Genomic DNA, 57,671 nt, shown 5'->3' with positions numbered 1-57,671 from the left:
CCGCCCCTCCTACATTGCAGGCATCTCTCAAGAAATCACCCATGCCATGCTGGGCAGGCGGCGCGCTGAATTGCTGGAACTGCTGGATCGCGAGGTTTACGGACCGACCCGTGAGCCTGGTGAGATCGCTTACCACGCAGCAGAGGCCCTGGGCCGCGCTCTGGATGTAAGCCGTGCAGGCTACGGACTGCTGGACCGTAACACCCAAACCATCACCATCGAGCGCGACTGGAATGCGCCGGGAATCTCCACATTGGCGGGAACCCTGAACTGCCGCGATTTCGGCAGTTACACCGACAACCTACAGCGAGGCGACGCCCTCGTGCTGGCAGATGTGCGTACTAATCCGCGCACGCGCGATCATGCGGATGCATTTATTGCAATCCATGCCCAGTCGCTTATCAATGTGCCGGTCGGCGAAGATCGAAATCAGGTGGCGATGCTTTACCTGCACCATGCGGCCCCGCGCCATTGGACCGCAGAGGAACTGAACCTTGTTCGTGAAGTGGCGCACAGAACCTGGCACGCAGTGGAACGCCGCCGCGCAGAGCAGAATTTGCACGCCCTTGCAAACTCGCTTGAACAACAAGTGCAAGAGAGAACCACGGCGTTGATGAAGTCGGAAGCCGCGCTGCGGCAGTCCCAGAAGATGGAGGCGGTCGGCCAATTGACGGGTGGCTTGGCACACGATTTCAATAATCTTCTGGGAGCCATTTCAGGCAGTCTGGAATTGCTCAAGCGGCGGTTCGGCGAGGATTCTGGGGCGATGCGTTACGTCACCGTCGGGCAGACGGCCACGAAGCGCGCGGCGGCTTTGACACACCGTCTGCTGGCATTTTCACGCCAGCAGACGCTGGAACCCAAAGTGGTGAAAGTCAACCAGTTGATCAGTGGATTCGAAGACCTGGTGCGCCGCACGATCGGCCCCCACGTCATGTTGGAAGTGAAATGCGGAATCGACGTTTGGCCCATTCATGCCGATCCAAGTCAGCTTGAAAATGCGCTCTTGAATTTGTGCATCAATGCCCGCGATGCGATGTCCGAAGGTGGCAAGCTGGTGGTCGAGACTGCCAATCGAACGCTCGATGAGCGAGCAGCCGGTGAGGAGCAGATGTCGCCTGGCCAATACGTGTGCATTTCCGTGAGCGACAACGGCACCGGCATGACTGCAGACGTAGTGGCCCGGGCGTTCGACCCGTTTTTCACGACGAAGCCGATTGGCGTAGGCACGGGCCTCGGGCTTTCGATGGTCTATGGCTTTGCGCGCCAATCCGGAGGACAAGCGCGGATCCATTCCGAAATGGGCGTGGGAACAACGATCCGCATGTTCCTCCCGCGGTACGCAGGCAAGGATATCTTGGCGGAGGATGCGCTGGATCGTGCCCCTGCTATCTCCACCGTCGGCTTGGGTGAGACCATTCTCGTGGTCGATGATGAAGCTTCGGTTCGAATGTTCATGGTGGAAATGTTGCAGGAACTGGGCTACCACGTGTTGGAAGCAGAAGCCGGTTCCAGTGCAATTCAAGTGCTTCAGAACAATGCGTCCATCGCACTGCTGGTCACTGATGTTGGTCTTCCTGGGGGTATGAATGGAAGGCAGCTGGCAGATGCTGCCCGCAAGATCCATCCGTCCATGCGGGTTCTGTTTGTGACTGGCTATGCCGAAAATGCCGTTCTCAGCCACGGCCAACTTCCGTCAGGGATGCAGGTGTTGACGAAACCTTTTCAGTTGGAAGTTTTTGGTCTGAAGATTCAGTCCTTGATGAATTCCACGACGAATGTGCACGCCGATCCTGCATTTTGATCACGGCACCACCGACGTCATGGATGAACGTCCATCGTCAATGTCGGTTGGGTAATGCTTCGCTCATCCGTTCACGACGCGTTCCAGATCAGATGAGGGTTTGGAGAGGCTTGATCGAGCCTTCCGGGACCTGTAGGACAACAACGGTAAACGAGCATCGGTGAGTCCCGGTAGCGCAGGCGCGGGCTAGCATGGCCCGAAGAAAACGCCTATGACCATGCCCCCTGAGACCTCGCCTCCTTCCGTTCCGCCCACCCCTGCGGCTCCCGTGCCTTCCCGGCGGCGGTCGCGGCTGCCCCTTGCCGCAGTGGCCGGGCTGCTCGTCGTGCTGCTACTGTTGCTGGCCTTCGTGGCGTGGTTCGACTGGAACCGGGCCAAGCCCTGGATCAACCAGCAGGTCAGCGAGGCCACCGGCCGGCGCTTTGCCATCGAGGGCGATCTGACCGCCCACTGGCAGTGGCCTCAGCCCGTGGAGACCGGCTGGCGCCGCTGGGTGCCGGGCGTCACGGTGCAGGCAGACCGCCTGGTGATGGACAACCGGGCGGACTTCGGCCACTTCGGGGCCCTGGATGTGCAGACGGACGATGCCTCCACCGCCACGGTGCAGGCGCATGCCGACAAGGCGGCCGCATCGGCCACGCCCTTGGCATCCGCCGCATCGGCGCCTTCCGCACCCGCCCAGACTGCACCGGCCGACAGCACGGCCTCCGTGCCCGCGACCGGCCAGCCCATGGCCACACTGGGCAGCGTGAGCGCATCGCTCAGGCTGCTGCCGCTGCTGTCTCGCCATGTGGCCATCGACACGCTGGTACTCACCGTGCCCGACGTGGCGCTGGCCCGCAAGGCCGACGGCAGCAACAACTGGACCTTCGACCGCCCCGCCAAGGACGGCGGGCCGGCGAAGCCCAATCCCTGGAGCGTGAGCGTGGGCCGGCTCGTGGTGCGCGATGGCCAGCTGGCCTATGCCGATGCCGTGAAAGACCTGGCCTTCACCGCCAAGCTCGGGACCATCGACACGCCCGCCGGACAGGCGCCCGGCCCGTACGGCGTGCGCTTCGAGGTGCGGGGCCGCTACGCCAAGGCCCGCATCCAGGGCCGGGGCGAAGGCGGGCACGTGATGGACCTGCGCGAAAAGGTCGTGGACTACCCGCTGCGGTTCAAGGCGAAGGCCGGCACGGTGGAAGCCGAGGTGGAAGGCATCCTGTCCAACCCGGCCGCGCTGTCGGGCATGGACCTGAAGGTGATGCTCAAGGCCGAGAGCATGGCCGACCTGTACGACCTCACCGGCCTGGTGCTGCCGAACACCCCGCCGTTTCGCACGAGCGGCCGGCTGGTGGGCAGCCTGGAGCCGGACAACGCGGTGTGGGAGTACCGCGATTTCGACGGCACCGTGGGGGGCAGCGACCTGCACGGCAGCCTGACCTACACGTCGGCCAAGCCACGCCCGCGCCTCAAGGGCACGATGACCTCCAGGAAGCTGCGCCTGGCCGACTTGGGGCCGGTGCTGGGTGCGCCGACGGGCGAAGGCAAGGCGGAAAAAGGCACCTCCAAGCGCCCCGGCAAGGTGCTGCCCGACGTGGCGTTCGCCACCGACCGCTGGAACGCGATGGACCTGGACCTGACCTTCAGCGGCCAGCAGATCGTGCGCGACGAGAGCCTGCCGATCGAAAACCTGCGCGTGCATGCGGTGATGGACAACGCGATGCTCACCCTCTCGCCCCTGCAGTTCGGCGTGGCGCAGGGCAAGATCGATTCCACCGTCGTGCTGGACAGCCGCACCAAGCCGCTCAAGGCCCAGTTGCGCGGCAGCGTGGAAGGGCTGCGGCTGTCTGGCCTGTTTCCCAAGGTCGAACTGATGGAAAAGAGCTTCGGCCGGCTCGACGGTGCCGTGGCCCTGAACGGCAGCGGCCAGTCGGTGGCCAGCATGCTGGGCAGCGCCAGCGGCGAGACCCGCCTGTACATCCGCGATGGCCGTTTCAGCAAGCAGATGCTGGACCTGGCCGCGCTCAACGTGGGCAGCGTGGTGGTGGCCAAGCTCTTCGGCGACGACAAGGAAGTGCAGCTGCGCTGCGCCGTGGCCGACTTCGCGGTGAAGGACGGCATCGCACAGACCCGCTCGGTGAAGCTGAGCACCAACGAGGCCACGGTGGAAGCCACCGGCACCGCCGACCTGGGCCGCGAGCACCTCGACCTGCGCATCAAGCCCGAATCGCTGCAGTGGAAGTTCTTCTCCCTGCGCACGCCGCTGTACGTGAAGGGCCCATTTGCCGATCCCAAGGTGGGCCTGGAAGCCGGCCCGCTGCTGCTGCGCGCGGGCGCCGCCGTGGCGGCCGCCGTGGTCGCGCCGGTGGCGCTGGCGCTGGCCCCCATCACGGTGCCTGCGGCGGACGACGACGAAAACTGCGCCGTGCTGCTGGCCCGCGCCGGGGACAAGGTACAGGGCGGTGCCGCAGGGGCAGCCCCGAAACCGCCGGTCTCCACGCCGGCCAAGGCACGCTGAGGCGAACATCGATTGCTATATTTTCAATAGCACATCCCCCTAGAAAGATATGCGCTCATAGCCCTTTTTGCTTTGAGCGTAGTTCTGTTCTGGTGAGCGGACTGCGACAGCGGACATGGCGGCCTTCCCGGCCACCCCATCCATGTGCCGGCATGCCGGATGCCCACGCCCATGCCCTCAGTGGAAATCCCGGCTGCCATCGAGCGCCTGGGCCAGGCGCCCGAGCAGTGGCGTCATGTCCTTGCAGCGCTGGGCCACGAGGTGGCGCACCGCTCCGCCCTGCCCGGCCGGCACGCCCGGCGGCAGCGGGCTGGCCTGCCAAAGCCCTTCCACGGCCAGCAGCCGCGACCGCAACAGCGCATTGCGCCAAGTCTCCACGAGCGACGGCCAGACGATGACGTTGACCGGCCCGGTCTCGTCCTCCAGCGTGATGAACATGGTGCCGTTGGCCGATCCGGGCCGCTGGCGCACGGTGACGATGCCGCAGGCGCGCACGCGGCGGCCGTTGGGCATGTCGCGCAGCGCCAGGGCGGTGAGCAGCCGCCAGCGCTCCAGCCGGCCGCGCAGCAGCGCCAGCGGATGGCGGCGCAGCGTGAGGCCCGTGGCCGCGTAGTCGAACAGGATCTCCTCGCCTTCGGGCGCCTCGGGCAGGGCCAGGGGTGCCTCGTTCACCGCCGCGTCCTGCAGCAAGGCCGGCGCGCGCCATTGCGCCGCGGCGTCCCAGGCCTGCTGGCGCCGGTGGCCCGACAGGGAGCGCAGCGCATCGGCCGCGGCCAATGCCTGCAGCGCGGGCCGGTCCAGCCGGGCGCGCAGGGCCAGGTCTTCGGTGCCGGCGAACGCCTGGACCGCCCGAGCAGCGACCAGCCGCTCGGCCGTGGACTGGGCCAGCCCCGCCACCAGCCGCAGGCCCAGGCGCACAGCGGGCTGCGGGTCGGCCACGCCGCGCACGGGCTGGGGCTCGCCCTCCAGGGTCGATTCCCAGTCGCTGTGCACCGCATCGATGGGCAGCACGCGCACGCCGTGGCGCACGGCGTCCTGCACCAGTTGCGAAGGCGTGTAGAAACCCATGGGCTGCGAGTTGAGCAGCGCCGCCAGGAAGCATGCGGGTTCGTGGCACTTGAACCAGCTGCTCGCATAAGCCAGCATGGCGAAGCTGTAGGCATGGCTTTCGGGGAAGCCGTATTCGCCGAAACCTTCGATCTGCCGGAAGATGCGCCGGGCGAAATCTTCGCTGTAGCCGTTGTCCGCCATGCCCTTCATGAAAGGCCCTTCGAAGCGGTGGACGCCACCGGTGCGCTTCCATGCGGCCATGGAGCGGCGCAGCTCATCGGCCATGCCAGGCGTGAAGCGGGCAGCGATCATGGCGATCTGCATGACCTGCTCCTGGAAGATGGGAACGCCCAGCGTGCGCTCCAGGGCCTCCGTCAACTCTTCATGCTCCAGTTCCAGCGGCTCGCCGCGCAACCGCCGCTCCCGGGCCTGCAGGTACGGGTGCACCATGCCGCCCTGGATCGGCCCCGGCCGCACGATGGCCACCTCGACCACCAGGTCGTACAGCTCGCGCGGGCGCAGTCGCGGCAGCATGCTCATCTGCGCCCGGCTTTCGATCTGGAACACGCCCACGGTGTCGGCCGCGCAGATCATGTCGTAGGTGGCGCCGTCCTCGCGCGGGATGCCGGCCAGGTCCCAGTGCTCGCCGCGCAGCAGGGCGCGTAGTTCCAGGGCGCGGCGCAGCGCGCTCAGCATGCCCAGGGCGAGCACGTCCACCTTCATGAGGTGCATGTCGTCCAGGTCGTCCTTGTCCCACTGGATGATGGATCGGCCGTCCATGCTGGCAGGCTCCACGGGCACCAGCCGCGTGAGCTTGCCCTCGGTGAGCACGAAGCCGCCGACGTGCTGGCTCAGGTGGCGCGGAAATCCCTTCAGATCGCGCGCCAGCTTGAGCCACAGTTCGGCGATGTGCGGCGCCAGCGGCTCGTCCACGGCCTCGGCCAGTTCCTGCAGGCGTTCGGTGGCGATGGCCTCGTCGAACCAGTGGTGGTCCTTGGCGAAGGCATCGATGAGCGCGGGCGCCACGCCCAGGGCCTTGCCCACGTCGCGCAGCGCGCTGCGCGTGCGGTAGCTGATGACCACGGCCGCGATGGCCGCCCGCTCGCGGCCGTACTTGTCGTAGATGTACTGGATGACCTCTTCGCGCCGGTCGTGCTCGAAGTCCACGTCGATGTCGGGCGGCTCGTCGCGCTCCTTGCTGATGAAGCGCTCGAACAGCAGCCGCGTCTTGGTCGGATCGACCGCCGTGACCCCGAGGCAGAAGCACACCGCCGAATTGGCGGCAGAGCCCCGCCCCTGGCACAGGATGCCCCGGCTGCGGGCGTAGCGCACGATGTCGTGCACGGTGAGGAAGTACATCTCGTAGCGGCAGTGCGCGATGAGGTCGAGCTCCCTGGCGATCTGCGTGCGCACGGCCTCCGGCACGCCCATCGGGTAGCGGCCCTGGGCGCCCTGCTCGGTGTACCAGGCCAGGGCTTCGCCCGGGGTCATGCCGGGCGGCACGGTTTCCTTCGGGTATCGGTAGCGGATCTCGTCGAGGCTGAAGGTGCAGCGCGCCGCCACGGCGAGCGTGGCCGCCAGCAGCGCAGGCGGGTAGATGGCGGCCAGCCGCATGCGCGCGCGCAGGTGTCGCTCGGCATTGGGCTGCAGCGCGAAGCCGCATTCGGCCACGGGCCGCCCCAGGCGCACGGCGGTGACCACGTCCTGCAGGCGCTTGCGGCCGCGCACGTGCATGTGCACGTCGCCCGCCGCCACCAGCGGCAGGCCGAGCGCCTGCCCCACCTGCTCCAGCGTGGTCAGCCACAGGCTGTCGTCGGGGGCCAGGGGTTGCTCCACGACCAGCCAGGGGGCGATGCCCCACGGGTTCAATTGGGCCAATGCCTTAGAAAGACATGCCTCGATAGCTATCAAATCAGTAGCACCCAGGCGGTCGCGGCGCGGCGCCAGCAGCACCTCGCAGCCACGCAGCAGCGCGAAGTCGGTGCCGGCGTGCAGGCGGTATTCGCCCTTGGGGGCGGCCTGCCGCGCTGCGGTGATGAACTCGCACAGGTTGCCCCAGCCCTCGGCGTCGCGCGCCAGCGCCACCAGGCGCAGATCGCCCCAGGCGAACTCGCTGCCCACGATGAGTTTCAGGCCGAGCCGCTTGGCCACGGTGTGCGCCCGCACCACGCCGGCCACCGAGCATTCGTCGGTGATCGCCAGCGCCGCGTAGCCCAGCTCCGCCGCGCGCTGCACCAGTTCGGCGGGATGCGAGGCACCGCGCTGGAAGCTGAAGTTGGTGAGGCAATGCAGCTCGGCATAGTCCGGCAGGGCATGGGCAGGCCGGGGCGGTGGCCCACCCGGGGATGGGAAGGCGGTGACGCCGCTCATCCGAACACCCCGTGCAGGAACCACTCGTGCCGGCCCGCCTCGCGCGTCCCCGCCCATTGCCGAAAGATCCACACCGTGCCCACGGTGTCGTTGTGGGCCACGAAATAGTCGCGCCGCTCCAGGTGCTGCGAGGCGTCCCACCAACCGCCATCGAAGCGGTGGGGACCGGCCAGCAGGCGCAGCGGGCCATGCCACAGCGGTCGGCTGCCCTGCAGGGCCAGGCGCTGGGGCGGGCGCAGCAGCCAGCCGGGCCACAGCGCGGCATCGGCGGCCACGGCGGCGGGCCGGGGATCGCGGTGGCTGGCAGTGCTGGCGCTACTGCCAGCACTCCCTGCGCCGCCGTCGCGGCGGGCCGCCCCCGTGGCACGGCCATCGTCCGCCCTGCCCGCCCCCGCCGTGGTCACGCCCCCCCCTCCAGAGCGCGCCCGGGGGGAGCGCGTGCCGGCAGGCCCCTGCGCCGGGACAGCCTGGCCCGCGGCCGGCTCCCAGCGCAGCATGCATTCCGGCCGGTGGTCCGCCTGCAGCACGGCCACCTGCACCTGCTGCGCCCCGAGCCGGGCCGAGACCCGCTCCACCCACTGGTGCCAGGGCTCGCCCTGCGCGCGCCGTGCGTCTTCGGGGCTGGGCGGCAGGAGGCTGGCACTGGCCTCGGCCCAGAGACGGGTTTCGGTGCCGCTCAGGGTGATCTGGTTCACCGGCGCGGCCAGGCGCTGGCGGCCCAGGTGCTCGGCGAGCAGACGGCGCAGATGGGCCAGGTCCTGCGTGGGCTCGGCCGTGCGCACCGTCAGGCTTTGCTGGGCCGGCAGGTCCACGCCGTCGATGCGTCGCAGGTCGTGGCGCCAGGCCAGCTCCAGCGCCAGCACGCCCTGCTGGCGCGCCTGCAGCCAGCCGTGCAGCACGCCCAGCAGCCGGTTGGCGGACCACAGCAAGGTGCCGGCCGATTCGGCCAGCGCGGGCAGCTCGGCCGACAGCGAAAAGCGCTCGGGCAGTTCGATCCAGGGCAAGGGATGGGGCACGTCGCCAAAGGCCTGGTCCAGCGCCCGCAGCGCATCGGCCCCGAACCGGCGCGCCACGCCCGCCCGCGGCAAGGCCCGCAGCGCGCCGAGCGTGCGACAGCCCATGCGCTCCAGGCTGGCGGCGTGCGGGCGCAGGGCCGCCAGGGTGCGCAGGGGCAGGTCGTGCGGCAACCGGCGCGGCGGGCGATGCGCGGGGTCGGCCTGGGCCAGCCGCAGCAGGGCCAGGGCTTCGAAGGCCGTGGCGCCTTGGGCCAGTGCCGGGTCGCCGCCGGAGAGCTGCGGCAGGCGGCGGGCGGCCGCCTTGTCTTTTTCTGGTCCTGGTATTGGCCGTCCGGGCGCTGGGGTCTCCTGCGCTTCGGCAGGCCCTGCCAGCTCGGCCTGCCCGCTGAAGGCCGGGCGGTGCTGCCGGATCAGCGAAAGCAGCCGGGCCCGGCCGCCCCAGAGGCGCTCGGTGCTGGCCACCTCCAGCAGCAGGGCTTCGTCGAGCAGCGCCACCCGGGGCGTGAAGCGCAGCGCCCACCAGCCCGCCGAGGCGGCCGGCGCGCCGGGCGGCAGTTCATCCAGCGACGAAGGCACGGCGATCCAGTGCATGGACCCGCTCCTGATGGACCGCCACCCCCTGTGGCGCGACGGGCACAGGCCGCTGCGCAGCCGGCGCGGAGGCATCGCCCGGAAACCGGCGCGCCTTCAACGCCCGCATCGCCGCCAGCACGGCGGACAACGCGGACGCGTGCGCACAGACCGGCACCGGCTGCATCAACGGCGGCCCGCGCCGCTTGAGAACATGCACCTGAAGCACGCCGGGCGCCCTGCCCCCGTCCGGCCATCCCGGGACTTGCGCCGGAGCCGGCAGCTCCGGCGCGCGCCCCAGCGCTGGCGAACCTTCGGCCCCCTGAATCTTCTGGATCGCTGGAACGCCCTGCACCACCCACAACCGCAGCGGCGCGGGCGAGGCTTGCCGGCGAAGGTCCTGCGGGCGGAACACCCAGAGCAGCGCCGCCTGCTGGGCCGCAGCCAGCTGCAGGCGGCGCAGCGCTTCGGGCGGCGCCTGGGGCAGCCAGGCCAGCACGGCCAGCACGTCGCGGCAGCGCAGGGCCTGCTCGCTGGCCCAGGCGGCCGACTGGTCGTGCCGCGAAGGCAGGGGGCGCACGCGGCACAGCCGGTCGGCCGGCAGGCCCGCGGCCTGCAGCGCGGGGGCGAAGGGCTCGGCGGGCGGCGCCACCAGCACCACCTGCCCGCCCCGCTGCGCCGCCGCCCGGGCCAGCGCCGGCAGCACCAGGGGCCACTCCGCCCCGCCCTGCGGCGGCTGCAGCACCTCGGTCATGGCCCCCAGCGGCCATCCGCCACCGGGCAGCACCGCATCCAGCAGCGCATGGCCCGAAGGCTGCACGCGCCCATGCTGCGCCGTGAGCGCATCGCCCTGCCACACGCCGGGCAGTTCCAGGCGGGCAGCGCTTTCCCTGCGGGCGGCGGCGTCCGGCGAGAGGGAGGCAAGGGCAAGGCGGGACATGGGGTGGGCATCGAAGACTGTTTAAATATACAGTATTCGAATCCGCTGCGGCCCAGCGCATCCGCAGATACCGCCCTATGAAAAAAGCCTGCGGGCATGCAGGCCGGCAGGCTTTGGCGGGTTCAGCCCCGGGCACCAGGGCGGCGGCCGGGACGGAGAAACCTGGGAAAAAAAGAGCGCAAGGCAAGCGCCCCCTTCTCTCTCACTTCTTGTAGTTGGCCAGGCCTTCCACGATTTCCTGGTGGGCGGCATCGATGCCTTCCCAGCCCAGCACCTTGACCCACTTGCCTTCTTCCAGGTCCTTGTAGTGCTCGAAGAAGTGGCTGATGGCCTTCAGGCGCATCGGGTTCACGTCGTCCACGGTCTTCCAGTTTTCGTACATCTTGAGGACCTTGGTGGTGGGCACGGCCAGCACCTTGCCATCGACGCCCGCTTCGTCTTCCATCTTCAGGATGCCGAGCGCACGGCAGGGCACGACCACGCCGGGCAGCAGCGGATAGGGGGTGATCACCAGCACGTCCACCGGGTCGCCGTCGCCGCTCAGCGTTTGCGGCACGTAGCCGTAGTTGGAGGGGTAGTACATGGCCGTGGTCATGAAACGGTCCACGAAGATGGCGCCCGATTCCTTGTCCACCTCGTACTTGATGGGGTCCGAGTCCATGGGGATCTCGATGACCACATTGAAGGTTTCAGGGGTGTTCTTGCCAGGGGTGACGTTGTTGAGGGACATGGATCTCTGAAGGTTGAGGAGGTGATGGGCTCCGGCGGCCGCGGGGCCAGCCCGCGCCGGGCCGGGGGTGGCGCGATTTTAGGCGCACGCCCGGCCGCGCTTGCCCGCGCGGGCCCTTGGCAGTAAATTGGCTGCGTTGGCCAATCGTCTCCGCCTGCTCGCACGCAGGCCCCGGGGCACGAGGAAGCAACGCAGCGGAAGCACCACCGATGCGTTGTGTTTCCTTTCCGTGCAATCGACACCCAAGGAGAAAGAGCATGGCGAACCCGGCAGCGTTGAACCCTCCCCTGATACTGGCCCTGATCTGCGGATTGATCGCGGTGGCCTACGGCCTCTGGGCCCGCCGCTGGATCCTTTCCAAGGACCCGGGCAACCCCCGCATGCAGGAGATCGCCGGCGCCATCCAGGCCGGCGCGGCCGCCTACCTGGCGCGCCAGTACCGCACCATCGCCATCGTGGGCGTGGTGCTGGCCGTGCTCATCGGCCTGTTCCTCGATGCCATGACGGCCGGGGGCTTCGTTGCCGGCGCGGTGCTGTCGGGCGCCTGCGGCTTCATCGGCATGAACGTGTCGGTGCGCGCCAACGTGCGCACCGCCCAGGCCGCCACGCAGGGCATGGGCCCGGCGCTGGACGTGGCCTTTCGCGGCGGGGCCATCACCGGCATGCTGGTGGTGGGCTTGGGGCTTTTGGGCGTGACCGGCTTTTGCTGGCTGCTGGTGGGGCGCGGGCAGTTCACGCCCACGGCCGATCTGGCGGCGCTGCTCAACCCGCTGATCGGCTTTGCCTTCGGCTCCTCGCTGATCTCCATCTTCGCGCGGCTGGGCGGCGGCATCTTCACCAAGGGCGCGGACGTGGGGGCCGACCTGGTGGGCAAGGTGGAGGCCGGCATTCCCGAGGACGACCCGCGCAACCCCGCCGTGATCGCCGACAACGTGGGCGACAACGTGGGCGACTGCGCCGGCATGGCCGCCGACCTGTTCGAGACCTACGCCGTCACGCTGATCGCCACCATGGTGCTGGGCGCCCTCATGGTGACGGCCGCGCCGGTGGCCGCGGTGACCTACCCGCTGGCGCTGGGGGCGGTGTCCATCCTCGCGTCCATCGTAGGCTGCTTTTTCGTCAAGGCCTCGCCCGGCATGAAGAACGTGATGCCGGCGCTGTACAAGGGCCTGGCGATCGCGGGCGTGATCTCGCTGGTCGCGTTCTGGTTCGTCACCGCCTGGCTGGTGCCGGACAACGCCATCGCGGCCAGCGGCAGCCAGATGCGGCTCTTCGGCGCCTGCGCGACGGGCCTGGTGCTCACGGCTGCGCTGGTGTGGATCACCGAGTTCTACACCGGCACGCAGTATTCGCCCGTGCAGCACATCGCACAGGCCTCCACCACGGGGCACGGCACTAACATCATCGCGGGGCTGGGCGTGTCGATGCGCTCGACCGCCTGGCCGGTGCTGTGCGTGTGCCTGGCCATCCTGGTGTCTTATGCGCTCGCGGGCCTGTACGGCGTGGCGGTGGCGGCCACGGCCATGCTCAGCATGGCGGGCATCGTCGTGGCGCTGGATGCCTACGGCCCCATCACCGACAACGCCGGCGGCATCGCCGAGATGGCCGAAATGCCCGCCAGCGTGCGCGAGATCACCGACCCGCTGGACGCCGTAGGCAACACCACCAAGGCCGTCACCAAGGGCTATGCCATCGGCTCGGCAGGGCTGGCGGCGCTGGTGCTGTTCGCCGATTACACGCACAAGCTCTCGGCCTATGGCCAGGCCATCCGCTTCGACCTGTCGGACCCGATGGTGATCGTGGGCCTGTTCATCGGCGGGCTCATCCCCTACCTGTTCGGCGCCATGGCGATGGAGGCCGTGGGCCGCGCGGCGGGCGCGGTGGTGGTCGAGGTGCGCCGCCAATTCCAGACCATCCCCGGCATCATGGACGGCACGGGCAAGCCCGAATACGGCAAGGCGGTGGACATGCTGACCACCGCCGCCATCAAGGAGATGGTGGTCCCCAGCCTGCTGCCGGTGGTGGTGCCCATCGCCGTGGGCCTGCTGCTGGGGCCGAAGGCGCTGGGCGGGCTGCTGATGGGCACCATCGTGACCGGCCTGTTCGTGGCGATCAGCATGTGCACCGGCGGCGGCGCCTGGGACAACGCCAAGAAATACATCGAGGACGGCCACCACGGCGGCAAGGGCAGCGAGGCGCACAAGGCCGCCGTCACCGGCGACACCGTGGGCGACCCCTACAAGGACACGGCTGGCCCGGCGGTGAACCCGCTCATCAAGATCATCAACATCGTGGCGCTGCTGATCGTGCCGCTGGTGGTGCGGTTTCACGGGGGGTGAGCCTCCCGGCACGGGCAATGGCGACAAGGCCAATCAACGAACCGCGAGGAGATCTAGGCAATGACGAACATCCGCAGCGCCTTGCGGATGTTCAGAACGCACAGCTTGCGAAGCAGGGAGCCTACATGGGCTTCACTTAATACCGCTATGTAGTAAACCTGTGGCGCATTCGCAGCGCATTGGCGCCATACGCGGCATCCGGATTGAAGACCGCCAAGGGCATGTCCCCAGCCAGACGATTTCACGAATCGGATTACCTGACATCCGATCAGCTTCAGCAAGCCGTGCAATTGGCCCTTATTTAATACTTCCAGAATGGCGTGCTATTTTTCGGCGTGGAAGCAAATGCGATTTTCATCAAATCAAAAATCACAGGCACCCCTTTTATATAAAACCAGTTGATTTGACCAAAATGATCAACATCCACTCTAAATTTAGCCTCCCTATGATCAATTAGATACATAACCTCTTCGACAAGCGGGGCCTCTTTTAGCTGCTCAGCAAAAAATCGGGGATAGGGAAATGCCATAAATGAAAAATCGATCGGTTCACCCGCAATTTTTTGCGCAGGCACGATGACACGTCGCAACGAGCTTAACTTCTGCCATTTTTTAACTCCCTTTTATGACCCGCTTTGTACATCAGCGCGCTACCTAAGGCACAGTAGAAGTTTGTGTTGCAGGTGTTGGATCGGTGTTGCAGCAAGCGCACTAAACAGTTTGTCCGCAGAGGCTAAAAACAGAAGCCCCCCGAACCCAAAATCTTTAGCAGCTGGCAGGGATTGCTGGTGGCTTACTTAAGGAAATTACTACCCAAGCAACGACACCAAGGAAGCAATGACAAAAAACAGCGGAACCAAGGCACAGAGAACAGCAAAAACTTTCTCTGTCACTCCTACCCTCGGAAAGATTTTTATTGCCACCATAAAAATCACTACAGCCCCCCCTGCATGGCAACCAATTCAACGAGAGTACCTCCATGGAGGTAATTTCCGAAATTAGTGAGAGACAAAACAAGAGGGAAAGCGACAACTGCCACATAGTAGGCCATATTCACTCCCTGCAATTTTAGCCCACCACGCAACCCGATGGAATCAGACTGCGCATATCTTTCCAACCCTGGGACGCTCCCGATTCCAATTCTGGAAAGAGTAGCGTCGATGCGACTAAAACAGTCAAGATGAATACACGCAAGAGGGCGTAACGTCAAATATCCAGCGGCTAAAAAATAAGCCGCCCGCCCCTCCAAAGCCTTAGCAACTGGCAGGGGGTTGCGGGTGGCCTTTTTTAGATTAAAAAAGAAACGAGCCACTGGCGCTTATAGGCATTAGATAGAGTGTTATTTATTTTGAAGCAATCCATTTTGATAATCGGATCCACAAAGGTTGGGTTTGGCTTCAACTGGATGCACGATGCAACTCCACGTCACCTTACCTTGATCAAGCATAGGCTCTTGCAAAACAATCACCGCAAACTTGGTGCTTTGAATCATGATGGCCCCCCCTGCTGTGACCCAACCAAAGTCGAATTTCATCGGGGCCAAGCCGGACGGTGGCGGCAATTGCAACGGACCGGCCTGTGGCACAGGTTTTCCAGGGGATGCTATTAACGCTTTAGCAATTTCAATCTTCAATGGCGAAGAATGACCAACAACCAAACCAACGTAATGGCGCGGCGTGACTTCAGCCACAGGACTGCAAGCTGCAACAAATGCAGCCATAAAAACCGTAGCCCTCATTCTCATCGTGTGCATGAGCATCCTGAATCCCCGTTTTGAAGTGCTTTGTTGTACTGGTCAAGCAGTTGACGCGTAATCATGGCCTCAGCCTTTGCATCCAATTGGCGATGCAAAACCCCAAGTGGATTTCCCATCCTGACTCTTGTTATTACCTTTCCGCCAATGCCTTGATTGACATGCAGCATTTCATGCGCCAGGGTTTGCAGGAACTCACTTCGAATCATGTCCATTACAGGTGTTCTGCTGTCCCCGTACAAGTTCGAATTCAAGGTGATGTTATTGCGCCAATCAGTCATGCCTTCCCCATTCTCCCCCATGTTGTCCATAGTGATTGACCTTGCTAATTTTTCGAATTCTCCAGGGTTGGCGCATCGAAGTGTTTCCACCGCTTTTCTGATCTCCTCATCCGTGGCCAACCCCAGCCTATCGGTGTGGGAGAGCGGATTGCCGCCTACATAGCTGTACGTGTTCCACCCACCTGCAAGACCAATCGGATCACTCTGCGCATATCTCCCCAACCCCGGAACGTAATCCCGATTCCAATTCTGGTGAATCCCCGACTCCACGTCATAGTACTGACCTGGAAAGCGCAGATTGAATACAAAGTCTGCCTGACCCGCAGGGCTGCTCTCGGCTGCCGTGGTGCCAAACGGCTCGCTCATCCAACGCCAGCGCACCGTGTTGGCACGGTCAACCACCACCCGCGGAGTATTCAAATGGTCTGCATGGATGTAGTAGACCTGTGGCGCATTCGCAGCCGCATTGGCGCCATACGCGGAATCCGGAGTGAAGACAGCCAAGGGCATGGCTCCCAGCCAGACGATTTCCCGGATCGGATTGCCTGACGCGTCGTATTCGCCCAGCAGATGGCCTTCGGCGTCGTACACGAAAATCGTCGTGCCACCGGCCAGCCCCGTGCTTTTTCGCACCCGCAGGCCGTTGTTGTCGTAGGTGTAGCTGGTGGTGCCCTGCGCATTGGTTGCCCGAACCAGCCTGCCTTTCAAGTCGTATTGCAGCGCGAAGTTGCCATCCGACGTGGTGTTGCCCGCTGCGTCATAGGTCAGCGTGATCGCTGGCTTATCGATGGAAGCCAACTGGTTGCTTTTGGGCTTGAGGTTGTACCAGCTCGATACGCCGTTGTCCGAGGCCACGTTGATGCGGTTGCCTGTACCGTCATACATGTAGGTCCAGGTTCCTTGGGCGGTAGTCACCTGTGTCAGTCTGCCCGATGCGTTGTAGCTGAACTGCTGATCCAGCGAGGGGGCCGATGAGCCGCTCGTTGCACCTGACACTGCACGGTAGTGGGTGTAGCCCGTGATACGGCCTGCCCCGTCGTAAGACACGTCACGCAGATACTCGCCCAGCGGATAGCGTATCAACCGGCCATGGGTGTCCATGACCCTGCTGTGCGCCAACGAGCCGCTGGTCATCGCCCAGTTCCAACTTTGCGGTGCACCGAAAGGTGCGTATCGCAGCCCGGTGATCAAGGAGGTGGGCGTGCTGGAAGCATCTTTGCCGAGACCCAGGGCAACGGGCAAACCGCCGCCATACCCAATACTCAGTTTGCGACCCGAAGGGTAGGTCATGCCGATCACGTTACCCGCCGCGTCGTATTCGTAAAGCGTGGATAAGACAACGGCTTTCTGGTTGGCAGTCGAGTTCGGATTGAGCGTTTGCTGGGCCTTGGTTACACGCCCTTGGGCGTTGTAGGCATAGGTGGTCGTCCCTTCAGGGAAACTGATCGTGGTCAACCGACCGATACCGTTGGCGAAATCGCCACCCGTCTGGTCATAAATCCATGTGTAGCTTTGGCTTTGCTGCCCAGCCTGGCTGAAAGTGCTGCCGGTCAGGCGGTTGATGGCATCGTAGGTATGGGTGGCAAGCACGCCACGGCTGTCTTTGCTGGTCAGCAGGTTGCCCGCAGGGTCGTAACTCAGTTCGGTGCTACCAGTATCTGGGCTGCGCTGCTGTTTGACCTGCCCCAATCCGTCGCGGTCATACTGTGTCGTCAGGCCTATCGGGTCGAATACAGCGCTGACCTGGTTGCTGCTGTCGTAGCTGATGACGGTGCTGTTGCCGGATGGATTGAGAACTTTCTTGGTCCGCCCCAATGCATCGTATTCATTACTGGTTGCCAAAGCCAAGTCTGGGCTATCGGGTGCCTGAGTCACCACCGTCGGATGACCTTGAGCGTCATAAGCCAAGCTCACCACGGGTGTGGGCGAAACAGGCGGGCTGGGCAATGCCATCGGTGCACCCACCACGGTGAAAGACAACGCATTGGAGTTGCTGGCAGAGACCGCTGCATTACCAGCATAGCTGGCGCTCAGGTGATGGGCGCCAGCCACGGCAAAGCTGGTTTTTAGCGTCGCAACACCGGCATTCAAGTTGGCCGTGCCCAAGGAGGCAGAGCCGTCCTTGAATGTGACGGTCCCTGTGGCCGTGGATGGGCTGATGGTGGCCCGCAGGGTGACGGCCTCGTTGGCGACGCTGCTCGAAGGGGCGGCGCCCAATGCCAGCGTGCTGGCAGTGACGGTTGCCTTGACCGTCAGTTGCTTTGCCGAAGAGGTGCTGGCAGCGTAGGTGCTATTGCCTGCATATACGGCTGTGAGACTCTGCGTGCCCACCGTAGCGAACGTTGTAGCTAGGCTGGCCACGCCTGTGCTGTTCAGGGCGGCATTACCCAAGTTCGTGGCTCCCGCCATGAAACGAACCGTGCCCTTTGCGGCACTCGGTTTGATGGTTGCCGTGAGCGTGGTGGATTGCCCCACAGAGACGGTGGACGACGCGAGCGTTAAATCGCTCGTGGTTTTGGTCAAGGCCTGAGCCTGGGTAAACCATGGAACAAGGCACCAGCACAGGATGAAAAAAAGACGGCGCAAGAATGACCGCACAGGGGCTTTAAAAAGAGCGGCTGTATCCATCGAGGCCGGCTGAATCAATGCAAACATGTTGGGCGTCTCTTATTCCAAGCCGGTGGTCTTTTGCAAGCGGCCCACAGCGTCGTACATACGGGTGATTTGGCGGCTAAGAACGCCGGCAGGATCTTTGGTTTGCTGAGCGACACGGTTACCTGCGTTGTCCAGCGTGTAATCGATTCGGTTGCCCAGGTTGTCAGTAACGGCGGTCAAACGGTGGGCAGCGTCGTACTCAAAGCCAATCCAATTAGCATCGGGACGCGTGGCCCGCGTCAACTGACCTACGGCATCGTATGCATAAGTGGTTGTCTGACCCGCAACCGAAGTGCTCAACAGGCGCTGGCGCGCATCGTAGATATTGGCAGTGACAACACCATTCGGATCGGTAATCTGGGTGATCTGGCCTGCGCCGCTGTAGCTGTACAGGGTGACATGGCCCAATGGGTTGGTGACCTTGGTGGTGTTCCCCGCAATGTCGTAGCCGTAGGTCCATACTTTGCCGCGCGTGTCGGTCATGCTTGCCACCAAGCCTTGATCGTTGTATGTCCAACGAACGGTCCGGCTCTCGTTGCTCACAGCGTCAGTGATGGTTTCGCTGAGCTTGTTGCCCAACGGGTCGTAGGTGTATGCGGTGGTGCGGCCCGCCTCCGTGATCATGACCGGCAGATGCAGCGCTGGGTGCCACTGAGTCTGCGTGGTTTGTGCCAAAGGGGTGCTGGCTGCGCGGGTGGTTTTAAGCAGCAAACGGCGTGAAACATCCCATTCAAAGGTGGTTTTGTTACCAAGGAAGTCTGTTTCCAGAATGGGCAGATTCAAACCATCGGCAAAACTGCGGCTGGCGACGGTAGCGCCTTCAAAGGGACCGCTCGCGCCTAGGGTGCGCACCGTGCCGTCGCCACCTTGGTAGTTCCAGGTTTGCACATTGCCACGCGGATCTGTGGTTTGAACGCTGCTTTGGTACAGGGCCCCATCGACACTGCCAGTGGTCAGGCTGCCCTTATCCGCACTATTACCTTCGGGGTATGTGACGCTATAGCTGAGTACACCCCCTGCGTGGCTGGTGGATGTGGCACGGCCGTCAGCGTCATAACTGAAGGTCGCATAGCGCCGTCCGCTCTCATCGTTGATGCCGGTCAACAAATCAGGATATTGAGCATTCTCATATAGATAGGATTTGCTTCGGTTGTCTGGATAAAGCACACCAAGGGGACGACCCGTGCCATGCAAGGTATATGCGATGGTCTGGCCATTAGGGGCCGTAACGCTTGCAAGATGGCCTTGAGCGTCATAGAAGAATTGCAGCTTGCGACCAAAGGCATTGGTCACCTGGGTCAACGCACCGCCTGCATAGCTGAGTGTCATGACCCACCCGTTGCGCTGCCCTATTTTGACGAGTACGTTATTACCATCGAATTGCCAATATGCATCGTCCTCCAAGCGAGTGATCCGCCATCCATCCGTATTTTGCTCCAAGCGGTATTCCCCGCTGTCGTTGACCCAGGGATCCGTTTTGGTATTTCGTGTGAACAGGGCCAATGTCCCGTTGCCGAATTGCGCATTGCGTTGGAAATCGCCGCCTACCAGCTGAGCAGAATAATTGTGTGACCAATAGCCTCCCCAACCTACGGGGACCTGGCTACCGCTGCTGCGATAAGTGCGGACAAGGCTTAAAGTGTGAGCGCTCTGGTCCTGCCAATCAGTTTCAACTTGAATTTTGGCGCCAGACACAGGGGCAACAGGATTGCCAAGCAGCATCCCTGGATCCGCTCTGCAGATGGGAACATCTGTGACATTGATATCCATTTCTGTACTAACGTTATTGCAATCTCTGCAGATTGCTGTCAGGCGGGCAACCATCGGGCGGCGCGGGGGAATATACGTAAATTTAAACCTCCCATTAATATCAGTTTTTCCACTGATCGATAAACTGCCAGGAACAGAAACTGTAACAAGCCAATTCTTGCCCGGCTCACCATTGGCTTTTACTGTTGCAGCCATTGATAATGATGGCCCCGCAGGCAAGACTTTTGTGGCCGCCGGACCATCAATACTGATGCTGAAGCTGCTTATACAAACTTGATATTCAGGCGAATAAACTGGGCTTCCTGGAGGGCAAACGCATGAGGCGTTATCTTCGCTGGGCATAAGGTGTGCAAAAGGCCCGTTGGGATACCACCCATAAGGACAAGACGCGGCGATCTCTTGTTCGCTTGCATATAGGTGCCCAGGACCATAAAATATGCATACCTTTTGATATGAAAAGCTACCGGGCAATAATTCATACGATTCATACCACCCTGGCCTCCACGCATTGGCATCAATGATCGATTGCTCACAAGCTTCGCCTGGCGTTGCGTGAAAGCCGGGAGGCCCCCAAAGAGGAGCCGGAGGAGCAGCTGCAACACACAGCGGCGAGAACAAGAAAAGAGCCGTCAGGAGCAGGTACCGCCGGACATTTTTCAATCGCAAATTGAAAATCAGGACCAGCTTTTCAAGAAATCTCATTATTTTTCCAGCGAATTTCAAAAAATATTTTTCAGATCGATAGCGCAGTCATGGCAAGCGCTTCAATGTCAGAGGTAAAGGCAAAAATGGGGAGCCCCTCAATGCCCCACTCGCTTTCATCAGAGCGTGTTCCTGGCGCAACTCCACTAGGGAACCGCAGGGTTGATCAAATTCACGGAGTAGGAACTGTCGGTAATTTTTATTGATGGGCCAGAGACCCTCAAGATCAAAAATTTGCACCAACACGCGTTGTCGCAATTTTAACTCCAAAACAATAATTCTATTGCTTCAAAGTCAAGTCAGCCACGAAGTGGCCGGCAGATGCTGGACGAGCGCGTGCTGATCTCGGTCGCCGCAGGTATCGGCAGCGCCTACTGGATCGTCCAGCATGCGCCCGAAGCGAGCGTGCAGCTTGCCGAAGGCGGGAAACGCCGCATGGGTTCTGCCTGCAACCCAGCGGTGTTTTGGCTTTCGGCTGTGGTGTGATTCCCTTTATTGCCCGTTCACCAGCAGGCGCGTCGCCTCCGACGTCTTGACGCCGTTGGCATTGGCCGTGCGCACGACCAGACCCTTGTACCGGCCCGAGGCGACCAGCCAGGTGTAGCTGACGTTGGCCGTCGTCGCGCCGCCGGTCACCTCGATCTTGACCTTGCAGGCGGGAAACGTCCCGGCCAGCACGCTGACCGACTCTGTCGAATAGGTGGTGATGCTGGTCTGCGCCAGCGCGGGCTGCGTGGTCCCGCCGCTTTCCGTCGTGGTGGAATAACTGGCCGCGTAGGCTGTGTCCAAGGCGGGGTTCAGCGGCGCACCCGTATAGGCGTAGGGCGTGAAATAGCTGCTGGCCGTGCTGGTCGTGCCCTGAAAGAGATTGGAGACGGTCAAACCGTAGGTCTGCCGCACGTCACCGACGACGCTCGAATAATTGTTTTCGGTCGTGGTCATGACGCTGCCGCCGAAGGATCCATTAACGGCGGCGTTGCTGTAAGTGGTGGTATTGACCTGGTTCACCAGGAATAGCCCGGTCCTGCCGCGAAAGCTCGCGCCATTCGACGTGGCGAATCTGCGTTGCTGGGTGGAAATGACCGTGGTGCCGTCGGTGTAATACACGTTGGCGTCGATCTGGGCGGTATTGCCGGCCACCGTGAGGACATGGCCGTCCTCGCCGCAATCGCTGGCGACGGTCGAAGGGGTGGTGGGCGTTGCGGGTGCCGTATCGCCTGGGGTAGGCGTCACGGGGGTGGTACCATCCGTGGTGCCGGTGCTGCTGTCGCCACCCCCTCCGCCTCCGCAGGCCGATAAAACGCACAGGGCGATGACCCCGAATACCTTGATGGTGGTTTTGGAAATTCCGAAAGAGCCAGAGATGTTGGAAAGATTTTTGGTTTCTGGACGATTCATGGTTGCGCGCAGGTTTTGAAAAGGCCCGTAGCCTATGCGAGGCGCAACCAATAACTGAAGCAATTTCACTCAGTTACATCTGCATGCCATTCAGCGCAACAAAACCCACACTCCATTGAAATCAATTGGCAATTTCTCTAAAAATGCATTAGCGCTTCTATTTTTTATTTGGGCATGGCGTATGCCCAACAAATAGAGAATCACAACCTTGCATAAAAAGAAACCCCAACGGCGCGTCAGGCAGCGGTGCCTTGCCCGTGCGGTCGCAACCGCACCGGGCCCGAGCGCGCCTCGATGGCCGCCTGCACCTCACGCCGCAAGCCCATCGCAAAGCCCAGTTCGGCCGCCACGAACAGCGGGCCGACGAGCAGGCCCGCCAGGTCGTCCACGAATGCCGGCTTGCGGCCTTCGTAGTAGTGGCCCACGAACTGGATGACCCAGCCCACCACGAACAGACCGAGCCCCGCGCCCAGCCACAGCGCCGTGGATTGCGCGGCCAGCCATTGGCCCACGGCCAGCATGGCGGCAAGCACGAGCGCCATGGTCACGCCGTAGCGCGCATCGAGCCGAAAATAGAAGACGCACGCGGCCAGCGCTGCCAGCAGCGCGAGCGACACGGGCAGCCCGCCCAGCATCGCTGCGGGGCGAGACAGCAGCACCGTCACGGCCAGCATGATCATGGGCACGCCGATGAAATGGGTCTGGATGTTGCGCGGGTCGCGGTGGTAGTCGGCATAGCCCGACAGGTGGTCGATCAGGGTTTTCATAGGGTGTCTCCGGGGTCTGTGCGTCGCCGCTGCGCGGAATAATCGCGCCAGTGCGGCCAGGGCGTCTGTCGGCCAGCCGACACAACGCGCCACGGCTGGGGGCCGCGAACACGCTCCGGGCGCCGCCCTCCTCCTCTTTCATGACCTCCCCCGCCGACCACCTGCCCACCCTGCGCTCCGGCCGCTGGTTCGCCGCGCTGCCCGCCGATCTGGCGCAGGCCCTGATGGCGCGTGCCGAGCTGCGGTCGCTGGCCCCGGCGCAGGCCCTGTTTCTGCGCGGCGACGCGCCCTGCGGGCTCTATGCCGTGGTGCGCGGCGCCATCGACATCTCGGGCGTGGGCGGCCAGAGCGACAAGGCGCGCGCCTCGCTGCTCACGCGGCTGGAGGCGCCGGCCTGGTTCGGCGAGATCGCGCTGTTCGACGGCTCGGTGCGCACGCACGATGCGCACGCCGCCACCCCAGCCACGCTGCTGCACGTGCCCCAGGAGCCGCTGCTGGCCCATCTGGCGTTGCACCCACAGCACTGGCACGCGCTGGCTCTGCTGTTGACCGACAAGCTGCGCACCGCGCTGGTCGCCATGGAAGAGATGGCCCTCCTGCCCGCGCCGCAGCGGGTGGCGCGGCGGCTGGCGCTGATGGCCGAAGGCTACGGCCAATGGACGGACGCGGGCCGGTCGCGGCGCGTGATCGCCCTGTCACAGGAGGAGCTGTCGCTGATGCTCGCGCTGTCGCGCCAGACCATCAACCAGATCCTGAAAGACCTGCAGGCGCGCGGCCTGCTGCAGGTGCACCGCGGGGAGATCGAGGTGCGCGACCTGCCGGCGCTGCGTGCGGCGGGCGGCTGAGCGCAGGCCCCTCGCCCGCTGCCAGCCTGCGGGCTTCGCTGGCGCCGCCCGGGCGCTGCTGGCGCACAATCCGCCCATGCAGCTCCACTACATCGCCAACGCGCCCGTGGCCTCGTCCTCCGGCCGCACCATCGCCGTGATCGACCCCTCTGACGGCCAGCCCTTCGACGAGATCCAGCGCGGCACCGAGGAGGACATCGACGCGGCGGTCCACGCAGCGCGACAATGCCACGAGGCCGTGTGGCGCAAGCTGGCGCCGGTCGAGCGGGGCCGCCTGCTGATGCGCCTGTCGGTGCTGGTGTCCGAGCATGCCGAGGAACTGGCCGCCATCGAGCAGCGCGACTGCGGCAAGCCCACCAGGCAGGCCCGGGCCGATGCGCAGGCGCTGGCGCGCTACTTCGAGTTCTATGCCGGCGCCTGCGACAAGCTGCACGGCGAGACCCTGCCCTACCTGGACGGCTACAGCGTGCTCACCTGGCGCGAGCCGCACGGCGTGACCGGGCACATCGTGCCGTGGAACTACCCGATGCAGATCTTCGGGCGCTGCGTGGGCGGCGCGCTGGCGGCGGGCAACGTGTGCGTGGTCAAGCCGGCCGAGGATGCGTGCCTGTCGCTGCTGCGCGTGGCACAGCTGGCCACGCAGGCGGGCTTTCCGGCGGGGGCCATCAACATCGTCACCGGCTACGGCCACGAGGCAGGCGACGCGCTGGCCCGCCACCCGGGCATCGACCACATCAGCTTCACCGGCAGCCCGCGCATCGGCACGCTGATCCAGCAGGCGGCGGCCGAGCGGCACTGCCCCGTCACGCTGGAGCTGGGCGGCAAGAGCCCGCAGGTGATCTTCGCCGACGCCGACCTGGATGCGGCGGTGCCGGTGGTCATCAACGCCATCGTGCAGAACGCCGGACAGACCTGCTCGGCCGGCTCGCGCGTACTGATCGACTCACTCATCTACGAACCGCTGCTGGAACGCCTGGGCCGCGCCTTCGAGGCCCTGCGCGTAGGCCCCGCGGCGATGGACCTGGACGTCGGCCCGCTCATCCGCCAGAGCCAGCAGCAGCGCGTGTGGGACTTCCTCTCCGATGCCCAGGTGGCCGGGATCCCGCTGGTGGCGCAGGGCACGGTGGTGGACGAAGCGCCCGAGACGGGCTTCTACCAGGCCCCCACGCTGCTGCGCGACGTGCCGGTGGACCACCGCCTGGCGCAGGAAGAGGTGTTCGGCCCGGTGCTCTCGGCCATGGCCTTCGAGGACGAGGACCACGCGGTGGAGCTGGCCAACGCCACGCGCTTCGGCTTGGTGGCGGGCGTGTGGACGCGCGACGGCGCCCGCCAGTTCCGCATGGCGCGGCGCATCGCCAGCGGCCAGGTCTTCATCAACAACTACGGCGCGGGCGGCGGGGTGGAACTGCCCTTCGGCGGCGTGAAATCGAGCGGCCACGGGCGCGAAAAGGGCTTCGAGGCGCTGTACGGCTTCACCACCCTCAAGACGGTGGCCATCCGCCACGGGTAGCAATTGCTATTAAATAGATAGCACTATGCCCTAGTGAATATTGTGCTGGAGGCCTTTTTGGCCTCAAGCCCTCTGGATCAGCCCAGCGCGGTGTCCAGGATCATCATGATCACGAAGCCGATCATCAGCCCGCCCGTGGCCCAGGCTTCGTGTCCCTTGCGGTGCGACTCGGGAATGATCTCGTGGCTGATGACGAACAGCATCGCCCCGGCCGCAAAGCCCAGGCCCCAAGGCAGCAGGTGAGAGGAAAAGCCGATGACCGTGGCGCCCAGCACTGCGCCCAGCGGCTCCACCAGGCCTGACGCCATGCCCAGCGCCACGGCCAGCCAGCGTTTGTAGCCGGCGGCCAGCAAGGCCACGGCCACCACCAGGCCCTCGGGCACGTCCTGGATGGCGATGCCGGCCGTGAGCGTGCCGGCGCGCAGCGCATCGGCGCCACCGTAGGCCACGCCGATGGCCAGGCCCTCGGGCAGGTTGTGCAGCGCGATCGCGAAGACGAACAGCCAGGTGCGCCGCAGCGTGCGCGGCGACGGGCCGCCCTCCACGCCCTTGATGAAATGCTCGTGCGGTAGCAGCCGTTCCATGACCAGCAGCGCGAGTCCACCCAGCAGGATGGAGGTGCCGATGATGCCGCCCGCGCCCCAGGCTCCCGCGCCCGCCGACTGGGCCGCGGCAATGCCGGGAATGATGAGCGAGAACGAGCAGGCCGCCAGCATCACCCCGGCGCCGAAGCCGAACAGCGTGTCCTGCACCCGCTCGGACAGCCGCTGCGAGAACACCACCGGCAGCGTGCCCAGCGCGGTCGCCAGGGCCGCCACCAGCCCCCCGTGCCAGGCCTGCTCCACGCGCGGGTTGTCGGCCAGGAATTGGAAGAACTGCCGGCCCAGCACCAGGACGCCGGCCAGCACGATGGCCACCCCCATCCATCTGCGCATGCGCCAGCCGGTACGTCCGGTGAGTGTGTCGTCAGCGTTCATGTGCAAGGCCCTGGTCGGAGGGTGGATCGATGGGTCGGAAACGGGGAGCGCCGTCAGAACGAAGAATCGCTGCGGCCGTCCCCGGGCGTCAACCGTGGGCCTTCGCGTAGCGGCGGGCCACTTCGGCCCAGTCCACGACGTTATAGAACGCGGCGATGTATTCCGGGCGGCGGTTTTGGTACTTCAGGTAGTAGGCGTGCTCCCACACGTCCAGGCCCAGGATGGGCGTGTTGCCTGACAGCAGGCCTGCCATGAGCGGGCTGTCCTGGTTGCCGCTGCTCTCCACCGCAAGCTGGCCGCCGGGCGTGACGGACAGCCAGGCCCAGCCACTGCCGAAGCGGGTGAGCGCGGCCTTGGTGAAGGCCTCCTTGAAGGCGTCGAACCCGCCCAGCTCCGCATCGATGGCCTGCGCCAGCGCGCCGGAGGGCTGCCCGCCGCCGCCCTGGCCCGCCGGCGCCATCACGGTCCAGAACAGGCTGTGGTTGGCATGCCCGCCACCGTTGTTGCGCACGGGCGCCTGCAGCTTCTCGGGCAGCGTCTGCACCTGGGCCACCAGCGCCTCGATGGACAGGTCGGCCTGCGGCGTGCCTTCCAGCGCGGCGTTCAGGTTGTTGACGTAGGTTTGGTGGTGCTTGGTGTGGTGGATTTCCATGGTCTGCGCATCGATGTGGGGTTCGAGCGCGTCGTAGGCATAGGGCAGAGCGGGAAGCGTATGGGGCATGGTTTTCACTTTCTAAAAAGGGAGCGGAAACGGGTGACCGGACGACCTGGGAACGGGCTCTGGAAGATGGCCCGCCCAGAAAACCCTGTCTTTCGAAATGATAATTATTTTCATTCACCACAATAATGGCACGGTTTTGCGCAGGGTTTTGTGGGATTTGCGCCTGCATGTACGCACCACGCAGTGGTGTCGCTCTTTTTCCACCGGGTGGAAACCCTGAACATTCCCCCTACCGTTCCCCCGCAGAATGTTTGGGTCCCAAAGCGCACGGCGGTCATGCCGTCCTTTTCGGGAGGGAGCGTTACATCGTCCAGGACGATCCATAAAACAAAGGAGGGTTGCGATGAAAAGCACGTCAGTTCCACCCGCGCCGTCGGCCGCCACCAGCACCTGCGCCGGCACACCCATCACCCTGCCCCCGACCTTGCCGCCCAGCCCCTGCTGCTGCGACAGCGATCCGGTGGCCGGGCTCAAACAGCTGTTCGTGGACTATTTCCAGGGCAAGGGCATGGCGGCGGGCCGCGACCCGGCCACGCGGCCCGTGTTCCTGCGACTGCACGGCGTGGCGCATGGCCAGTTCACCATCGATCCGAACCTGCCGCCCGAGCTGCGGGTCGGCGTGTTCGGACAGGCGCCGCAGTACCCGGTGTGGGTGCGCTTCTCGGCCGACGTGCAGCCCGGCAACCCCGATCTCAAGGGCACCACGGGCATCGCGATCAAGCTTTTCGGGGTGCAGGGGCGCAAGCTGCTGGAGCCCGATCAGGACGCCACCACGCAGGACTTCATCCTGCAGAACCACGACGTGTTCTTCACCGACACCGCGCGGGACATGTGCGAGTTCACCTGCGAATCGCTGCACGGCCGGGGCGATGCCTACCTGAAGGCACACCCCGTCACTGCGCAGATCCTGAACGACATGGAAAAGACGGTGGACTCCGTGCTGGCCACCGACTACTGGAGCGTGCTGCCCTCCTGCTTCGGCCAGGGCCGCTTCGTCAAATACAAGATCGAGCCGGTGCAGGCGCCGCCGGCCGACGCGCCGCCGGACTTCGACGACCCGTTCTACCTGCGGGCCGACCTGCATGCCCGCCTGCGCAAGGGCCCGGCGCGCTTTCGCTTCCTGGTGCAGTTCCAGACCAACGACCACGACATGCCACTCGACGCCGCCACGGTGCGCTGGAGCGAGCAGGCCAGCGTGCCGATCGAAGTCGGCATCCTGGAGCTGCCCCAGCAGGACCTGGACGCCCGCGGCCAGTCGGGCTACGGCGAAAACCTGGCCTACAACCCCTGGCATGCCCTGCCCGAGCACATGCCCATGGGCAGCATCGCCGAGGCGCGCAAGGCCGTGTACAGGGCCTCATCCGAAAACCGCCGCAACGTGAACGGCGTGCCGCTGGGCGAGCCCGTGGTGCCCCGTCCGGCGCAGTACGCGCCCGGCGTGGACTACCCCGCCGCGAAGGACACGCGCATCGTGCGCGCCGCCATCCACCCCGCCATCGGCATCGCCCGGGTGGGCAACAGCGAGACGGCGTTCTACCTGGGCCCGCAGGTGGTGAACCCGCCGCCGCAGCCCCAGGGCTTTTACCGCGATGCCACCGGCGCGCTCAAGCGCGAGGCCGCGCAGTTCCGCATCTACGGCTACAACGCCGCGGGCGACGTGGTGCGCGAGCTGACCGCCGACTGGGCCGACATCGAATGGTCCGTGCACGTCGCCAACAGCAAGGCGGCCTGGTACCAGTGGCAGATCGCGCTCGACATTCCGGAGGCGGCCAAAACCCAGTTGCCGCTGCGCAATGCCAAGAACGCCGCGCGCGACACGCTGGTCATCGACGCGGGCGTTCAGCGCATCGCCGGCCGCAACGCGGCGCCGGTGTCCTGCACCGGGCAGTTCACCGGCGTGCCGGTCAAGATCGGCGAGCTGCAGACCGACGCCAGCGGCCGGCTGGTGTTCCTGCCCGGCCACGGCGTCTCGGCCTCGCCCACGGGCAGCCCGATCTTCAACCCCGCGGACGGCGACTCGTTCATCAACGCCGACGGCTGGTACGACGACACCTGCGACGGCCCGGTCTCGGCCACGGTGCGCATCGAGGGCCAGGAGATTCCGGTGGAATCCGCCTGGGTGGTGACCGCCCCGCCCAACTACGCACCGCAGGTCAAGACCCAGCGCACGCTGTACGACCTGCTGCAGGACCTGTACGTGCAGGCCGGCTGGCTGCCCGCGCCTGCCACGATCTCGTTCGCCGACGACGTGTACCCCATCCTGCAGCGCCTGTCGGGCCTGCAATGGGTGAACCAGGGCTTCGCCACTCTGTTCGGCCACCAGGGGCAGTACGACTTCGAGAACCCCGCGCTGATCGAGCGGCTCTCCGCCCTGCCCCCCGCAGGCGGCTACGACCCCAACGCCGAACTGCGCCGGCAGGTGTTCAACAGCTTCCGCCCCCCCAGCCCACCGGACGGCAACCAGATGCCCTGGCCCTGGCTGTACGGCGATGCGATGACCGTGCCCGCAGGCCAGAGCCCGCGCCAGAACGCCAGCATCAGCCAGACGCAGAGCAATGTGCTGGCGCGCTGGGTGCAGGGCGACTTCGTCTCCGACTGGGATGCCGGCCGCCAGCTGCCGGTCAGCATCGACGCGGTGCCGCTCGCGCAGCAGCCCGCCACGCTGGACCAGGCGGCGCTGGAGTTCTGCCTGGCCGACGCCTTCCACCCCGGCTGCGAGATGACCTGGCCCATGCGCCACCTGACGCTGTACAGCCGCCCGTTCCGCATCCGCCAGCGCCCGGCGGGCACGGCCGAGCCGAGCTACGGGCCCACGCTCGACCAGGCCACCGCGCTGTCGGCCCAGGGGCCGCTGTATGCCCAGGGACCCGGCGACATCAACCGCTGGATGGGCCTGCCCTGGCAGGCCGACACGGCCTACTGCCGAGCGGGGTACGACACCGCCTACGACCCGTTCGCGCCCACCTTCTGGCCGGCCCGCGTGCCCAACCACGTGCTGACGGCCGAGGACTACGCCATCGTCGTGGACCCGCAGCAGCCCATGGCCCGGCGCATCGAGGCGTTCTCCAACCGCACCAGCTGGAACAAGCCGCTGCACGGCACCACGGCGGGGCAGATGGAAGAGATGGTGCGCATCTTCGGATCGATGGGCCTCGTGGAGGTGCGCCCGGGCGTGCCGGACGATCCGGCCTTCCCGGCGCAGATGATGGTGGCGTCGTACGGCCCCGATGTCGCGGCCGCCGATGCCGCCAGCCTCAGCGACGCCGCGCTGGCCGCGCAGACCCGCCTGCTGGGCGCCGCCGCCATCGAGGGCGCCGCGGCCGATGCCACCGCCCCCATCCACCCGAAGGCACGCCCGCTGCCGCACGGCGCCAATTTCGGCTCGCACGCCGAAGCGCAGAACGCGCCGCTGCCGGTGCGCCGCCGGCCGCCGGGCGGCTGAGCGCGTGCCCCGCCTGGAAGCCGGGCAGGCGTTCGACGTGGCCATCGCCGGCGGCGGCCCCGCCGGCGCGGCCTGCGCCATTCTCCTGGCCCGCGCCGGGCTGCGCGTGCTGCTGGCCGATGGCGGCGGCGAGCGGGCCTTTCGCATCGGCGAGGGCCTGCCGCCGCCCGTGCGCAGCCTGCTGGGGGAACTCGGCGTGCTCGACCGCGTGCTGGCGGACGGCCACCGCCCCAGCTACGGCACCCTCGCCTATTGGGGCGGACTGGCCGGCCACGCCAACGACACCCTGCGCCAGCTGCATGGCAATGGCTTGCAACTGGACCGCGTGCGCTTCGACGCCACGCTGCGGGCGGCCGCCAGTGAGGCGGGCTGTACGGTCGCGCTTTCCACCCACCTGCAGTGCGACGATGCGCAAGGCGCCGACCCCGCCGGCAGCAACGGCACCGCCTCGGCGGACCCGCAGGAGGCATCCGGCCCGTTGCACCGGCTGCAGTTGCGCCGCTCGGGCGAATCCCTGTCGCACGTGACGGCACGCTGGCTGATCGACGCCAGCGGCCGCATGGCGACCCAGGCCTGCCGGCTCGGCGCGCGCCGCCGCCACTACGACCGGCTGCTGGCCTTCTACCAGCGCCTGCGCACCGACAGCCGCACCGACCTGGACGGCCGAACCTGGGTCGAGGCGGTCGAAGACGGCTGGTGGTACAGCGTGCTGCTGCCCAGTGGAGAACGCGTGGTGGCCTTCCTGGGCGATGCCGACCTGCTGGACCGCCGCACCCTGCTGGACGACGACGGCCTGTGGCAGCACCTGCAGCACACCACCCACCTGGGCGCGCTGTGCGCCGAGCACGGCTATCGCCCCCACGGCGCGGTGCAGGGCGCCGATGCCTGCAGCGCCGAACTCGATCGTGCGGCCGGCGAGCGCTGGCTGGCGGTGGGCGACGCCGCCCTCGCCTTCGACCCGCTGTCGTCCAAGGGCATCGGCAACGCGCTCTACACCGGCATGCGCGCGGCACAGGCGGTGCTGGCGTACGGGGCTGGCGACCTGCTGGCGCCGCAGCGCTATGCCGACCACCTGCGGGACATCCACCGGGTGTACCGCAAGCAGTTGCAGGGCTTCTACGCGATGGAAACGCGCTGGCCCGGTGCCGCCTTCTGGGCGCGCCGGCAGACGAGCCACCCTGTCGCGCAGGGGGCAGTGCCGGAGACGCCGGGCGGGAAAGCGGTGGCTACACTGCCTTGGCCGCCCGCGCAACCAACGGCCACCGGCCGCGAGAACCCATCCAACGGAATCCCGCCACCGCCCTGGTGAAAATTGCGCAGGCAGCTATCGGAAACATAGCGCCATCGGAGGCTTCATGCGCGTGCAAGGCAAATCCATCATCGTCACCGGCGCCGGCAACGGCATCGGCGAAGGCATCGCCAAGCGGCTCGCGGCCGAGGGCGGCCGGGTCATCGTCAACGACATCCAGGCCACCGGGGGCCAGCGCGTGGCGGCCGAGATCCGCGCGACGGGCGGCACGGCGGACTTCTTCGCCGCCGACGTCACCCGCTCTAGCGACATGAAAGCCCTGGTGGACGAGGCCGTGCGCCTTCATGGCCGGCTCGACGTGGTCGTGAACAACGCCGGCTGGACGCACCGCAACCGCCCCATGCTGGAGGTGAGCGAGGAAGAGTTCGACAAGGTGTACGCCATCAACGTCAAAAGCCTCTACCTCTCGGCCATCCACGCCGTGCCGGCCATGCGCGCCAACCCGGGCACAACGGGCGGCAGCTTCATCAACATCGCCTCCACCGCCGGCCTGCGGCCCCGCCCGGGCCTCACCTGGTACAACGGGTCGAAGGGCGCGGTCATCACCACCAGCAAGTCGATGGCGGCCGAACTGGGCCCCGACAACATCCGCGTGAACTGCATCAACCCGGTGTTCAACCCCGACACGGGCCTGGCCGCCGAGTTCGCCGGCGGGCCGGTGGACGACGCGCGCCGCGCCAAATTCCTCGCCTCGATTCCGCTGGGGCGTTTTTCCACCGCGCTCGACGTGGCCAACGCGGCGCTGTACCTGGCCAGCGACGAAGCGGCCTTCGTGAGCGGCGTGTGCATCGAGGTGGATGGCGCCCGCTGCGTCTGATCGCCGCCGGCCGACAGCGGCGCGGCCCATTGCGCCGATAACCCTACCGCACCCCATGCGGCAAAATCCGCCCATGGCTGAACGTGTCATCCCCCTGGTGGACCAGCGCATCGCTGCGCTGCGCCCCGCCGTGCCGCAGGGCCTGGCCGGGATTCCATCGGGATGGCTGACCGACACGCTCGGTCGCCCGCTGCGGGACCTGCGCATCAGCGTGACCGATCGCTGCAACTTCCGCTGCGCGTACTGCATGCCCAAGGAGGTGTTCGACAAGGACTACCCCTATCTGCCGCACAGCGCGCTGCTCAGCTTCGAGGAAATCACCCGCCTGGCCCGCAGCTTCGTCGACCACGGCGTGCGCAAAATCCGGCTCACGGGCGGCGAGCCGCTGCTGCGCAAGCACCTCGAAAACCTCGTCGGCATGCTGGCGCAGCTGCGCATGCCGGACGGCACGGCGCCCGACCTCACGCTGACCACCAACGGCTCGCTGCTCGCGCGCAAGGCCCAGGCGCTCAAGGACGCCGGGCTGAACCGACTCACGGTGAGCCTGGACAGCCTGCAGGACGCGGTGTTCCGGCACATGAACGATGTGGACTTTCCGGTGGCCGAGGTGCTGGCCGGCATCGACGCGGCACAGGCCGCGGGGTTCGCGCGCATCAAGGTCAACATGGTGGTCAAGCGCGGCACCAACGACCACGAGATCGTGCCCATGGCGCGGCACTTTCGCGGCACGGGCGTGACGCTGCGCTTCATCGAATACATGGACGTGGGCGCCACCAACGGCTGGCGAATGGACGAGGTGCTGCCATCCGCCGACGTGATCGAGCGGCTGCAGGCCCACCTGCCCCTGGTGCCCCTGCCCGAACAGGCCCCCGGGGAAACCGCGCGCCGCTGGGGCTACGCCGATGCCACCGGGCGCCACGACCCGGCGCTGGGCGAGGTGGGCGTGATCGGCAGCGTCACGCAAGCGTTTTGCGGCGACTGCAACCGCGCCCGCCTGTCGATGGAAGGCAGCCTCTACCTGTGCCTGTTCGCCACCCAGGGCTGGGACCTGCGCAGCCTGCTGCGTGGCGGCGCCACCGATGCCGACATCGCCGCCGCCATCGCCGGCATCTGGAACGGCCGCGGCGACCGCTATTCCGAACTGCGCAGCAGCCTGCCTGCGGACACCGGCCAGGGCGCGCGGCGGGTGGAAATGAGCTACATCGGCGGCTGACGCATGGATGACGCCACCCGCATCACCGGGCTGGTGCTGGCCGGCGGCCAGGGCACGCGCATGGGCGGGCAGGACAAGGGCCTGCAGCCCTTCCAGGGCGTTCCGCTGGCGCTGCATGCGATGCAGCGGCTGCAGTCCCAGGTCGGCCCGCGGCTGGTCAGCGCCAACCGCCACCTCGACCGCTACGCCGCCTTCGGCGTCCCGGTCGTGACCGATGCCGAGCCCGGCCACGCCGGGCCGCTGGCGGGTTTTCTGGCAGGCCTGTCGTGCTGCGAAACCCCGTGGCTGCTCACCGTGCCCTGCGACACGCCGCTGTTTCCGCCCGATCTGGCCCGGCGCCTGATGGCCGCGGCCTGGGCCATGGACACGGCAGGCGGTCCTGCGGATCTGGCCATCGCCGCCGCGCCGCAAGCCGATGGGCCGGCCACCGACGCCCTCCACCCGGGCGCACCGGGCCCCGCGCTCCTGCGCACGCAGCCGGTGTTCTGCCTCCTGCGGGCCTCGCTGCGGGAGTCGCTCGCGCAATTCATGGCGGGCGGCGGCCGCAAGATCGGCGCCTGGATCGCCCAGCACCGGTGCGCGGTGGCCGCCTTCGACCAGCCCGGCGACGACCCGCTCGGCTTTTGCAACGCCAACACCCTGGCCGAACTGCACGCGCTCGAACGCGCGCTCGCCCCATGACCCCTGACCCCTTCCGGATCGACGTGCTCGGCCCCGCGCACCTGCACGCCTACAAGGCCTTGCGCGACGAGGCGCTGCGCTGCGCGCCCGAGGCCTTCACCTCCGACCACGCCAGCGCGGCGCTGCGCCCGGCCCAGTCGTATGCCGAGCGCTTCGGCGCGCCCGCCACGGGCACCTTCTTCCTCGGGGCGTTCGCCGCGGACGGCCAGTTGCTGGGCAGCATCGGCTGCGAGCGCGAGGCCCGCCTGCAGCAGCGCCACTGCGCCAGCGTGGTGGGCATGATGGTGGCGCCGCACGCGCAGCGCGGCGGCGTCGGGCGCGCGCTGGTGCAGGCCTGCGTGCAGCTCGCCGAACAGGTGGCCGGGCTGCAACAACTGGTGCTCACCGTCACCGCCGCCAACACCCACGTCGTGCGCCTGTACGAGCGCGCGGGCTTTCGCGCCTGGGGCCTGCTGCCGCGCGCGGTGGTCATCCAGGGCATCGGGCACGACAAGCTGCACATGGTGCGGTGGCTGCCGGCCTCTCCTCTTTTTTCTGCCGCATGAAGACCCTTGCACAGATCGCCGCCGGCCTGCCCGGCTACGACGCCCACGCCCTGGGTGCCGAGGCCGTCACCGCCTTCCTCGAACAACTGGTGCAGCCGGTGGCCGGCACCGAAACCGTGGCGCTGTCCGCGGCGCTCGACCGGGTGCTGGCCTGCGACCTCGTCTCGCCCATCAGCGTGCCGCCGCACGACAACTCGGCCATGGACGGCTATGCATTCGACGGCTCGGCATTGCGCGCCGGCCAGCCGCTGTCGTTGCGGGTGGCCGGCACCGCCCTGGCCGGCCGGCCCTGGGTGGGCCGTGCCGCACCCGGGGAATGCGTTCGCATCATGACCGGCGCCGTCATGCCGCCAGGGCTGGACACGGTGGTGCCGCAAGAGCTGGCCACCGTGCAGGGCGACACCGTGCACCTCGCGGCCTGCGCGGTGCGGCCCGGCGACCACCGGCGCCGCGCGGGCGAAGACCTGGTGCAGGGCGGCGTGGCGCTGGCCCGTGGCGAGCGGCTCACCCCCGCCGCGCTCGGCCTGGTGGCCAGCCTGGGCCTGCCTACGGTCACCGTGTTCCGCCGCCTGCGCGTGGCGTGCTTTTCGACCGGCGACGAGTTGCTGGGCCCGGGCGACGCCCCGCGCGAGGGCGCCGTGTACGACAGCAACCGGTACGCCCTCATCGGCCTGCTGGCCCGGCTGGGCGTGGAGCCGATCGACCTGGGCGTGGTGCCCGATTCGCCCGCGCAACTCGAAGCCGCGCTGCGCCAGGCAGGGCTGCAGGCGGATGCCGTCATCACCAGCGGGGGCGTGAGCGAAGGCGATGCGGACCACCTGCGCTCCACGGTGCAACGGCTGGGCGACGTGGCGTTCTGGCAAGTCGCCATGCGGCCCGGCCGGCCGATGGCGGTGGGGCGGCTGCGCAGCGAGCACGCCTCTGGAGTAGATGCCGAAATGGCCTTCAGCACAATCAGTACTAGGGCATACAGCTATGAAAAAAATAGCAAACCCATTTCAACCAACGGGACCCTTTGGTTCGGCCTGCCCGGCAATCCCGTCGCCGTGATGGTGGCCTTCCTGGCGTTCGTGCGGCCTGCGCTGCTGCGCGCCATGGGCTGCACCCGCGCGGCCCCGCCGCTGCTGCGCGCGGTGAGCACCGAGCCCCTGCGCAAGAAGGCCGGCCGCACCGAGTACCAGCGCGGCATCGTCAGCACCGCGCCGGATGGATCGCTGCAGGTGCGCACCACCGGCCACCAGGGCTCGGGGGTGCTCCATTCCATGGTGCAGGCCAACGGCCTCATCGTGCTGCACCCGCCCCGGGGGCCGGTGGCCGCGGGGGAGACCGTGGACGTGATGATGTTCGATGGCGCGCTGTGAACCGCCTGCCAGTCCGGTCCCACAGCCTGGCGGCGCATGCGCCGGACGCGGTGCCTGCGGGCACAGGCCTATGCTGAAAGACAGGTTCCCCCGGCCAACCCCGCCGGGCCAACCCACGCCCCGCACACAACCACATGACAAGGACCCCATCGCCATGACCTATTGCGCCCGCCACCTCGAACAGCCCCCCGCCCGCGAAGACGTGGACCGCCTGGCCGGTGCCACGGTGCTGGAGTTCGGAACGCCCTGGTGCGGCCACTGCCAGGGGGCGCAGCCGCTCATCCAGGCCGCGCTGGAGGGCCGGGACGATGTGGCCCACGTCAAGGTCGAGGACGGACCGGGCCAGCGACTGGGCCGCAGCTTCGGCGTGAAGCTCTGGCCGACCCTTGTCTTCCTGCGCGACGGCAAAGAGGTGGGCCGCGTGGTGCGGCCCCAGGGACCGGAGCCGCTGCAGGCCGGCCTGCAGGCGATCGCGCCCGGGGCCTGACGGACGCGGGCCTGGCGGACGCAGGCCTCGACGGCGGCTTCAGCCGCGCCCGAGCGCCTTGTCCACTCCTTTGTTGGCCAGGGCATCGGCACGCTCGTTGCCCGGGTCGCCCGCATGGCCCTTCACCCAGCGCCAGTCGATCACGTGGCCGCCCTGGGCCACCAGATCGTCCAGCCGCTTCCACAGCTCCACGTTCTTGACCGGCTGGCCGGCGGCCGTGCGCCAGCCTTTTTTCTTCCAGCCCTGGATCCATTCGGTGATGCCCTTGCGCACGTACTGGCTGTCCAGGAACAACGTCACCTCGCACGGCCGCTTGAGCGCCCCTAGGGCCTCGATCACCGCGAGCAGCTCCATGCGGTTGTTCGTCGTGCCCAGCTCCCCGCCGAACAATTCCTTTTCCAGCGCGCCCGAACGCAGCACCACCCCCCAGCCGCCAGGGCCCGGATTGCCTTTGCAAGCCCCGTCGGTATAGATCACAACCTGATTCAAAAACGTTACTCCCGTCCATTCACATGAAAGGCCGGCCCGCCATCGCGGACCGTGCCGCGATTGGCCACCGGCACCGGCGCCGCAGCGCCCTTGGGCGCGCGGCGCCAGGGCGCGCCCAGCAGCCGCACGCCGTGCACGCGCTTGACCGCCACCACCACATAGGCGGCCCCGAGTATCGGCCACCAGCGGGCCCCCAGTCCGTCCATCCAGTCGAAACGCTCCAGCCAGGGCGCGCTGCGCACCGCCGGCCGGTAGCAGCCGAAGCTGACCGACTCGACCTCGAAATTGAGCAGCCGCAGCCAGTCGCGCAGCCGCCAGTGGCCGATGAACTCGCCCACGTCGGGCAGGTACAGCCGCCCGCCCGCACCCAGGCGCTGGTACAGCCGCGCCCGGCGCTGGCGCAGGCCCCACAGGCTCACTGGATTCAGCCCGCTGATGACCACCCGCCCCTCGGGCACCAGCACGCGCTGCACCTCGCGCAGCGCGGCATGGGGGTCGATGCTGAGTTCCAGCGCATGCGGCAGCAGCACCAGATCGAGGCTGTTCTCCGAGAAAGGCAGGGCCACCGGATCGGCCAGCAGGGCGGGCTCGCCCGGTTCTCCGCCCCCCAGGGCCCCGGCCGCGTGCCAGCCGGCCGCCTCGTCGGTCCACAGCAGGGTTTCTTCCGCGCCCAGCGCCAGCCAGCGGTGGGGCATGCGGTTGGCGCGCAGCCCCTGCAAACCAGGCATTCCGAGCTGCAGGGCGTGGTAGCCGAAGATGTCGGCCACCAGCTCGTCATAGCGTTCCTGCTCCCACGCCAGCAGGTATCGGCCGGGGGAAGAGTCGAACCAGTGGTGCAAACCTATAATTTCATCGCTCATGAACTTGCTGCCGCTGCCCGCCTTTACCGACAACTACATCTGGATGCTGCACGACACGCAGGCTGCGGTCGTGGTCGATCCGGGAGAAGCGGGCCCGGTGTTGCAGGCATTGCAAACCCTGGACCTGCCATTGCAGGCGATTCTAGTCACGCACCACCACGCCGATCATGTCGGCGGCGTGCCGGCGCTGCGCGAGGCCACCGGCGCCCGCGTCTTCGGCCCCACGCACGAAACCGTGCCCGAGCCCATCACCCGCCTGGTGCAGGGCGACACGGCCGAGGTGCTGGGCCTGCGCTTTCAGGTTTTCGACGTGCCCGGCCACACGGCGGGGCACATCGCCTACTACGCCCCCGATGTGAACGGCGCCCCCGTGCTGTTCTGCGGGGACACCCTCTTTTCCGGCGGCTGCGGCCGGCTGTTCGAAGGCACGCCCGCGCAGATGCAGGCGTCGCTCGACACCCTGGCCGCGCTGCCAGGCGACACCCGTGTGTGCTGCGCACACGAGTACACGCTGTCCAACCTCAAGTTCGCCCGGGCGGTGGAGCCCGGCAACGGGACGTTGCGGCAATACACCCGCGACTGCGAGGCGCTGCGGCAGCAGGGCCGGCCCACGCTGCCCTCGCGCCTGGCCACCGAGCGCGACATCAACCCTTTCCTGCGCACGCGGCAACCCACGGTGGCCCAGGCCGCCCGGGCCTTCGATGCGCAGGTCGATCCCCAAGATGCAGTGGCCGTTCTGGCGGCGCTGCGCCAATGGAAAAACGAGTTTCAATGAAAATTTTGCACATCCTGGGCCTGGCAAGCGTGGTCTGGCTCACCGGCTGCGCCACGCAAGGCACCCCGCCCGGAAGCGCCGCGAACAAGGACGGTTCTGCGCCGGCCACCACCGACACCTCGTCTTCTTCCCACACCCCCCTGATCCCCTCCGGTCCGCTGCAGCCGATCTCGGCCGTGCAGGCCAGCAACGGCGAGGTGGCATCGCTCTACGCGCCCTCCGACCTGTGGGACCGCATCCGCCGCGGTTTCGCCATGCCAGATCTGGATCAGGACCTCGTGCGCGACCGCGAGCAGTGGTATGCCACGCGCCCCGACTACATGCAGCGCATGACCGAGCGCTCGAGCAAATACCTGTTCCACATCGTCGAAGAGCTCGAACTGCGGGGGATGCCCACCGAGCTGGCCCTGCTGCCCTACATCGAGAGCGCCTTCAATCCGCAGGCCGTCTCCAGCGCCAAGGCCGCCGGCATGTGGCAGTTCATGCCGGCCACCGGCAGTGACTACCAGCTCAAGCAGAACGCCTTCCGCGACGACCGCCGCGACGTGCTGGCCTCCACGCGCGCCGCGCTCGACTACCTGCAGCGCCTGTACGGCATGTTCGGCGACTGGCATCTGGCGCTGGCCGCCTACAACTGGGGCGAAGGCAGCGTGAGCCGGGCCATCGCACGCAACCAGAAGCTGGGCCTGGGCACCAGCTACACCGAACTCACCATGCCGGCCGAAACCCGCATGTACGTGCCCAAGCTGCAGGCGGTGAAGAACATCGTCGCCAACCCGCAGGCGTTTCGCACCGAACTGCCGCTGATCGAAAACCACCCCTATTTCCAGACGGTGGACATCACGCACGACATCGATGTCTCGCTGGTGGCCAGCCTGGCCGGCGTGCGCGAAGAGGATTTCCGCGCGCTCAATCCCTCGTTGCACCGCCCCGTGATCCTGGCCGCGGGCATGCCGCAGATCCTGCTGCCCTGGGACAACGCCAAGGTGTTCCTCAAGAACCTGGAAGCCCACCGCGAAGGCCAGTACGCCAGCTGGACGGTGTGGAGCGTACCCACCACCATGACGGTGGCAACCGCTGCCCAACGCGTCGGCATGAGCGAGAACGACCTGCGCAGCGTGAACCGCATTCCGCCGCGCATGATGATCAAGGCGGGCTCGGCCCTGATGGTGCCCCGCGCCACCACCACGCGGCAGGACGTGTCCAGCCAGGTGGCCGACAACGGGCAGGTCGCGTTCACGCCGGAGATCGTCACGCGCCGCACCACGGTGCGCGCCGGCAAGCGCGACTCGGTCGCCAGCATCGCCAACCGCTACAAGGTGAGCGCCGCCAATGTGGCCGAATGGAACGACGTCAAGGCCAACGCCGCCTTCAAGGCCGGCCAGCAGGTCGTGATGTACCTGCCGGTGAAGCTGGCTGCCACCTCATCCGCGCGCCCGGCCATCAAGCAGACCTCCACGCGCGGCGCCAAGGCCCCTGCGGCCCCCACCCGCAAGGGTGGAACACCCTCGCGCAAGAAGCGCTGAGCGGCAGCCGGGCCGAACTAAAGCATTGCCCCGGAGAGGCTGGCCGTCCAGCGCTTGCGCGGGGCGGCCCGACAAGCATGCGCTTCAGAGGCGCAGGTTGTGCATGCCGACCAGTCCCAGCACGCCCATCACGATGAGGTACAGGGCCACGATGTAATTCAGCAGGCGGGGCATGACCAGGATCAGGATGCCTGCGATCAGGGAAACGAGGGGGCCGATACTGAGGTTCAGCGACATGGAAAGATCCTTGTTGGAGTGATGGAATGAAGGAGCGCAATCGGTGCGTTGCAGCGCCGTGGCAAGACCGCCGTCGGCGCTCCGTCGACTCTAGCGCCACCCCCTTGCCGCCGTGTGTCGGACAGTTCAGCCAAAGTGCCGGCCGCCCCCGGCACGGCACCTTGCGCTCCCTGCCCCTCACGCATTGAACTTCTGCTTGGCCTTGCGCGCGAATTCGTTCGTGAACGTGCGCCCGAGATCGATCTTGAGCGGCGCCAGTTCGGATCGCAGGCGGGCCACCACTCGCGCCGCGTTGGCCGGGCCGTCATCGGGCATGAGGCCGTCGGGCGAGAAGGTGTCGCGCACCTTGTGGAATGCCGCCAGGTAGGCGCCCCGCTCGCCCAGCAGGTAGCCGGACGGCACGGCGCGCACCAGGTCGGCCGGGCTGGCCGTCTGCAGCCATTTGAGGGCATGGACCATGGCATTGGCCAGGGCCTGCGAGCGGGCCGGCTGCTTTTGCACGAACGACTGCGGCGCATAGAGGCTGGCGGCCGGCATGGTGCCGCCGAACAGCTCCTGCGACCCTTTGAGCGAGCGCGTGTCGCACAGCACCCGCACCTCGGCGCGCTGCTCCAGCGCGCTGACGATCGGATCGGCATGGCACAGCGCATGCACCCGCCCCTGTCGCAGCGCGGCCACCGCCCCCAGGGCGGAGCCCACACCGACGAAGGACACCTCGTCCAGCGGCGCGCCGTCCCGCGACAGCATCAGTTGCGCCACATGGTGGGTGGAAGACCCCAGGGCCGACACGCCCACGCGCATGCCCTTGAAGCGGCTCACGCTCTTGACGGGCCAGGCCCGCGCCGATGCCGCCAGGGCCAGCTGCGGCGCCCGCCCCTGCAGCACGATGGTGCAATAGTTGCGGCCCAGCAGTTGCTGGCGCAACACGTGGTCGTAGGCGCCCGAGCACACGTCGGCCTCACCGTCCTGCAGTGCCTGCAGGGCCAGGGCACCGCCCGGGTAGTCCTGAACCACCACGTGAAGCCCCTCGGCCCGGAAGAAACCCAGCTCCTGAGCGATAGTCAGCGGCAGGTGGTACAGCAGCCCCGAGCCCCCGACCGCCACCCGCAGCGGACCGGTCCCGGCCGTGAACGGCGACGGCACCGCCGAGGCATCCGCTCCCGCCCAGCCCGCCATCGAAAGGGCGGACAAAGTACCGAAGTGGCGGCGTCGGATGCGAGGAAAATCCATGGGGAAAAGCGAATTCAAGAAAATGCTGCAGTGCAGCAATCGTGCCACCTGCGCGCAGCCGCCCCGTCAGGGCAATCCCTGAGGGACATGAACGGAAAGTCGGGTTAGTGGGATGGGTGCCAGGGCGATCCAGGCAGGTGGATCGCCGCGGCACAACTGCGGCGCCGCCTCAGCGGTAGCCGATGAAGAGAATGGCGATGTTGACCACCAGCGCCCCCAGCCACACGGCGCTGCGGGCGGTGGGCAGGTCGGACACGTACATCATCACGTAGAAGACGCGCAGCATCACGAAGAGGAACGCCAGGATATCCAGCAGCGTCTGCCCGGCCCCCAACTGGTGCGCGATCACCACCGCACCGATGAAGAACGGCAGCGCCTCGAAGGTGTTGGACTGCGCGGCCAGCGCGCGGGCGCGCCAGTCGGTCTGCCGGGAGGCCCACCCTCGCGGATCGCGGTTGTCGGACACCTGGAAGCTGCCGCGCTTGGCGATCAGGGCGCACACCATGGGCAGCAGCGCCATCAGGAGCACGCACCAGTAGGCGACGGTGAAATGCGCGACATGCAGGGAGTTCATGGTTCAAGCCTTTTCATGCTCCAGCGCAATTGGATATTGCGCCGGAAGCTATCAATTTTATAGTGTCAGCGGCGATCTACCAGCGCATGCGCGATGGTGCCCAGGTCCACGTATTCCAGCTCACTACCCACCGGAACCCCGCGGGCCAGCCGGGTCACATGTAGCCCCCGGCTCTTGAGTGCCTCGCTGATGACATAGGCCGTGGCCTCGCCCTCGGCCGTGAAATTGGTGGCCAGGATAACCTCCTGCACCACGCCATCGGTGGCCCGCTCCATGAGCTTTTGCAGCCCGATGTCCTTCGGACCCACCCCGTCCAGTGGCGACAGCCGCCCCATGAGCACGAAATACAGCCCGCGAAACGCCGCCGTACGCTCCAGCGCGGCCTGATCGGCCGGGGTTTCCACCACGGCCAGCCGGCTGGCATCGCGTTCCGGGTCCAGGCAGGTGTCGCACACCGCGGCTTCGGTGAAGGTGTGGCAGCGTTCGCAGTGGTGCACCGACACCGTCGCTTCATGGAGCGCCCGCGACAGCACCTCGGCGCCTTCGCGGTCATGCTGCAGCAGATGGAAGGCCATGCGCTGTGCCGACTTCACGCCCACGCCCGGCAGGCGGCGCAGCGCCTGGACCAGGGCATTGAGGGAATTGGTGTCGGACATGCAAGGCGCCGTTCAAGAATCAAGAAAACATGCCCGTGAAGGGCATGGAAAGGGTGCGGCGAGCCCGGCGGCTGCAAACGGAAGGCAAGCGAACGATCTGGCCCCCGTCCAAGCCATCCACCGACGCTCCAGCCGCTGCAGTCGCACGGACAGGGACGGCCGTCTGTGTCAGAAAGGGAACTTCATTCCGGGAGGCAGGCCCGGCATGCCCGCGGTCAGCTTGCCCATCTTTTCCTGCGAGGTTTCTTCTGCCTTGCGCACGGCCGCATTGAAGGCGGCGGCCACCAGGTCTTCGAGCATGTCCTTGTCATCGGCCAACAGGCTGGGGTCGATGGTCACGCGCTTGACGTCGTGCTTGCAGGTCATGAGCACCTTCACCAGGCCCGCGCCGGATTCGCCTTCCACTTCGATGTTGCCGAGTTCGTCCTGGGCCTTCTTCAGGTTGTCCTGCATGGCCTGGGCCTGCTTCATGAGGCCGGCGAGTTGTCCCTTGTTGAACATGTGAGTTTTCCTTTTCTAATGGGAATGAAGGGGAGGCTTGAATGAATGAGCGAATGAACCGCGTGGAAGATGGCAACGCCTTCTGTCACGCCGGCTTGATGCTGCCCGGCACGATCTTGGCGCCGAAGTCCCGCACCAGCGTCTGCACGTACGGGTCGTTGTGCACGATCTCCTCGGCCACGCGCTGGCGCTCTGCCGCGGCGGCCGCATTGCGCCGGGCCGGGCTGTCGATGACCACGCCCAGTTCGACGCTGATCTGGGTCGCATGGCCCGCGGCCTCCAGCGCCGCCCGCAGGCGCTCTCGCGCCACCGGCTGGTTGAGCGATTCGCGCTCCACGCGCAGCAGCCAGTGTCCGGCATCACGCGCCACCAACTGGGACTGCAGGGCCAACTCCCGCACCAGCGCCGCAATGGCCTCGGCGGCCACCAGTTGCTGCACGGTGGCGTGCCAGACATCGCCCTCTTCCGTGGCCGTGTAGCGGGCGGATGCAGGAAGGGAACCCGTCGGCGCGAGCGGCTGCAGGCGCGCGCCCGGCTCGGGCGACGTGCGCACGGGGATCGCCATGTATTCGGGCGCCGACGCCATCGGTCGTTGCGCAGGCGCTGGCACAGGCGCAGGTGGGGCCGCCGCGCGGCGGAAATCCTCGGCCGAATGGACCGGCAGCTGCACCGGCGCCGCTGGCGGCCCCGGCTCGCCGGGAGGGGGCTGCACCGGCGCCGAGACGTCTTCCCACGGGGGCGCGGAATCGGGCGCGGACACCGGCGTGGCTGCGACGGATGGCTCCGTCTCGGCAACAGCGGCGTTGGCGGCCTGCGCCGGCATCGGCGCTGCAGGCGCACCCGCATCGCGCGCCGATTCGGCCACTGGCCGCTGCAATGGCATCACATCGGTGGCGGTTGCCCCCCGGGTCGCGAGCTGCGCGGGTGCCGGCTCAACCGGCGTCAGAGTTTTTTTTTCAGCCGAAGGGGCCGGGGCTGCCGAGCCATCCGCCGGCTTGAAGGCCAGCAACCGCAGCAACGCCATGGTCAGCGCCGCGTATTCGTCCGGGGCCAGCCCCAATTCAGCACGGCCGTGCAGGCAAATGCTGTAGAGCAGCTGGGTTTCGTCCGCAGGCATCTGCGCGGCCAGGCGGGCGATTTCCACGGCCTCGGGGTCGTTGGCATCCAGCGCCTGGGCCATGTTCGGCACGGCCTGCATGACGGCCATGCGTTGGAGCACCGCGCTCATCTCCTCCAGCGTGGAGGCGGCAGACAAGCCGTTCAAGCGCAGGGCATCGGAGGTTTCCACCACCGTGCGGCCATCGCCCTGGGCCAGGGCTTCGATCAGGCGGAACACGTACGACCGGTCCACGCTGCCCAGCATCTGGCGCACGCCGGCTTCCTGCAACTGGCCGCTGCCGAACGCGATGGCCTGATCGGTGAGCGAAAGCGCATCCCGCATCGAGCCCCGCGCCGCACGCGACAGCAGGCGAAGCGCCTGGGGTTCGGCCGGCACGTTCTCCTGCGCCAGAACGCGCCCCAGGTGCTCGAGCACCGTCTCGGGCGCCATCGGGCGCAGGTTGAACTGCAGGCAGCGCGAGAGCACCGTGACCGGCACCTTCTGCGGATCGGTCGTGGCCAGCACGAACTTGAGGTATTCGGGCGGCTCTTCCAGCGTCTTCAGCATGGCGTTGAACGCCGTGTTGGTAAGCATGTGCACTTCGTCGATCATGAAGACCTTGAAGCGCCCCTGCACCGGCTTGTAGACCGCCTGCTCCAGCAGGCCCTGTACTTCATCCACGCCGCGATTGGAGGCGGCATCAAGCTCGGTGTAGTCCACGAAGCGGCCGCTGTCGATGTCGGTGCAGGCCTGGCACACGCCGCAAGGGGTGGCCGTGATGCCGCCCTGCCCGTCCGGGCCCTGGCAATTGAGCGACTTGGCCAGAATGCGCGACACCGTGGTCTTGCCCACGCCGCGCGTGCCGGTGAAAAGATAGGCATGGTGCAGCCGCTGCTGCGTGAGCGCATTGGACAGCGCCTGCACCACATGCTCCTGGCCCACCATCTCCGAGAAGGTCTTGGGACGGTATTTGCGGGCGAGCACGAGGTAAGACATAGGGGGATTCTATGTGGCCGGGCGCGCCCTCCCGGATCGCCGGGGTACCGATTCCACGCCGGGCCCCGGTGCGCCCCGCTGTCAGGCCACCATGGCCAACACCTGCACGGCGTGCAGGGTCGGCCCGGCCGGAACGGCCTGCTTTATCGCCTACAATCGGCGGTGACGGGCCTCCCCGCATGGTGAAGCAGCCAACCGGGTCAGGTGGGGAACCAAGCAGCCCTAACTGTAGAGTCAGTGCCGGGGGTAAGGCTCGTCAACTATCTTTCCAGCCATCCCTGCCAAGCCTTTCACGGCCCTTGGCGCAGGGCATGTCCCCCCAAAGCGGTCCACGCCGCGGCTTCTTTCCCTTTCCAAAACTCTCGCGACATCCGGCTCGGCCAATCCAGTGACCGGCAAGCGCCGCCTGGGCACTCACCGCTCGCAGCCTGAGCCTGCGCATCCTGTGCGTTCCCTGCAACGCGCATGTTCCAACCCAACTCACGGAAACAGGCAACGGCATCGGCATCGGCATGCATGGATGGGGCATGTTCCATGCCTTCTTGCCAAGCCTGTCCTGTGCAGTGGCTGCTTTTGTCTATTGGCGTATGCCCAGAAAAGCCAGACCTGCCCCCGCCGACTGTCATGCCAAGCCGGCCGTTCAAGGCTTAAGACCCCAGGCGACTTTCCAAAATATTCACATTTAGCATTTTCAAGTTACCATTTGTTTCTTTTGAGGAGCCGATATGGCAGAAGGTCAAGCGCAAGGAACCGCCTACCTGTGCGACACGGCTGATGCGCCACCGGCGGCCGAGCCGTCGCGTGTCGCCAGTGCCAGCCCGTCTGTGATCGAGGAAAAGTCCAACGCCAAGCCGCTGGACCAGTTCACGTTTGAAAAGATGCGGCGCGTCAACGGCTCCCTCCTTGCGTTCGGCTCCCTGGGCTGGCTGGCGGCGTGGTGGACGGCCGCGCCCACCTACCACTACGACAACATCCTGTTCGCCCTGCTGGCGATCGCCTTCTACTGCTGCATCATCACATCGATGTTCGCAAGCACCCCCGGCAGGGTCGTGCTGGCCGCCTTGCCGGCATGTGGCCTGCTGGCCCATGGCTTCTGGCTGCTGTCGGTGCCGAGCCCGGTCGGGGTCTACTTCTGCCTGGCCCTGGGGGTGGCCTTCACGCTGCTGATCGCCTTCATGTTCATCTCGACATGGCAGTACCTGGCATCAGTGGCCGTCATCTGGCTCGCGTTCGGGCACGGTGATTTCCAACAGATGCGCTCCGCGCACGACCCCGTCTGGAGCATGCTGATCGTCACACTGTCGTCGCTGTGCGGGATGCTGCTGAACATGGCCCTCTTTCGCCTGCGGGAAGACAGCCACCGGCAGCAACTGGAACTGGAAACCCTGGCCTACCAGGATGCGCTGACCGGCCTGGCCAACCGCCGCAGCCTGCTCAAGCACATGCAGTCGTTGCAGGACGCCGGGTACATCGAAGGCCTGTATTTCATGATGATCGACATCGATGACTTCAAGTCGATCAATGACCAGTTCGGGCACGACCAGGGCGACGTGGTGCTGAAGGACGTCGCTTCGGCATTGAAGCGGCAGGCCGGCCGGCACCTGTGCGGCCGCCTGGGCGGCGAGGAGTTCGGCGTGGTGGTGGAGGCCGCCACGTTGCCCGAGGCCTGCGAACTCGCCCAGGCGCTGGTCAACACCGTGAACACGTTGTACGCGGTGCCCGTGGACCACCCTGCCTTCCAGGGCCGCCGGCTGTCCATCAGCGCCGGCCTGACCCGCGGGGAGGCGGACTGCACCACCTCCGAACTGATCCGGCGCGCGGATCTGGGCCTTTACCGGGCCAAGCGCGAAGGCAAGAACCGTTTCTGCATGCACTTCGGCCCCGACGGTGAGGCGTCCCCGGCAGCAACGGCACAGCCCCAGGCTCAGCCTCAAAGCGCCTGATCAGGCCCGCTGCAGCCAGGCCTTCGCCCCTTCGGCAGCGGCCATGCCACTGGCCATGCAGGCCGTCATCAGGTAGCCGCCCGTGGGGGCCTCCCAGTCCAGCATTTCGCCCGCGCAGAAAACGCCGGGCAGGGCCGTCAGCATGAGGCAGCCATCCATCGCCTCGAACGGCACCCCGCCCGCGGTGCTGATGGCTTCGTCCAGCGGACGGGCCGCGCCCACGGTGATGGGCAGCGCCTTGATGGCCTGGGCCAGGGCGGTGGCGTCGTTCATGCCCTCCTTGCCCAGTTGCTCGTACAGGATGCCCATCTTGATGCCGTCCAGCCCCAGGCGGCTCTTGAGGTGGCTGCTGAGGCTGCGGGCACCGCGCGGATGGCGCACTTCCTTGAGCACGCGCTCGGGCGTGTGGTCGGGCAGCAGATCCAGGGTGAACGTGGCATGGCCATGCGCCTCGATCTCGTCGCGCAGCAGGCTGGAGACCGCGTAGATCAGGCTGCCCTCCACGCCGGTGGCCGTGGCCACGAACTCGCCCCGGCGGCTGAACGTGCGCCCCTGGCGGTCGGAGAAATGCAGCGCGACCGACTTGAAAGGCTGCCCGGCAAAGCGCTCGGTGAAATGCGGCGTCCAGCCGGCCGGATCGGGTGCCCGCCCGATCAGCTCGCGCAGGAATTCCCGCCGCGTCTCGCCTGCCGGTGCGCCACCGGCGCGCACCGTGTCGAAGCCGCAGTTGGCCGGGCGCAGCGGGGCCACTAATACACCCTTTTCGGCCAACAGCGGCACCCACGCGCCGTCGGAGCCCAGCCGGGCCCAACTGCCGCCACCCAGCGAAAGCACCACGGCCCGGGCCTGCACCGGCACCAGGCCCGCAGGGCTGGTGAAACCCAGTGTCATGGCGGCCGCATCGCCGTCCTGCGCGGCGGCCGCGTCGCTCCAGCCCAGCCAGCGATGGCGCATGTGGAACACCACCCCCTGGCCGCGCAGGCGGTGCAGCCAGGCGCGCAGCAGCGGCGCGGCCTTCATGTCGGAGGGGAACACCCGGCCCGAGGTGCCGACGAAGGTCTCCACCCCCAAGCCCTGCGCCCAAGCGCGCACCGCATCGGCGCCGAAGGCCTGCAGCAGGGGCTCGATGGCGGCGCGGCGCTCGCCGAAGCGGGCCGCGAACGGCTCGAACGCCTCGGAATGCGTGAGGTTGAGCCCGCCCTTGCCCGCCAGCAGAAACTTGCGCCCCACGGAAGGCATGGCGTCGAACAAATGCACGGACAGGCCGCCACGGGCCAGCACTTCGGCCGCCATCAGGCCGGCGGGGCCGCCGCCGATCACGGCGACATCACAGGCCAGCACGGGGGCGATCGATTCGGAAACAGTCATCTTCAACCTTTGCTTTTGAAACATCGGGGCGCGGCGCCGCAGGCCGGGAGCCTGCAGCGCGCCGCGCCATCAAAACAGGGCGCCCTGCACCGGAGCCGGAGCCGGAGCCGGAGCCGGAGCCGGAGCCGGAGCCGGAGCCGGCGGTGGCGCAGTCTCGCTGCCCACCTCCACCATCCGCCCGTCGCCGGTGAGGAACGCCGCGCGCACCGCGTGGCCCGGCATCTGGGCCTGAACGGCTTCGCGGTAGCGCGCCAATTGGGCCATCAGATGGGGGCGGCGCTCGGGGTCCGCTGCACTTTTGTAATCGAGCACCCACCACACCGGCTCGCCGCCGGAATCGATGCGCCGCACCAGGCGGTCGATGCGCAAGGTCTGCCCGGCGTGAACGATGGTGGCCTCGTTCACCGCCCGATCGACCGCGTCGGCCTGCCATGCCCAGGCGCCCTGGCCGCCCAGGATGCGCTGGGCCATCTCGGCGGCCAGGGTAGCGGACTCCGGCGCCAGGTCGAAGTCTGCCGCCAGCCGTGCCAGCCGCGTGGCGGGCCATCCGCCCCTGGACGGGGACGGCCCGCCGGCGGTTGCCATGGCGGCCTGCTCCAGCAACTGGTGCATGGCCTCGCCCTGGCGCGATGCCGGGGTGGATACGGCCACCGCCGGAGCGACCGGGCCATCGGGCTCCGGCTTCGGCGGCGGCGACCAGGCCGGCAGTTCGGTCAGCAAGGCATGGTCCTGCGCCCGTCCATCGTTTTGCGGCAAGGCTTCGCCGGAAGGTTCAGCCAAGACGTTCTCGTCCTCATCCTGCAGCAGGGGCGCCAGCCGGTTCCACCAACTGCCGGGCGCCGAGGACGAGGGTTGCACCGACGAGACCGCCAGGCAGTGCTTGGCCCGCGTCATGGCCACGTACAGGGTGTTGAGTTCTTCGCGCTGTCGCTCGGCCTGTTCGGCGGCCAGCATGTCCACCGCGCTGGGCGGCGGCGTGCTTTCGCTGGCGAGGAACAAGAAGCGGCGCGGCAGCGGCTCTTCGCCCGGCCAGTCCACCAGCACGCCCATAGTCTCGGCCTTTTGCGGGCGGGTGTCGGTGTCCAGCAGCAGCACGCTGTGCGCTTCCAGGCCCTTGGCGCCGTGCACGGTGAGCAGGCGCACCGCCTGCGCGTCCACCCGGCCCGGCGCGCGCTGGCCGGCGCGCTTCATCGCCCGGACGAAAGCGTAGGGCGTGAGATAGCGCCCGCCGTCGATCTGCAGCGCGGCCGACAGCAGCGCGCGCAGATTGGCGAGCACGCTCGCGCGCTGGGTGGCGGGCGCGGCAGCGGCATAGCGGGCCAGCACGTCGCGGTGGGTGTAGAAGGCCTGCAGCGCGTCGTGGGGCGGCAATGCGTCGAACCAACCCTTGTAAAGAGCCAAATCGGCTCCTAGCACAATAAATTCCAGGGCATGATGCTCACTTTTTAATAGCAAATCGAGCCAGCTGCATTCGAGGTTCTCCGGCTGGCGGCGCCACAGCGCCAGCCGCACGAGCGTGTCGTCGCCCACCCCGAACAGCGGCGAGCGCAGCGCGCGGGCCAGCGACAGGTCGTGGCCCGGCGAGACCAGCGCATCCAGCAGCGCCACCACGTCCTGCACTTCGGGCGCCTCGGCCAGCTCGGCTTTTTCGGGCTGCACGCAGGGCAGGTGCAGGTCGCGCAGCGCGTCCTGCATGGCGGCCAGTCGGTCGCGCTTGCGGGCGAGCACCATCACCTCGCGCGGCGGCACGCCGTCGGCGATGCGCCCGGCCACCCAGCGGGCGGCCTGCGTGCATTCGCGCATGCGCAACGTTTCCTCGGCCTCGTGCCGCGGCTGCGTGAGGCTGTCGCGCCACGCCATGGGGTCGAAGGCAGGGCCCGCGCCATCGTCGGGCGCGGTGATGGCGGGCAGACGCAGCCGCATTCCCGGGTCGGTGGACTCGGTGGTGTGGTCGCGAAAGCCGGCGTATTCCCCCTGGCCCTGCGCGGCCTGCATGACGTGGTTGACCGCGTCGATCACGCCCGTGGCATTGCGGCGCGTGTGGTCGCAGCTCAGCAGGTCTCCGCCCAGGCCTTGGCGCACGAAGGCCTGAGCGGCCAGGAACACCTGCGGCTCGGCACGCCGAAAGCGGTAGATGCTCTGCTTGGGATCGCCCACGATGAACACGCTGGGCGCACGCCCCCCGCCAGCGCCCACATAGCCCGACAGCCAGGCGTGCAGCGCCTGCCACTGCAGCGGGTTGGTGTCCTGGAACTCGTCCACGAGCAGATGCCGCACCCGCGCGTCCAGCCGCTCCTGCACCCATCCGCTCAGCACCGGGTCGGACAGCATGACGAGCGCCGTGCGCTCCACATCGTTCATGTCCACCCAGCCGCGATCGCGCTTGAGCGCAGCGAACGCAGCCACCAGGGCGCGCGTGAGCCGGGCCATGCGGTGGTGGTGGCCCCAAGCCTCGTGCTGGCGGCGTGCCAGACACAGGCGCTGCAGCTCGGCCTCGGCCTCCTGCGCCACGGCGAACTTCTCCAGATTCTTGCTGAGCCGGTCTTCCTTGGCCACGAAGAAGGCGCGGCGCAAACGCTCCAGGCGCTCGTGCGGGTCCTCGCATGCGAAGGCATCGATCACCGCGTCGGCCGCCTTCTGCGGCGTCTTGTTGGATTCGGTGCCCAGGGCGCTCGCGCGGGCCAGCCAGCGGGCGCGCGCCGCATCGCCCTCCAGCGCGTGGGCCGGGCTGTCCAGCCCCTGCAGGTCGGGGAAGTGCGCATGGAACGGCGGGACCGAGGCGTCGATCACGCCGGCCGCGTCCGCCAGTTCGAACTCGATGCGCTTGGACAGCGCCGCGCCCAGGGCCTTGTGCGTCTGCGACCGCCCATGCGAGGCCACCGCCGCAAGATAGTCGGCATGCAGCGCGGCATCGTCGGCCACCTGCTGCAGGAACGGCGGCCAGACCTGGCGCACGGCCTCGGCGTCGTCCTCCAGCAGCTCGTAGTTGCCGGGCAGCCCGCGCGCGTGCAGCACCGCCAGCGGCGCCGTGCCCAGCAGCGCGGCGAACCAGCTGTGGAAGGTGCGGATCTGCACCGGCCGCCCGGATTCGAGCATCGAGCGGTACAACGTCTTCAGCAGCGCGCGCTTGTCCAGCGCGCGATCGGGCGGGATGCCGCGGGCGACCAGTTCCCGGGCCAGGCGCTCGGGCTCGGCCTGGGCAAATTCTTGCAGCCATTCCTGCAGGCGCTGGCGCATCTCGCCCGCGGCCTTGCGCGTGAACGTGATGGCCAAGATTTCGTGCGGCGCGCAGCCGTCCAGCAAGGCGCGCAGCATGCGGGAGACGAGCATCCAGGTCTTGCCCGCGCCCGCGCAGGCCTCCACCGCCACGCTGCGGTCCGGATCGCAGGCAATCGCATAGAACGCCTCGCGCGTGACCGGGCGGCCGTTGTGTTCGTAAGCGGCCAGCGTCATGGTGCGTTCTTCATGCCCAGAAATCCTTGCGGCACAGGCCGCGCGCGGCGCAGTAGTCGCACACGGCCCCCTCGCCCAGCGCCGGCATGGCGGCACCGGCAGCGATGCGTTCGAAGTCGTGCAGGATGCCCTCCACCAGCTGGTCGCGCAGGGCCACGATGTCGGGCTGCTCGAAGGTCCGCGTGTCGCCGCGCTCGCCCACGTTCACGTAGGCCGCGCGCAGGTGGTCGTCCTGCAGCAGCGCGGCATAGAACGCCAGCTGTGTGTCCTCGGTGCCGGCGGCCAGGCGCTTGCGGGTGACGGCTTCGTTCTCGGTCTTGTAGTCGATCACCAGCACGGTCGGTGCTTCGCCCGGCACGCCGGAGCGGACGGCATCGATGCGGTCGAGCAGGCCCACCAGTTGGAGCGGACCGAGCGACTGCGTCGAGCGCACCTCGGCCTGCCGGAAGGCGGCTCCCTGCCCTTCGTGGTCCTGCAGCCAGCGAAGGTAGCCGTCGCGCAGGGCCGGCCAGCCGGAGGCGAACGGCAGGAACTCGCCCGACGCCAGCCGTTGCGCCCGGGTGACGGCCTCGGCCGCGGCATCCATGAGCGCGCGGCGCGCCGACAAGGCTTCGTTGGGCGCCGCCTGCAGAGCCTCGTGGAAGTGCTGGAGCACGGCATGCAGCCAGTTGCCGAAATCCCGCTTGCCCACTTCGGCGCCCAGCTCGTCGGATTCCTGCAGGCCCAACTGGCGCAGCGCGAAGAAGCGGTAGGGGCAGTGGCGCAGATCGGAATAGGCGGTGGAGGACAACTGCAGCACGGGCAGGGCCTCGCCCGTCGGCATCGGCCGGGGCACGGGTGCGAGCGGCACTTCGCGCGCACTTCGCGGATCGGTGCCGGCGCGGGCCTGGCCGTCCAACTGCAGGGCCAGCACCAGCGGACTGGCCAGCAACGGCTCTCCCCCGTCATCGCCGCTGCGCCACAGCACATCCACGTGGGCGGTGCACAAGGCATTGCGCCAGGCCGCGCGCTGGGCGGCCTCCAGCGCCTCGCGGGTGGGCAGGCCCAGGCACTCGCGCTGCACCCGGATCCAGGCGCCGGGGGGCTCTGGAGCGGGCGGCAGGCGCTTTTCGTCGCAGCCGGGCACCACCAGCGTGGCGAACCGGCGCGCCAGGATCTGCGGCAGCGGCACGACGAACACCGAAGCGCTGCCGTCGTGGCCGGGCCGGTAGCGTGCGGCTTCCAGCACCTCGTTCACCCAGCGGGTGAACTCGGCCAGCGCCATGGGCCGCCCTGCGCTCGCCAGCCCCTCCAGATCGGAGGGCCACCCGTCCTGCAGCCGCAGCTCTGCCAGCACGCGCTCCCCCGCGGCGTCGGCCTGCAGCGCCTCCCATTGCCCCGTTGCCTGCAGCAACTCGCGCAGTGCGTCCAGCCATGCCGCCACCGGCCTCGCGGCCTGCCAGGGCGTGCGCCAGGCTTGTACCTGGGCGATGAGCGCTTGCACTGCAGCCGCTGCAGGCGGCATGGCATCGCTGCGTTCCTCGATGGCCGTCCAGTGGCCGGTGCCGGCCCTGCGCAGCCATTTCTCGGCCGCGCCCACCGCCTGCGGGCTGGCGGCCGGCACGTGCTTGAGCCAGTCCAGTACCGCGTCGGCGGAGGCGTTCCAGGCACAGGCCCGCAGCGCCACCATGGCATGGGACGCCGCGCGCGTGGTGGACAAGGTCCAGCCGTTCTCGTCGTGCACGGCCACCCCGCGGCCCTGCAGCAGCGCGCTGATGCGGCGCGTCAACGCCCGGTCGATCGCGGCCAGGGCCAGCGGCGCGTGGCCCTGCGCCAGGCGGTGCAGCACGCACGCCGCCGCGCGTTGGGCTTCCTCCTCGGCATCGGTGGCCTCGTGCAGGAACACCTCGCCGAGCGCGGGCAGCGCCGTTTCAGGCGGCTCACCAAGCGGCAGGGACAGTGCGCGGTCGCCCCACCGCGTGCAGAGCGTCTTGGCCAGCGGATCGGCCTGGAAGCCGCCAAGCACCACCAGCGCATCCACGGCCGATTGCGTGCCCGGCTCGAACAGCACGTCCGTTGCGTGGCGAGACGCCAGCACCCATTCGAGAGCGATGCGCGCCACCGCCGCCTCGTAGCGCAGTGCCGCGCCGTCACCTGCGGGGGGCATCGATTCGCGCGCGCCCACCGCCCACGCGTCGCGCTCGGACGGCGGCACGGCGCAGACGACGCTGGCCAATTGCGCCGCCGCCTCCAGCAGCGGCGCGGCCAGCACGTCGCGCTGCTCGGTCAGGCCGACCCGGTCGAGCAACGCGCGCGCAGTGAGGGTGTCGCGCCCCATGTCGTGCGAGAGGTCATCGCCTTCCGGCACGAAAGGGGCGATGCGGGAGGCCCAGTTCCGGGTGGTCTCGAAACGCGGCGCGAAGCCGTCGGGCACGCGGCGCGCCCATTCGCGCTGCGCCTCGGCCATGAGCTGGGCGTACGGCACCAGCACCACGGTGGCCGCAGGGTGTGCGCCGGTGCGCCGGATGTGGGCCTGCACCCGGTCCAGCACCGGGCCCCAAACGCTGCCGGGCGCATCGTTTTTCGCTATGACTGTCATAGCGGTGGAGGCCGCGGCCACACCGTGGGGCGGGAAATATCTTTCTGTCACAATCCCCTGACTTTATCCGGACCCGCCCACCTCAACTTGCTCCACAAAGGAATGTGCCATGGCAAGCGAACTCATCAAACACCTTTCCGACGCCAGTTTTGAAACCGATGTGCTGCAACCGGGCACCACGGTGCTGGTGGATTACTGGGCCGAATGGTGCGGCCCCTGCAAAATGATCGCGCCCATCCTGGACGAAGTCGCAAACACCTACAAAGACAAGCTGACCGTCGCCAAGATGAATGTGGACGAGAACCGCGAAGTGCCTGCCAAGTTCGGCATCCGCGGCATCCCGACCCTCATGCTGTTCAAGGACGGCCAGTTGGCCGCCACCAAGGTCGGCGCGATGAGCAAGACGCAGCTCACCGCGTTCATCGACCAGCAACTGGCCTGATTGGTGACGGTCGGGGCTGGCGTGGGCGGCGGCCTCGTCCGCAGCGCGCCATCCCGCGTGCCCGCATTGTTCGATGGCAGCAATCTTGCTGCACGTGCCTTGGCAAACCGGTTTTTTTTCCTGTCATAATCGCCGCAGATCATCGCGTCCGCATGCACTAGCGGCCGGTTCCAGATCCCCAGGCCATCCGAGGTCCGCAAACAGCGGCAGCCCGGCTCCCGGCCTCCCCCCTGATTCAAATCCGCTCCGTTCAGGAGTCACCCCATGCATTTAAACGAACTCAAGGCACTGCACGTGTCCGAAGTGCTCAAGCAGGCCGAAGAGCTGGAGATCGAGAACACCGGGCGCATGCGCAAGCAGGAGCTGATGTTCGCGATCATCAAAAAGCGCGCGAAGGCCGGTGAGCAGGTCTTCGCCGACGGTGTGCTGGAAATCCTGCCGGATGGCTTCGGCTTCCTGCGCAGCCCCGACACGAGCTACACCGCCAGCACCGACGACATTTACATCTCGCCCAGCCAGGTCCGGCGCTTCAATCTGCACACCGGCGACATGATCGAAGGCGAAGTGCGCACCCCCAAGGACGGGGAACGCTACTTTGCGCTGACCAAGCTCGATGCGGTCAACGGCGGCCCTCCGGAGCAGAACAAGCACAAGGTCATGTTCGAGAACCTGACGCCGCTGTTCCCCAAGGAGCAAATGAAGCTCGAGCGGGATATGAAGGGCGAAGAGAACATCACCGGCCGCATCATCGACATCATCGCCCCCATCGGCCGCGGCCAGCGCGCACTGATCGTCGCACCGCCCAAGAGCGGCAAGACGATGATGATGCAGCACATCGCGCACGCCATCACCGCCAACAACCCCGACGTTCACCTCATGGTCCTGCTCGTTGACGAGCGGCCAGAAGAAGTGACCGAAATGCAGCGCACCGTGAAGGGCGAAATCATCGCCTCCACCTTCGACGAGCCTGCCGCACGCCACGTGCACGTGGCCGAGATGGTGATCGAGCGGGCCAAGCGCCTGGTCGAATTGAAGAAGGACGTGGTGATCCTGCTGGACTCCATCACGCGCCTGGCCCGTGCCTACAACAACGTCGTGCCCTCCTCCGGCAAGGTGCTGTCGGGCGGCGTGGATGCCGCTGCGCTGCAGCGCCCCAAGCGCTTCTTCGGCGCGGCGCGCAAGGTGGAAGAAGGCGGTTCGCTGACCATCATCGCCACGGCGCTGGTCGATACCGGCAGCCGCATGGACGAAGTGATCTTCGAAGAATTCAAGGGCACGGGCAACAGCGAAATCCACCTGAACCGCCGCCTGTACGAAAAGCGCGTGTTCCCAGCCATCGAGCTCAACAAGAGCGGCACCCGCCGCGAAGAGTTGCTGCTGCCGCCCGAGATCCTGCAAAAGACCCGCATCCTGCGCCAGTTCATGTACAACATGGACGAGATCGAGTCGATGGAACTCATGATCAAGAACATGAAGGCGACGAAGACCAATGTGGACTTCTTCGACATGATGCGCCGCGGCGGCTGATTTTTGCCGTTCGCATGGGGTGGCTTGCGCCGCTCCCGTGTACATCCAAAAGCCCTGCAGGCCATCCGGTCTGCGGGGCTTTTTGCTGAAGGCCGCAACCTCCCCGCTCAAGTACCGGACCACGCGGCGGCGGACGATCCCAGCGCAGGTGCAGGCAGCTCCCAGCGCATCGGCATGCCTTCGATGGACAGCGGCGCCAGCAAGCGCCTGGCCGGCCCCCAGGCGGTGGCTTCGATCTCCGGAGACTGGTCATGCAAGGCCTCGGGCAACAGCGGCTCCTGGTCCAGCGACGACGGCGCCTGTGCCAGCCAGTGGGCGGTTCGCGCCAGCGATGCTCGCACCTCGCAGCCCCGGCCGGTCTGCCGGCGATGCGCCAGCGCCTTCAGGGCCGCGGCCGCCATCAGGTAGCCGGTAGCATGGTCGATGGCCTGCACGGGCAGTGGCACCGGCACCTGCCGCCCGGTCCGGCGCATGCCTGCCTCGGCAATGCCGGTGCTCATCTGAATGAGGCTGTCGAAGCCCCGGCGTCCGCGCCACGGACCGCTCCACCCATAGGCGTCGAGCGAGACGTCGATCAATCCGGGATGGACCGCGCGCCGCCATGAAACGCCCAGCCCCAGCCGCTCCAGGGCCTCTGGCCGCAACCCGTGTACCAATACGTCGGCCTGGCGCAGCAAATGCTCGAACACCGCGCAGTCGGCGGCTTGCCGAAGGTCCAGGCGCGCGCAGCGCTTGCCCAGAACCACCTCGGGCACGGTGCCGGGCTCTTCCCAGCCCGGCGGGTCGATGCGCAGGACCTCGGCGCCAAAGCCGGCGAGGAAACGCGTCGCCACCGGCCCCGCCAGGATGCGGGTGAGGTCCAGCA

The 57,671-nt window shown here is 67.1% G+C and carries 43 protein-coding genes and 1 other RNA gene (2 of these 44 cut by a window edge); 20 read left to right on the top strand and 24 right to left on the bottom strand.

The window, feature by feature from the left end:
• A protein-coding gene (locus AVTE2539_RS18445; protein ID WP_284412840.1) for a response regulator crosses the window boundary here: on the top strand, positions 1 to 1,804 show its 3' portion. Its footprint begins 818 nt before the window's first position; the window shows 1,804 of its 2,622 coding nt (coding positions 819–2,622); the start codon falls outside the window, past its left edge; the stop codon is at positions 1,802 to 1,804.
• Positions 1,805 to 2,015: 211 nt separating this feature from the next.
• Complete coding sequence (locus AVTE2539_RS18440) at positions 2,016 to 4,304, top strand: AsmA family protein (protein WP_284412837.1); 2,289 nt, start codon at positions 2,016 to 2,018, stop codon at positions 4,302 to 4,304.
• 177 nt (positions 4,305 to 4,481) lie between these two features.
• Here AVTE2539_RS18440 and AVTE2539_RS18435 read toward each other — a convergent pair whose 3' ends face one another.
• From AVTE2539_RS18435 to ppa, 4 genes are all read right to left on the bottom strand, one after another.
• Positions 4,482 to 7,724 carry an error-prone DNA polymerase gene (locus AVTE2539_RS18435; RefSeq protein ID WP_284412835.1) on the bottom strand — a complete coding sequence of 1,081 codons (3,243 nt, stop codon included), beginning with the start codon at positions 7,722 to 7,724 and terminating at the stop codon, positions 4,482 to 4,484.
• Positions 7,721 to 9,331 (bottom strand): DNA polymerase Y subunit UmuC family protein, encoded by a 1,611-nt coding sequence (locus AVTE2539_RS18430; protein WP_284412833.1) that lies wholly within the window; start codon positions 9,329 to 9,331, stop codon positions 7,721 to 7,723. Before AVTE2539_RS18430 ends, AVTE2539_RS18435 begins: the two co-directional genes overlap by 4 nt.
• Positions 9,297 to 10,250 (bottom strand): translesion DNA synthesis-associated protein ImuA, encoded by a 954-nt coding sequence (imuA, locus tag AVTE2539_RS18425; protein WP_284412831.1) that lies wholly within the window; start codon positions 10,248 to 10,250, stop codon positions 9,297 to 9,299. Before imuA ends, AVTE2539_RS18430 begins: the two co-directional genes overlap by 35 nt.
• Positions 10,251 to 10,452: 202 nt before the next feature.
• Positions 10,453 to 10,980, bottom strand: coding sequence for an inorganic diphosphatase (ppa, locus tag AVTE2539_RS18420; protein WP_272547814.1), 528 nt, complete (start codon positions 10,978 to 10,980; stop codon positions 10,453 to 10,455).
• Between the two features lie 257 nt (positions 10,981 to 11,237).
• On the opposite strand from ppa, the gene AVTE2539_RS18415 reads away from it, so the two are divergent.
• Positions 11,238 to 13,319: a sodium-translocating pyrophosphatase gene (locus AVTE2539_RS18415; protein WP_284412829.1), complete on the top strand. Its 2,082-nt coding sequence runs from the start codon at positions 11,238 to 11,240 to the stop codon at positions 13,317 to 13,319.
• A gap of 301 nt (positions 13,320 to 13,620) precedes the next feature.
• Here the strand turns inward: AVTE2539_RS18415 and AVTE2539_RS18410 are convergent, their stop codons facing one another.
• The 4 genes from AVTE2539_RS18410 to AVTE2539_RS18395 all read right to left on the bottom strand — a co-directional run bounded on the left by AVTE2539_RS18410 (position 13,621) and on the right by AVTE2539_RS18395 (position 20,479).
• Positions 13,621 to 13,908, bottom strand: coding sequence for a hypothetical protein (locus AVTE2539_RS18410; protein WP_284412828.1), 288 nt, complete (start codon positions 13,906 to 13,908; stop codon positions 13,621 to 13,623).
• 749 nt (positions 13,909 to 14,657) lie between these two features.
• Positions 14,658 to 15,071, bottom strand: a complete 414-nt coding sequence (locus tag AVTE2539_RS18405; RefSeq protein WP_284412826.1) for a hypothetical protein — start codon at positions 15,069 to 15,071, stop codon at positions 14,658 to 14,660.
• The gene (locus AVTE2539_RS18400) at positions 15,059 to 18,007 is read right to left on the bottom strand and encodes an RHS repeat domain-containing protein (RefSeq protein WP_284412824.1); all 2,949 of its coding nucleotides are present in this window, start codon (positions 18,005 to 18,007) and stop codon (positions 15,059 to 15,061) included. The genes AVTE2539_RS18405 and AVTE2539_RS18400 overlap by 13 nt, the downstream gene beginning before the upstream one ends.
• Positions 18,008 to 18,019: 12 nt before the next feature.
• A complete protein-coding gene (locus AVTE2539_RS18395) occupies positions 18,020 to 20,479 on the bottom strand; it encodes a DUF6531 domain-containing protein (RefSeq protein WP_284412818.1) in 2,460 nt (819 codons plus the stop codon).
• A gap of 321 nt (positions 20,480 to 20,800) precedes the next feature.
• Between AVTE2539_RS18395 and AVTE2539_RS18390 the strand changes: the two genes are divergently transcribed.
• On the top strand, positions 20,801 to 20,965 hold the full coding sequence (locus AVTE2539_RS18390; RefSeq protein ID WP_284412816.1) for a hypothetical protein: 165 nt from the start codon (positions 20,801 to 20,803) through the stop codon (positions 20,963 to 20,965).
• A 6-nt stretch (positions 20,966 to 20,971) separates the two neighbouring features.
• On the opposite strand, the gene AVTE2539_RS18385 is transcribed toward AVTE2539_RS18390, so the two are convergent.
• Both AVTE2539_RS18385 and AVTE2539_RS18380 read right to left on the bottom strand, forming a co-directional pair.
• Positions 20,972 to 21,877, bottom strand: a complete 906-nt coding sequence (locus tag AVTE2539_RS18385; RefSeq protein ID WP_284412814.1) for a hypothetical protein — start codon at positions 21,875 to 21,877, stop codon at positions 20,972 to 20,974.
• Positions 21,878 to 22,113: 236 nt separating this feature from the next.
• Positions 22,114 to 22,644: an Mpo1 family 2-hydroxy fatty acid dioxygenase gene (locus AVTE2539_RS18380; protein WP_284412812.1), complete on the bottom strand. Its 531-nt coding sequence runs from the start codon at positions 22,642 to 22,644 to the stop codon at positions 22,114 to 22,116.
• Positions 22,645 to 22,784: 140 nt separating this feature from the next.
• Here AVTE2539_RS18380 and AVTE2539_RS18375 point away from each other — a divergent pair, with 140 nt between their 5' ends.
• Together AVTE2539_RS18375 and AVTE2539_RS18370 are read left to right on the top strand one after the other, a co-directional pair.
• Positions 22,785 to 23,489: a Crp/Fnr family transcriptional regulator gene (locus AVTE2539_RS18375; RefSeq protein ID WP_284412777.1), complete on the top strand. Its 705-nt coding sequence runs from the start codon at positions 22,785 to 22,787 to the stop codon at positions 23,487 to 23,489.
• Positions 23,490 to 23,565: 76 nt separating this feature from the next.
• Positions 23,566 to 24,999: an aldehyde dehydrogenase family protein gene (locus AVTE2539_RS18370; RefSeq protein ID WP_272547830.1), complete on the top strand. Its 1,434-nt coding sequence runs from the start codon at positions 23,566 to 23,568 to the stop codon at positions 24,997 to 24,999.
• Positions 25,000 to 25,076: 77 nt separating this feature from the next.
• Here AVTE2539_RS18370 and AVTE2539_RS18365 read toward each other — a convergent pair whose 3' ends face one another.
• Together AVTE2539_RS18365 and AVTE2539_RS18360 are read right to left on the bottom strand one after the other, a co-directional pair.
• Entirely contained in the window at positions 25,077 to 25,976 is a 900-nt protein-coding gene (locus tag AVTE2539_RS18365) for a ZIP family metal transporter (protein WP_284412771.1), read from the bottom strand.
• Positions 25,977 to 26,064: 88 nt separating this feature from the next.
• The gene (locus AVTE2539_RS18360) at positions 26,065 to 26,697 is read right to left on the bottom strand and encodes a superoxide dismutase (protein WP_284412769.1); all 633 of its coding nucleotides are present in this window, start codon (positions 26,695 to 26,697) and stop codon (positions 26,065 to 26,067) included.
• Between the two features lie 343 nt (positions 26,698 to 27,040).
• Here AVTE2539_RS18360 and AVTE2539_RS18355 point away from each other — a divergent pair, with 343 nt between their 5' ends.
• The 8 genes from AVTE2539_RS18355 to AVTE2539_RS18320 all read left to right on the top strand — a co-directional run bounded on the left by AVTE2539_RS18355 (position 27,041) and on the right by AVTE2539_RS18320 (position 36,552).
• A complete protein-coding gene (locus AVTE2539_RS18355) occupies positions 27,041 to 30,139 on the top strand; it encodes a LodA/GoxA family CTQ-dependent oxidase (RefSeq protein ID WP_284412767.1) in 3,099 nt (1,032 codons plus the stop codon).
• 4 nt (positions 30,140 to 30,143) lie between these two features.
• Complete coding sequence (locus tag AVTE2539_RS18350) at positions 30,144 to 31,448, top strand: FAD-dependent monooxygenase (RefSeq protein ID WP_284412766.1); 1,305 nt, start codon at positions 30,144 to 30,146, stop codon at positions 31,446 to 31,448.
• A 46-nt stretch (positions 31,449 to 31,494) separates the two neighbouring features.
• Complete coding sequence (locus AVTE2539_RS18345; protein WP_284412764.1) at positions 31,495 to 32,265, top strand: SDR family oxidoreductase; 771 nt, start codon at positions 31,495 to 31,497, stop codon at positions 32,263 to 32,265.
• Between the two features lie 73 nt (positions 32,266 to 32,338).
• Positions 32,339 to 33,478 (top strand): GTP 3',8-cyclase MoaA, encoded by a 1,140-nt coding sequence (gene moaA, locus AVTE2539_RS18340; RefSeq protein ID WP_272569000.1) that lies wholly within the window; start codon positions 32,339 to 32,341, stop codon positions 33,476 to 33,478.
• A gap of 3 nt (positions 33,479 to 33,481) precedes the next feature.
• Positions 33,482 to 34,159: a molybdenum cofactor guanylyltransferase gene (gene mobA / locus AVTE2539_RS18335; protein WP_284412762.1), complete on the top strand. Its 678-nt coding sequence runs from the start codon at positions 33,482 to 33,484 to the stop codon at positions 34,157 to 34,159.
• Positions 34,156 to 34,704 carry a GNAT family N-acetyltransferase gene (locus tag AVTE2539_RS18330; protein WP_284412760.1) on the top strand — a complete coding sequence of 183 codons (549 nt, stop codon included), beginning with the start codon at positions 34,156 to 34,158 and terminating at the stop codon, positions 34,702 to 34,704. Before mobA ends, AVTE2539_RS18330 begins: the two co-directional genes overlap by 4 nt.
• A complete protein-coding gene (gene moeA / locus AVTE2539_RS18325; protein WP_284412758.1) occupies positions 34,701 to 36,065 on the top strand; it encodes a molybdopterin molybdotransferase MoeA in 1,365 nt (454 codons plus the stop codon). The genes AVTE2539_RS18330 and moeA overlap by 4 nt, the downstream gene beginning before the upstream one ends.
• A gap of 154 nt (positions 36,066 to 36,219) precedes the next feature.
• Complete coding sequence (locus AVTE2539_RS18320; protein ID WP_284412755.1) at positions 36,220 to 36,552, top strand: thioredoxin family protein; 333 nt, start codon at positions 36,220 to 36,222, stop codon at positions 36,550 to 36,552.
• Positions 36,553 to 36,591: 39 nt separating this feature from the next.
• On the opposite strand, the gene rnhA is transcribed toward AVTE2539_RS18320, so the two are convergent.
• Both rnhA and AVTE2539_RS18310 read right to left on the bottom strand, forming a co-directional pair.
• The gene (gene rnhA / locus AVTE2539_RS18315; protein WP_284400891.1) at positions 36,592 to 37,041 is read right to left on the bottom strand and encodes a ribonuclease HI; all 450 of its coding nucleotides are present in this window, start codon (positions 37,039 to 37,041) and stop codon (positions 36,592 to 36,594) included.
• Positions 37,042 to 37,046: 5 nt separating this feature from the next.
• On the bottom strand, positions 37,047 to 37,901 hold the full coding sequence (locus AVTE2539_RS18310; protein WP_284412753.1) for a class I SAM-dependent methyltransferase: 855 nt from the start codon (positions 37,899 to 37,901) through the stop codon (positions 37,047 to 37,049).
• On the opposite strand from AVTE2539_RS18310, the gene gloB reads away from it, so the two are divergent.
• Entirely contained in the window at positions 37,900 to 38,676 is a 777-nt protein-coding gene (gene gloB / locus AVTE2539_RS18305) for a hydroxyacylglutathione hydrolase (RefSeq protein WP_284412751.1), read from the top strand. The genes AVTE2539_RS18310 and gloB overlap by 2 nt on opposite strands.
• Entirely contained in the window at positions 38,673 to 40,202 is a 1,530-nt protein-coding gene (locus tag AVTE2539_RS18300; protein WP_284403829.1) for a transglycosylase SLT domain-containing protein, read from the top strand. The genes gloB and AVTE2539_RS18300 overlap by 4 nt, the downstream gene beginning before the upstream one ends.
• Positions 40,203 to 40,286: 84 nt before the next feature.
• On the opposite strand, the gene AVTE2539_RS18295 is transcribed toward AVTE2539_RS18300, so the two are convergent.
• The 6 genes from AVTE2539_RS18295 to dnaX all read right to left on the bottom strand — a co-directional run bounded on the left by AVTE2539_RS18295 (position 40,287) and on the right by dnaX (position 45,495).
• The gene (locus AVTE2539_RS18295) at positions 40,287 to 40,439 is read right to left on the bottom strand and encodes a DUF3096 domain-containing protein (protein WP_272547845.1); all 153 of its coding nucleotides are present in this window, start codon (positions 40,437 to 40,439) and stop codon (positions 40,287 to 40,289) included.
• A 177-nt stretch (positions 40,440 to 40,616) separates the two neighbouring features.
• Entirely contained in the window at positions 40,617 to 41,669 is a 1,053-nt protein-coding gene (locus tag AVTE2539_RS18290) for an ABC transporter substrate-binding protein (RefSeq protein ID WP_284412749.1), read from the bottom strand.
• A 169-nt stretch (positions 41,670 to 41,838) separates the two neighbouring features.
• On the bottom strand, positions 41,839 to 42,243 hold the full coding sequence (locus AVTE2539_RS18285; RefSeq protein ID WP_272568988.1) for an MAPEG family protein: 405 nt from the start codon (positions 42,241 to 42,243) through the stop codon (positions 41,839 to 41,841).
• A 65-nt stretch (positions 42,244 to 42,308) separates the two neighbouring features.
• The gene (gene recR / locus AVTE2539_RS18280) at positions 42,309 to 42,899 is read right to left on the bottom strand and encodes a recombination mediator RecR (RefSeq protein WP_284412746.1); all 591 of its coding nucleotides are present in this window, start codon (positions 42,897 to 42,899) and stop codon (positions 42,309 to 42,311) included.
• A gap of 168 nt (positions 42,900 to 43,067) precedes the next feature.
• Entirely contained in the window at positions 43,068 to 43,400 is a 333-nt protein-coding gene (locus AVTE2539_RS18275; protein ID WP_272568985.1) for a YbaB/EbfC family nucleoid-associated protein, read from the bottom strand.
• Between the two features lie 85 nt (positions 43,401 to 43,485).
• Complete coding sequence (gene dnaX / locus AVTE2539_RS18270; protein ID WP_284412744.1) at positions 43,486 to 45,495, bottom strand: DNA polymerase III subunit gamma/tau; 2,010 nt, start codon at positions 45,493 to 45,495, stop codon at positions 43,486 to 43,488.
• A 164-nt stretch (positions 45,496 to 45,659) separates the two neighbouring features.
• Between dnaX and ffs the strand changes: the two genes are divergently transcribed.
• Both ffs and AVTE2539_RS18260 read left to right on the top strand, forming a co-directional pair.
• Positions 45,660 to 45,756: signal recognition particle sRNA small type (gene ffs / locus AVTE2539_RS18265), an RNA gene on the top strand.
• Positions 45,757 to 46,220: 464 nt separating this feature from the next.
• Positions 46,221 to 47,438: a GGDEF domain-containing protein gene (locus tag AVTE2539_RS18260; protein WP_284412742.1), complete on the top strand. Its 1,218-nt coding sequence runs from the start codon at positions 46,221 to 46,223 to the stop codon at positions 47,436 to 47,438.
• Here the strand turns inward: AVTE2539_RS18260 and AVTE2539_RS18255 are convergent, their stop codons facing one another.
• From AVTE2539_RS18255 to AVTE2539_RS18245, 3 genes are all read right to left on the bottom strand, one after another.
• Positions 47,439 to 48,806, bottom strand: coding sequence for a TIGR03862 family flavoprotein (locus AVTE2539_RS18255; RefSeq protein ID WP_284412740.1), 1,368 nt, complete (start codon positions 48,804 to 48,806; stop codon positions 47,439 to 47,441).
• Positions 48,807 to 48,875: 69 nt separating this feature from the next.
• Positions 48,876 to 52,259, bottom strand: coding sequence for a UvrD-helicase domain-containing protein (locus AVTE2539_RS18250; RefSeq protein ID WP_284412738.1), 3,384 nt, complete (start codon positions 52,257 to 52,259; stop codon positions 48,876 to 48,878).
• Between the two features lie 10 nt (positions 52,260 to 52,269).
• Positions 52,270 to 54,837: a PD-(D/E)XK nuclease family protein gene (locus AVTE2539_RS18245; protein WP_284412736.1), complete on the bottom strand. Its 2,568-nt coding sequence runs from the start codon at positions 54,835 to 54,837 to the stop codon at positions 52,270 to 52,272.
• A 109-nt stretch (positions 54,838 to 54,946) separates the two neighbouring features.
• Here AVTE2539_RS18245 and trxA point away from each other — a divergent pair, with 109 nt between their 5' ends.
• Positions 54,947 to 55,279 carry a thioredoxin TrxA gene (gene trxA / locus AVTE2539_RS18240; RefSeq protein WP_272568977.1) on the top strand — a complete coding sequence of 111 codons (333 nt, stop codon included), beginning with the start codon at positions 54,947 to 54,949 and terminating at the stop codon, positions 55,277 to 55,279.
• A 264-nt stretch (positions 55,280 to 55,543) separates the two neighbouring features.
• A complete protein-coding gene (rho, locus tag AVTE2539_RS18235) occupies positions 55,544 to 56,806 on the top strand; it encodes a transcription termination factor Rho (RefSeq protein ID WP_272547856.1) in 1,263 nt (420 codons plus the stop codon).
• Positions 56,807 to 56,913: 107 nt separating this feature from the next.
• Here the strand turns inward: rho and AVTE2539_RS18230 are convergent, their stop codons facing one another.
• Positions 56,914 to 57,671 carry the 3' portion of a CoA transferase gene (locus tag AVTE2539_RS18230; protein WP_502868939.1) on the bottom strand. 652 nt of this gene lie beyond the right edge of the window, so 758 of the gene's 1,410 nt are visible here — the last part of the coding sequence; its start codon lies off the right edge, out of view — the gene reads right to left on this strand; the stop codon is at positions 56,914 to 56,916.

It is taken from the genome of Acidovorax sp. SUPP2539 (assembly GCF_030158975.1).
GTDB lineage: Bacteria > Pseudomonadota > Gammaproteobacteria > Burkholderiales > Burkholderiaceae_C > Paracidovorax.
This window is presented reverse-complemented; position numbering and strand designations above follow the sequence as displayed.

Bases quoted from the DNA above. Each gene is read 5' to 3' on its own strand.
- AVTE2539_RS18440 (WP_284412837.1), top strand. From the start codon at position 2,016: ATGACCATGCCCCCTGAGACCTCGCCTCCTTCCGTTCCGCCCACCCCT.
- AVTE2539_RS18435 (WP_284412835.1), bottom strand. From the start codon at position 7,724: ATGAGCGGCGTCACCGCCTTCCCATCCCCGGGTGGGCCACCGCCCCGG.
- AVTE2539_RS18430 (WP_284412833.1), bottom strand. From the start codon at position 9,331: ATGCACTGGATCGCCGTGCCTTCGTCGCTGGATGAACTGCCGCCCGGC.
- imuA (WP_284412831.1), bottom strand. From the start codon at position 10,250: ATGTCCCGCCTTGCCCTTGCCTCCCTCTCGCCGGACGCCGCCGCCCGC.
- ppa (WP_272547814.1), bottom strand. From the start codon at position 10,980: ATGTCCCTCAACAACGTCACCCCTGGCAAGAACACCCCTGAAACCTTC.
- AVTE2539_RS18415 (WP_284412829.1), top strand. From the start codon at position 11,238: ATGGCGAACCCGGCAGCGTTGAACCCTCCCCTGATACTGGCCCTGATC.
- AVTE2539_RS18405 (WP_284412826.1), bottom strand. From the start codon at position 15,071: ATGCACACGATGAGAATGAGGGCTACGGTTTTTATGGCTGCATTTGTT.
- AVTE2539_RS18400 (WP_284412824.1), bottom strand. From the start codon at position 18,007: ATGTTTGCATTGATTCAGCCGGCCTCGATGGATACAGCCGCTCTTTTT.
- AVTE2539_RS18395 (WP_284412818.1), bottom strand. From the start codon at position 20,479: ATGAGATTTCTTGAAAAGCTGGTCCTGATTTTCAATTTGCGATTGAAA.
- AVTE2539_RS18390 (WP_284412816.1), top strand. From the start codon at position 20,801: ATGCTGGACGAGCGCGTGCTGATCTCGGTCGCCGCAGGTATCGGCAGC.
- AVTE2539_RS18385 (WP_284412814.1), bottom strand. From the start codon at position 21,877: ATGAATCGTCCAGAAACCAAAAATCTTTCCAACATCTCTGGCTCTTTC.
- AVTE2539_RS18380 (WP_284412812.1), bottom strand. From the start codon at position 22,644: ATGAAAACCCTGATCGACCACCTGTCGGGCTATGCCGACTACCACCGC.
- AVTE2539_RS18375 (WP_284412777.1), top strand. From the start codon at position 22,785: ATGACCTCCCCCGCCGACCACCTGCCCACCCTGCGCTCCGGCCGCTGG.
- AVTE2539_RS18370 (WP_272547830.1), top strand. From the start codon at position 23,566: ATGCAGCTCCACTACATCGCCAACGCGCCCGTGGCCTCGTCCTCCGGC.
- AVTE2539_RS18365 (WP_284412771.1), bottom strand. From the start codon at position 25,976: ATGAACGCTGACGACACACTCACCGGACGTACCGGCTGGCGCATGCGC.
- AVTE2539_RS18360 (WP_284412769.1), bottom strand. From the start codon at position 26,697: ATGCCCCATACGCTTCCCGCTCTGCCCTATGCCTACGACGCGCTCGAA.
- AVTE2539_RS18355 (WP_284412767.1), top strand. From the start codon at position 27,041: ATGAAAAGCACGTCAGTTCCACCCGCGCCGTCGGCCGCCACCAGCACC.
- AVTE2539_RS18345 (WP_284412764.1), top strand. From the start codon at position 31,495: ATGCGCGTGCAAGGCAAATCCATCATCGTCACCGGCGCCGGCAACGGC.
- moaA (WP_272569000.1), top strand. From the start codon at position 32,339: ATGGCTGAACGTGTCATCCCCCTGGTGGACCAGCGCATCGCTGCGCTG.
- mobA (WP_284412762.1), top strand. From the start codon at position 33,482: ATGGATGACGCCACCCGCATCACCGGGCTGGTGCTGGCCGGCGGCCAG.
- AVTE2539_RS18330 (WP_284412760.1), top strand. From the start codon at position 34,156: ATGACCCCTGACCCCTTCCGGATCGACGTGCTCGGCCCCGCGCACCTG.
- moeA (WP_284412758.1), top strand. From the start codon at position 34,701: ATGAAGACCCTTGCACAGATCGCCGCCGGCCTGCCCGGCTACGACGCC.
- AVTE2539_RS18320 (WP_284412755.1), top strand. From the start codon at position 36,220: ATGACCTATTGCGCCCGCCACCTCGAACAGCCCCCCGCCCGCGAAGAC.
- gloB (WP_284412751.1), top strand. From the start codon at position 37,900: ATGAACTTGCTGCCGCTGCCCGCCTTTACCGACAACTACATCTGGATG.
- AVTE2539_RS18310 (WP_284412753.1), bottom strand. From the start codon at position 37,901: ATGAGCGATGAAATTATAGGTTTGCACCACTGGTTCGACTCTTCCCCC.
- AVTE2539_RS18300 (WP_284403829.1), top strand. From the start codon at position 38,673: ATGAAAATTTTGCACATCCTGGGCCTGGCAAGCGTGGTCTGGCTCACC.
- AVTE2539_RS18295 (WP_272547845.1), bottom strand. From the start codon at position 40,439: ATGTCGCTGAACCTCAGTATCGGCCCCCTCGTTTCCCTGATCGCAGGC.
- AVTE2539_RS18290 (WP_284412749.1), bottom strand. From the start codon at position 41,669: ATGGATTTTCCTCGCATCCGACGCCGCCACTTCGGTACTTTGTCCGCC.
- AVTE2539_RS18285 (WP_272568988.1), bottom strand. From the start codon at position 42,243: ATGAACTCCCTGCATGTCGCGCATTTCACCGTCGCCTACTGGTGCGTG.
- recR (WP_284412746.1), bottom strand. From the start codon at position 42,899: ATGTCCGACACCAATTCCCTCAATGCCCTGGTCCAGGCGCTGCGCCGC.
- AVTE2539_RS18275 (WP_272568985.1), bottom strand. From the start codon at position 43,400: ATGTTCAACAAGGGACAACTCGCCGGCCTCATGAAGCAGGCCCAGGCC.
- dnaX (WP_284412744.1), bottom strand. From the start codon at position 45,495: ATGTCTTACCTCGTGCTCGCCCGCAAATACCGTCCCAAGACCTTCTCG.
- AVTE2539_RS18260 (WP_284412742.1), top strand. From the start codon at position 46,221: ATGGCAGAAGGTCAAGCGCAAGGAACCGCCTACCTGTGCGACACGGCT.
- AVTE2539_RS18255 (WP_284412740.1), bottom strand. From the start codon at position 48,806: ATGACTGTTTCCGAATCGATCGCCCCCGTGCTGGCCTGTGATGTCGCC.
- AVTE2539_RS18250 (WP_284412738.1), bottom strand. From the start codon at position 52,259: ATGACGCTGGCCGCTTACGAACACAACGGCCGCCCGGTCACGCGCGAG.
- AVTE2539_RS18245 (WP_284412736.1), bottom strand. From the start codon at position 54,837: ATGACAGTCATAGCGAAAAACGATGCGCCCGGCAGCGTTTGGGGCCCG.
- trxA (WP_272568977.1), top strand. From the start codon at position 54,947: ATGGCAAGCGAACTCATCAAACACCTTTCCGACGCCAGTTTTGAAACC.
- rho (WP_272547856.1), top strand. From the start codon at position 55,544: ATGCATTTAAACGAACTCAAGGCACTGCACGTGTCCGAAGTGCTCAAG.